This is a genomic window from Pseudomonas sp. VE 267-6A, assembly GCF_024126555.1.
GTDB lineage: Bacteria > Pseudomonadota > Gammaproteobacteria > Pseudomonadales > Pseudomonadaceae > Aquipseudomonas > Aquipseudomonas palmensis.
The window spans coordinates 229,164-276,900 of sequence record NZ_JAMYBY010000008.1 but is presented as its reverse complement, the minus strand read 5'-3'; the positions used below and the strand labels follow the sequence as shown (position 1 = coordinate 276,900).

Here is a 47,737-nt window from a genome sequence, read left to right as displayed (position 1 = left end):
ACAAAACGCCCGATGCGGTGCATCGGGCGTTTTGAGGCCTATCGGCCTACCTGAACAGGTGTAAACCTATTTCAGGACTAGACATGCGATTTGGGGTTTTGCGTTCAGCGGGGGAGTTTTCTCGCGAACACCTCCGGTCTCTGCCGAGAATTAGTGCCCTATACGACAGTGAATCAGGGACTGCCCAGGTTCTTTTAAGCTGCCTATACGGCAGCTCAGAAACCGCGCGCCCTCACAACGTCATCGGCCTTCGCAAACGTACAGAAAAGCATTCGCCAGCAACGCTGGCTCCTACACACAACCCCGCCGCCCCGCAGAAGCCAGCCTTGCTGGCGAAGAGGGACACCTCACGAGCCCCGCCCCCAGCGCCGCCAGAATCAACCCGATCGAAACCGCCTCGTGCGCATCCACCCGGTGCCCCAGCAGCACCATCGACCCTGCCACCCCGAATACCGGGATCAGCAACGACAACGGCGCCACCTTCGACACCGGATACTCACGCAGCAGCAGGTTCCACCCCCAGTAACAGAAGTGCGTCGCCGCATACACCTGGAACACCAGCGAAAACACCGCCACCCACCCCACCTGCGCAGCCACACCGGTGAACGGCGCGGTGCCATGCATCAGCCAGGTGAGCAGCACCAGCGGCAGCGGTGCGAACAGGCTCGCCCACACCACAAAGGCAAACATCTCGCGCACCTTCGAGCGCTTGATGATGACGTTGCCCACACTCCAGCTGAACGCACTCACCAGCAACAAGCCATAACCCACCACCGAGCCATCGCCGGGCCTGCCATCGATGATGGACACCAGCCCCAGCACTGCCAGCCCCACCCCGACGCCCTGCCCCACGCCAAGGCGTTCGCGAAACAGCAACACGCCCCAACCCAGGGTGAAAAACACACTGAACTGCACCAGCAACGCCGCCGTACCCGGCGGCACGCCCAGCTCGATTCCCAGGTTGATCAACGCCCACATCGCCACGCCAAAGATCAACCCGTACGCGGCCACCCAGCCCAGGCCGACCGCCGGGCGCCGGATGAAGAACACCCACGGCAACGCCGCCAGGGTGAATCGCAACGCCGTCAACAGCAGCGGGTCAATCGCGGCCAGGCCGAGCTTGGTGATGGGAAAGTTGAACCCCCACACCGCCGTCACCAGCACGGCCAGGGCCAGATGTTTCTTTTGCATGGCGTACCTATCCCGAAAGTCAGGGCGCCACTATGCGCAATGAGCACACTGGCTCGCTTGCACTATCAGGTCATAGATCATTAAATTCGGGCCATGCGCGAAATCGACATCGACCCCTATGAACACACCCCCCGCGACGCCGTGGTCACGGCCAACGACTATGGCGACGGGCAGCACTTTGCCTTGCATACCCATCAGCGTGGGCAGTTCGCCTATGCGGCCTGCGGGGTGATCACGGTGTTCACCCGCCAGGGCAACTGGGTGGTGCCGCCGCAGCGGGCCATCTGGGTGCCCGCAGGCGTGCCCCACGAGATGAGCATGAACGGCCCGGTGACGATGCTGAACACCTATGTGCGCCAGCCTGCCGCCACCCGCCTCGGCCTGCCCGAACACTGCCAGGTGTTCGGTGTGTCGACGCTGCTGCGCCAACTGCTGCTGGGCGCCCGGGATGTGCCGGCGCTGTATGCCGAAGGCAGCCGCGAGGGCTACCTGATGAACCTGCTGCTGCACGAGATTGCCGACATGCCGGCGCTGTCGCTGAATGCACCGCTGCCCAGCGAACCCAGGCTCGCCCTGGCCTGCCAGCACTTGCTGGCACAGCCCTCGCTAGATACAGGGATCGATGACATGGCCCGCCAGGTGGGCATGAGCCGGCGCACCTTCACCCGGCTGTTTCGCCAGCACACCGGCATCAGCTTCGTGGCATGGCGACAGCAGGCATGCCTGATGGCGGCGGTGGTGCGCCTGGGCAATGGCGAGGCGATCACGCGGGTGGCGACGGACCTTGGCTACAGCAGCCCCAGTGCGTTCACCAGTGTGTTCCGGCGCGTGCTGGGCGCGGCGCCCAGCCAGTACTTCGCCAACGCGGTAAGTTGATGCAACACGATTCGCTGCAACCCAAGCAGTAGCGCGCCAGGCCTACACAGACAGCCAACTGTCTGCCCAGCAACTGTTGCCCCAGCAACAGCCAGCCAACAAAAACCTCCCGCACCAACACCATTGCCACCTCACTACCGCGCCAGGCCCAGCAAAAACGGGGCCTGCGACTGTGGTACGGCTCTTGCTCAAGCCTGGGTAACGCTCTGAGCGCAGGGCCACACCACAGGACGCACACATGACCGCAGCACTCAAGGTCGTCGCCGTTTCCGGCGGCGCCTATCGCCCCTCACGCACCCTGGCACTGACCGAGGCGATCGTCGCCGAGCTGGGCAAGCACCTGCACATCGACGCCCAGCTCATCGAGCTGAGCGAGATCGCCCGCCCGGTAGGCGGCGCCCTGTCGCGCGCCGAACTGCCGGCCACGGTCGAACAGCAGCTGCAGGCTATCGAGCATGCCGACCTGCTGATCGTTGCCTCGCCGGTTTACCGCGGCTCCTACCCCGGCCTGCTCAAGCACCTGTTCGACCTGGTGGGCCAGGACAGCCTGATCGACACCCCGGTGCTGCTGGCCGCCACCGGTGGCAGCCCGCTGCATGCGCTGGTGATCGACCACCAGCTGCGCCCGCTGTTCAGCTTCTTCCAGGCGCTGACCCTGCCCATCGGCGTGTATGGCAGCGAAGGCGACCTGCAGAACTACCAGGTCAGCAGCCCGGTGCTGCAAGCCCGTGTCAGCCTGGCCGCCGAGCGTGCCGCACCGTTCTTCGCCGCCCACGCCCACAGCCAGCGCAAGCTCGCCAGCGGGGCCGAACGATGAACGTGTTCTGGTTCCTGCCCACCCACGGCGACGGTCATTTCCTCGGCACCAGCGACGGCGCGCGCCCGGTCACCCTCAACTACCTCAAGCAGATCGCCCAGGCCGCCGATGGCCTGGGCTACCACGGCGTGCTGATCCCCACCGGCCGCTCGTGCGAGGACTCCTGGGTGGTCGCCTCGGCCCTGGCGCCGCTGACCGAACGCCTGCGCTACCTGGTGGCAATACGCCCCGGCATCATCTCGCCCACCGTGTCGGCGCGCATGACCGCCACCCTGGACCGCCTGTCCGGCGGGCGCCTGCTGATCAACGTGGTCACCGGCGGCGACCCCGACGAGAACCGCGGCGACGGCATCCACCTCAGCCACAGCGAACGCTACGAGGTCACCGACGAGTTCCTGCGTATCTGGCGCCGCGTGCTGCAAGGCGAGTCGGTGGATTTCGAGGGCAAGCACTTCAAGGTCGAGAACGCCAAGGCGCTCTACCCACCGGTACAAAAGCCCTACCCGCCGCTGTACTTCGGTGGCTCGTCCGACGCCGCCCATGACCTGGCCGCCGAACAGCTGGACGTGTACCTCACCTGGGGCGAACCGCCCGCCGCCGTCGCCGAGAAGATCGCCGATGTGCGCGCCCGCGCCGCCAGGCACGGGCGCACGGTGAAGTTCGGCATCCGCCTGCACGTGATCGTGCGCGAAACCGCCGAAGAGGCCTGGCAGGCCGCCGACCGCCTGATCGCGCACATCAGCGACGACACCATCGCCGCGGCGCAACAGTCCTTCGCGCGCTTCGACTCCGAGGGCCAACGGCGCATGGCTGCCCTGCACGGCGGTCGCCGCGACCAGCTGGAGATCGCCCCCAACCTGTGGGCCGGTGTGGGCCTGGTACGGGGCGGCGCCGGCACCGCGCTGGTGGGCGACCCGCAACAGGTGGCCGCGCGCATCAAGGAATACGCCGACCTGGGCATCGAAAGCTTCATCTTCTCCGGCTACCCCCACCTGGAGGAAGCCTACCGCTTCGCCGAGCTGGTGTTCCCGCTGCTGCCAGAACCCTACGCCAGCCTAGCCGGGCGCGGCGTCACCAACCTGACCGGGCCGTTCGGCGAAATGATCGCCAACGATGTGCTGCCCAAGGCGCAGACCGCATGAGTGCCAAGCAACCGGAACCCACCCTGCTCAGCCCGCTGCAGACCGCGCGCGCGCTGGCCGCCGAGTTCGCACTGACCGCCGCCGAACGCGACGAGCGCGGCGGCACACCCAAGGCCGAGCGTGACGCCATTCGCCACAGCGGCCTCTTGGCCCTGAGCATTCCCACGCAGTTCGGCGGCATGGGCGCCAGCTGGGGCGAAACCCTGAACATCGTGCGCGAGTTCGCCCGGGTCGACAGCTCCATCGCCCACGTGTTCGGCTTCCAGCACCTGATGCTGGCCACCGTGCGCCTGTTCTCCAGCCCCGACCAGTGGCAGCCCTGGTTCGAGCAGACCGCCCGCAAGAACTGGTTCTGGGGCAACGCCCTGAACCCGCTCGACACCCGCACCGTGGTCAAGAAGTACGACGGCTGGCGCGAATTCTCGGGCAAGAAGAGCTTCTGCTCCGGCGCCAGCGACTCGGAAATGCTGATCGCCTCGGCGGTGGATGAAAGCGCCGGCGGCAAGTTGCTGATCGCCGCCATCCCCACGGCACGTACCGGCATCACCCTGCATGGCGACTGGAACAACATGGGCCAGCGCCAGACCGACAGCGGCAGCGCCACCTTCGAGCGCGTGCGCGTCGAGGAATCCGAACTGCTGCTCGACCCCGGCCCGCTGAGCACTCCGTTCGCCTGCCTGCGCCCGCTGATCGCGCAACTGCACTTTGCGCACATCTTCCTCGGCATCGCCGAAGGTGCGCTGGAAGAGGCACGCCAGTACACGCTCAAGGAAGGGCGACCGTGGTTCAAGTCCAATGCCCGGCACGTCAGCGAAGACCCGTACATCCTGCGCCACTACGGCGACTTCTGGGTGGGCCTGGAAGGCGTTCGGCTGCTGGCCGAACGCGCCTGCAACCAGCTCGACGAAGCCTGGCACAAGGGCCCCACGCTGAGCAGCGACGAGCGCGGGCAACTGGCGCTGTCCATCGCCGCGGCCAAGGTGGCGGCCACCCGCACCGGCCTGGACCTGTGCAACCGCCTGTTCGAAGTGACCGGCGCGCGCGCCACGCATGCCTCGCTGCGCTTCGATCGCTACTGGCGCAACCTGCGCACCCAGACCCTGCACGACCCGGTGGACTACAAGGTCCACGAGCTGGGTGACTGGGCCCTGAACCGGACGGTACCCGCCCCGTCCTTCTACTCCTGAGGGCTGCCCATGCACCTGTTGACGCTCCCGCCATCGCCAACCCTGGCCACCTCGATCAGGGCCACCGCACAGGTGTTCGAAGACCCGAGGTCGCAGGCGCTGCTCGCCCACCTGCAGCAGGTCGCGCCGAGTGAGGCCAGCGTGCTGATCATTGGCGAAACCGGTACGGGCAAGGAGCTGGTGGCGCGACATATCCACAACCTCAGCCGGCGCCACCACGGGCCGTTCGTGGCGGTCAACTGCGGGGCGTTCTCCGAGTCGCTGGTCGAGGCCGAACTGTTCGGCCACGAAAAGGGCGCCTTCACCGGCGCCCTGGCGTCCAAGGCCGGCTGGTTCGAGGAAGCCGACGGCGGCACGCTGTTTCTCGACGAGATCGGCGACCTGCCGATGGCCATCCAGGTCAAGCTGCTGCGCGTGCTGCAGGAGCGCGAAGTGGTGCGCCTGGGGTCGCGCAAGAGCATCCCGATCAACGTGCGCGTGCTGGCCGCCACCAACGTGCAGCTGGAAAAGGCGATCAACGCCGGGCACTTTCGCGAAGACCTGTTCTACCGCCTCAACGTGGTCAGCCTGCAGCTGTACCCGCTGCGCGAGCGCCCCGGCGATATCCTGCCGCTGACCCGCCACTTCATGGCCAGCTACAGCGCCCGCCTGGGCTATGGCGATGTGCAGTTGAGCAGCGAGGCCGAGCACAAGCTGGCCAGCTACGACTGGCCGGGCAACATCCGCGAGCTGGAAAACGTCATCCACCACACCCTGCTGATCTGCCATGACGGCGTGATCCAGCAGGACGACCTGCGCCTGTCCAACCTGCGCATCGAGCGGCCCGAGGGCACACCCGCCCCGGACACATCCGCCAACGCCCTGTTGCAGCGCGCGTTTCAGAAGCTGTTCGAAGAAGAGCACGGCGCGCTGCATGAAAAGGTCGAGGAGGCGCTGCTGCGCAGTGCCTACCGCTTCTGCCACTACAACCAGGTGCACACCGCGCGCCTGCTGGGCCTGAGCCGCAACGTCACCCGTGCCCTGCTGATCCGCATCGGCGAACTGGTGGTGAACAAGCGCCAGCCGCCACCGGAGCCGAACGCCACACGCGTCATCAACCTGTCGATCTGACCCAGACTTGCCCAAGCAAGCAGCGACTTCACCCACCTTGCGTTGCACGCCGTCCCGGCCGGGGCGGTGGCCCATTCTTCCTGCAACGAGCACCCCACCATGAGCCTCGATATCTTCTGGTTTCTGCCCACCTCCGGCGACACCCGCTACCTCGGCCACTCCGCCAGCGGGCGCCCGGCCACCAACGCCTACATGCGCCAGATTGCCGTGGCCGCCGAGAACCTCGGCTATGACGGCATCCTCATCCCCACCGGCAGCAGCTGCCTCGACCCCTGGGTCACCGCCGCCAGCCTGGTGCCGGTGACCCACCGCCTCAAGCTGCTGGTGGCCCTGCGCACCTCGCTGGGCAACCCCACCGCGTCGGCGCGCCAGGCCGCCACCCTCGACCAGGCCAGCGGCGGACGCCTGCTGCTCAACGTGGTGCCCGGCGGCGATGCCACCGAGCTGGCCGCCGATGGCGTGTTTCTCGCGCACGACCAGCGCTACGACGCCGCCGACGAATTCCTCACCGTGTGGCGCCAACTGCTCAGTGGCGAACGGGTCGACTTTCACGGCGAGCACCTGCGGGTGGAGGGCGCGCAAAACTTCTTCGCGCCGGTGCAGACGCCCTACCCGCCGCTGTACTTCGGTGGCTCGTCAGCCGCCGCGCACGAGCTGGCGGCCAGGCATGTGGACGCCTACCTGACCTGGGGCGAGCCACCCGCCGCGGTGGCCGAAAAGATCGCCGACGTGCGCGCCCGTGCCGCCCGCCACGGGCGCACGGTGCAGTTTGGCGTGCGCCTGCATGTGATCGTGCGTGAAACCAGTGAACAGGCCTGGGCGGCGGCCGAGGAACTGATCAGCCACCTGGACGAGGCCACCATCGCCGCCGCACAGGCCAACTACGCCAGCATGGATTCCGAAGGCCAGCGGCGCATGGCCGCGCTGCACGGCGGGCGCCGCGACCGACTGGAAGTCTCGCCCAACCTGTGGGCCGGGGTCGGCCTGGTGCGTGGCGGCGCCGGCACCGCACTGGTCGGCGACCCGGCCACGGTGGCGGCACGGCTGCAGGAGTACGTCGCCCTGGGCGTGGACCGCTTCGTGCTGTCGGGCTACCCGCACCTGGAGGAAGCCTACCGCTTCGCCGAACTGGTGTTCCCGCTGCTGCCCGGCAAAAGCAAGGTGACGGTGGATGGCGCCTTCACCGGGGGCGCCTTCGACGTGCGTGCCGGCCAGGCCAGGCCCGCCGCCAGCCAGTAACGGGCAGGGCCCGGGCTACCCGGTGCAGGCGGGTCGGCTCAGGCCCGTGCGGCCACCCGCTCGACGCTGTCGGCCACTGTGCGGGCCTGCTGCAGCACCTGCGCACACACCTGTTCAGGGGCCTCCACGCGCACGCGCAGACGGCCAAGGATACGCCCCTGGATACGCTCGATATTGGCCTGCACCAGGTGGGTCGGGTAACCCAGTGCCGCGCTGATCGCGCTCAGCTCCGGCGCCTGGCCACGGGCCCCGGTGTAATGCAGGTCGAGCAGCCAGTCGCCGGCGCTGGCTGGGGCCAGGTCATGGGCGCCGCCAGGGTGCAGGGTGCGCAGCAGGGTGCGGGTCACCTCGTGGCACGGGCAGCCGAACACCCGCCACACCTCGCCCTGCTCCACCACCTCGCCCGCCTCCAGCACCACCACGCGGTCGCACAGCTCGCGGATCACTTCCATCTCGTGGGTAATCAGCACGATGGTCAGGTTCAGGCGCCGGTTGATATCGCGTAGCAACGCCAGAATCGACTGGGTGCTTTGCGGGTCCAGCGCCGAGGTCGCCTCGTCGCACAGCAGCAGGTCGGGCTGCAGCACCAGCGCCCGGGCGATGCCGACGCGCTGTTTCTGGCCACCGGACAGCTGTGCGGGGAAGGCATCGCGCTTGTCCTCCAGGCCCACCAGTTGCAGCATCTCGCTCACCCGCCGCTCGCGCTCGGCGCGGCCAATGCCGGCCAGCTTGAGCGGCAGGCCGATGTTCTCGCCGACGGTTTTCACCGACATCAGGTTGAAGTGCTGGAAGATCATGCCGGTGCGCTGGCGCTGGCGGGCCAGTTGCGCGGTGTCGTAGCCGGCGATGTCCTCGCCGTCGATCAGCACCTGGCCGTTGCTGGGTTGCTCCAGGCGGTTGAGCGAACGCAGCAGCGACGACTTGCCCGCGCCGCTGCGCCCGATGATGCCGAACACCTCGCCCCGGCGTATCTCCAGGTTGATGTCGCGCAGCGCATGCACAGTGCGCTCGCGCCCCGGGTACTGCTTGCCGAGCCCCACCAGGCGGATATGCACGGCGCCTGCCAGCGGCTGTTGATTGAAACTGACCATGGATCAAGGCCTGCCCTGCGAAGGATGCGATTCGACCAAGGCCCGCGCTGTCGCCAGCGCGGGCCACCGGGGCTCAGAAGCCGGGCACTATCTGGCCCTTGTAGCGGGTCAGGATGAAGTCGCGCACCTGTGGCGAGTTCAGCGCCTTGGCCAGCTTCTGGATGCGCGGGTCATCGATGTTGTCGGGGCGCGCGACCAGGTACTCCACGTAAAGGTCCTTGCCCTTCTCCACGATCAGCGCGCTGCTGGTATCGATGCCCGCCTCCAGCGCGTAGTTGGCGAAGACGAACGCCAGGTCCACCTGGTTCACCGCACGGGCCAGCAGCGCGCCTTCGAGTTCGCGAATCTTCAGGTGCCTTGGGTTGGCCGCGATGTCGCGCTGGGTCGCCAGGGTGTTGCTCGGGTCCTTGAGGGTGAGCAGCCCGGCTTCGTGCAGCAGCACCAGGGCACGCCCGGCGTTGACCGGGTCGTTGGGGATGGCGACGCTGGCGCCGTCCTTGAGCTCGGCGATGCTCCTGATGCGGGTGGAGTACGCACCGAAAGGCTCGATGTGCACGCCCACCACCGGCACCAGGTCGGTCTTGCGGGTGGCGTTGAATTCGTCGAGGAACGGCCGGTACTGGTAGTAGTTGGCGTCCAAGTTCTTCTCGGCCAGTTGCAGGTTGGGCTGGATGAAATCGCTGAACACCTTGATGTCCAGGTCCACGCCTTCGGCCGCCAGCGCCGGTTTGACGAACTCGAGGATCTCGGCATGCGGCACCGGGGTGGCGCCCACCACCAGTTTCTCGTTGGCGTGCGCCGACAGCGACAGCACGGCGGCCAGTACGGCCAGGGTCTTCTTCATGGGCTTGCTCCTGAACAGGTAGAACATTGGCCGCCGTGGGATACGTGGGCCGGCGGCAGCGAAACCCGGCTGCCGCTGACGGGAAACACAATTCAACGCCGGGTGAAGCGCCGCACCAGGCGGTCGCCACTCACCTGCAGCACCTGTACCAGTACGATCAGCAGCAGCACGGTCACCACCATCACGTCGGTCTGGAAGCGCTGGTAGCCGAAGCGGATCGCCAGGTCGCCCAGGCCGCCGCCGCCGACCACCCCGGCCATCGCCGTGTAGTCCACCAGCACGATGGCGGTCACCGTCACCGCCGCGATCAGGCCGGTGCGCGCCTCGGGCAGCACGGTGTGCCACACGATCTGCCAGGTGCTGCCACCCATCGACTGGGTGGCCTCCACCAGGCCGCGGTCGACCTCGCGCAGGGCGATTTCCACCAGCCGCGCAAAGAACGGCGTACAGCCGATCACCAGCGGCGGTATGGCGCCGGGCACGCCCAGCGAAGTACCGGCCACCACCTGGGTGAGCGGGATCAGCACAATCAGCAGGATGATGAACGGCATCGAACGCAGCACGTTCACCACCACCGACAGCACGCGGTACACCAGCGGCGAGGCCAGCAACTGGCGCTGGCCGGTGAGGTACAGCAGCACCCCCAGCGGCAGCCCCATCAGCACCGTGAAACCCAGCGCTACGCCGAGCATGCTCAAGGTGTCGAGGCAGGCCTGGCCCACCTCGGGCCAGTTGACATGGGCCAGCAGCTCGCTCATTGCCCAGCGCCCCTGCGCAGCGCGGCGGCCGGGTGCGGCGCGCCCAGCCGGTCACCTGCGTCGAACAGCTTGTTGCGCAGCGTGCCCGGGGCGTAATCGCGCTTGAACAGGCCACGGGCCTGCAGCTCGGGCACCAGCAGGTCGACCACCGCCTCGAAGGTTTCCGGGGCCACCACGCTGGCCAGGTTGAAGCCGTCCACGTCGGTCTCTTGCACCCATTCCTGCAACTGGTCGGCCACCGTCTGCGCCGAGCCCACCAGTACCGGGCCGTCACCACCGATGGCGCAATAGTCGGCAATTTCGGCGGTGGTCCAGGTGCGGCTGGGGTCGGCACGGGTGAAGGCTTCCACCGCCGACTGGATCGCATCGCTCTGCACTTCGCGCAGCACCTGGTCGCTCTGGTACTGGGCGAAGTCGATGCCGGTCCAGCCCGACATCAGCGTCAGCGCACCGCTGGCGCTGGCGTACTCGCGGTACTCGCGCAGGCGCGCCAGGGCCTGTTCATCGGTGGGGGCGACAATCACCGTAAGCTGCTCCAGCACCAGGATATCGCCCGGTGCGCGGCCGGCCGCCACCGCCGCAGCGCGCACCTGCGCCACCTGGTTCTTGAGCACCGTCTTGCTCGGCGCAGCAACGAACACGCACTCGGCGTTGGCCGCCGCAAACGCCCTGCCGCGCGTCGAAGCACCGGCCTGGTACAGCACCGGGGTGCGCTGGGGCGAAGGCTCGCACAGGTGAAAGCCCGGTACCTGGAAGAACTCGCCCTGGTGGCCGATGCCGTGCACCTTGGCCGGGTCGGCATACACCCCGCTGGCGCGGTCGGCGCGCACGGCGTCGTCTTCCCAGCTGGCCTCCCACAGTTTGTAGCAGACCTGCAGGTACTCCTCGGCCAGGGCGTAGCGCTGGTCATGCGACAGCTGCTCGCGCTGGCCAAGGTTGCGCGCCCCGCTGGAAAGGTACGAGGTGACGATATTCCAGCCGGCGCGGCCACGGGTCAGGTGGTCGAGCGTGGACATGCGCCGGGCAAACGGGTACGGGTGCTCGAACGACACCGAGGCGGTCACGCCAAACCCCAGGTGCTCGGTGACGGCGGCCATGGCCGGCACCAGCTGCAGCGGGTCGTTGACCGGCACCTGCGCAGCCGTACGCAGCGCCTCGTCGGCGTTGCCGCCGTACACGTCGTAGGCGCCCAGCACATCGGCGATGAACAGCCCGTCGATCTTGCCGCGCTCCAGGGTCCTGGCCAGCTCGGTCCAGTAGTGGATGTCGGTGTAGCGCGTGGCCTGGTCACGCGGATGGCGCCACAAGCCCGGCGACAGGTGGCCGACGGTGTTCATGGCAAAGGCATTGAGGCGTATCTGCTTGGGCATGGTGGCGGCCTAGTTCCAGTCGTGACGCTGTGGCTTGGCCCCGTTCAAGGCCCAGTTGCCCACCAGGTGGTACTTCCAGCGCACCGGGTCGTGCAGGGTGTGCACGCGGGCGTTGCGCCAGTGCCGGTCGAGGTTGTGGCGCACCTGGGTGGAGCGCGTGCCGCCCAGCTCGAACAGGCGGTTGCTGGCCTCGATCGCCGCTTCGGTGGTCAGCACCTTGGCCTTGGCCACGGCCACCGAGGCCTGGGCCACCGAGTCCTCGTCGGGGGCCAGGCTGGCCCGGTCGAGCACCTTGCCGGCGCGCTCCAGCAGGGCCTCGGCGGCTTCCTGGCGAATCTCCAGCGCGCCGATCTGCACGATGGTCAGCGGGTCCTGGCTGGCCTGCTCCACGCCCGCATCGATCCACGGGCGGGCCTGCTCGCGGATGAAGGTGATGGCGTCGTCCAGCGCCGCACGGCCGATGCCGGCGTCGATGGCGGCGGTGGTCAGCTGCGCGAAGGGGCCGGCCAGGGTCGGGGTTTCGTACGAGCGGTAGGTGGGAAACAGGTTGAAGGCCGGCACGATCAGTTGCTGCGCCAGCACCGTGCCGCTGGAGGTGGTGCGCTGGCCGATGTTGTCCCAGTCATCGACGATCACCAGGCCCGGGGTATCGCGGCGCACGAAGGCCAGTTGCGAGCGGTCCTGCGAGTCCAGCGCCAGCACCCCCAGCCAGTGCGCGTACAACGAGCCGGTGCAGTAGCCCTTGCGCCCGTCGATGCGGTAGCCATCGGCATGGGGCACGATGCGGGTCTGGATCTCCTTGACGTTCTTGCCGCCGGTTTCCGACAGCGCATTGGCAAAGCGGTGCCCGGCCAGCACCAGGTCGAAGAAGAAGCGCTTCTGCTCTTCGCTACCCTGCAGGCGGATGTCTTCGAGCAGGCAGTAGTGGTTCTGCGGTATCTGCCCCAGCGAAGGGTCGGCGGCGGAGATGATCGCGATCACCTCGGCCAGGGTGGCGAAGGACACCTGCGCCCCGCCGTACTGTTTCGGTACGGTGATGCCCCACAGGCCGCTGTTGGAGAACGCATCCACCACGTCGGCCGGGACCTGGCGGCTGCGGTCGCGCTCGGACGCGCCTTCGCGCAGCAGCGCGGCAACCCGATGGGCAATGGCAATGGCTTCGGCATCGTCACGGATGACGTGGGCATCCGGCTGGCGGATGTCGTAGTGGGCAGAAACAGGGGTGGCAGTCATGGTCTATCTCGATGAGTACACAGAGTCACCCGTGAGATAGCACAACCCATGCCACTTGAATTTCACCTATAAATCAATGAGTTACGCACAACAGAAAGTGACATGGCTGGATGCACGGCAACAAAGTGTTGGCCAACTGTTCGCAGTGCAACAGTACGACAGCGGTCAGTTGCTCCCCGTACACCGCGCGCCTATTCGCAGTAACGGGCAGGCATGAAAAAACCGGCTGCTGCGAGCCGGTTCCCATGCAGTACCGCCAGCCTCAGCCGCCGCTGGCTGCCACGCTCTTGCGTTCAGCCACGAAGAACAGCGGGCGAATCCGCACCCCCACCACGTTGCCGGCATACGCCGCCACCAGCCACAGCCAGCCATGCACGCTGCCCGAGGCGATACCGCTGAAGTACGCGCCGATGTTGCAGCCATACGCCAGCCGCGAGCCGTAGCCCAGCAGCAGGCCGCCGATCACCGCGGCCAGCAGCGAGCGCAGCGGAATCTTCAGGCTCGGCGCGAAGCGCCCGGCCAGGCCTGCTGCCAGCAACGCACCCAGCACGATGCCGATGTCCATCACCGTGGTCACGTCCTCCCACAGCGGTGCAGCCAGCGCCTTGGCGTTGCCCGGCATCTGCCAGAACGCCCAGCTGCCCACGTCCACGCCCAGCCCGCTCAGGGTCTTGGCGCCCCACAGGGCGAACGCCGAGGTGATGCCCCAGGGCCGGCCCGCCAGTGCCAGGGTCGCGTAGTTCAGCAGCGCCAGGCCGATCGCGCCCCACACCAGCGGCCACGGGCCACGCAGGAAGCGACGCAGGCCCTCATGCTGGCTGCCTGCCGGGGCCTCGAGGGCGCCGTGGCGACGCTTCTCCAGCACCACCGTGCCCCAGGCGATCAGGCCGAACACCACCAGGTTAAGCACCAGCGCGGGGGCCACGCCAAAGGTCTGCACCACGGAGGTGGCCGGGAACGACGGCAGCGCGAACCACCAGTCGGCGTGGTGGGTTGCAGTTACCGAACCGATGATGAAGAACAGCAGCGTCACCAGCATGCGCGCGTTGCCACCGCCCACGGTGAACAGGGTGCCCGAGGCACAGCCGCCGCCCATCTGCATGCCGATGCCGAAGATGAACGCACCGAACACCACCGACACCCCGGCCGGCGCCACCAGCCCGGTCACCGGCTGGCCGAACAGCGTGCCGGCGCCCAGGGCCGGAAAGAACAGCAGCACGGCGATAGCCAGCATCACCATCTGCGCGCGCAGGCCGGCGCCACGGCGCTCATTGATGAACACCCGCCAGGCGGACGTGAAGCCGAACGCGGCGTGGTACAGCGTGAGGCCCAGGGCGGCGCCGACGATCAGCAGCAGCACCTGTTTGATGCCCACGCTGGCATTCAGAAAGACGGCGCCGACCACCAGCAATGACAGCGCAACCAGTGGCGCGCCGAGACGGCGCTCAGGCGCCGCGGAGAGAGAAAGACCCATGACGATACTCGGATATAGACGGAACAGGCCGCGAGTATACCGTCACCAGCCACCGTGCGGGCTCACGGATAGAACAGCGGGTACATCGCAAGCGCCAGGGTCGAGGCGCAGGCATGCATCGCCATGGGCACCAGCAGGCCGCCGGTTCGGATCCGCGCATAGGCCAGCATCAGGGCGAGGATGAACAACAGCACCACGGTCGACCTGAAGGTGTACTGCAGGTGGATGGCGGCAAACGCCAGGGCGCTGACCACGATCGCCACCACCGCCCACAGCGGCTTGCGGAACGGGAACAGGTTGAGCAGAAAATGCCGGAATGCCAGCTCTTCGCCCAGGGGGGCGAGCACGATGACCATGCTGGTCAGCAGCACGCGATCGGCCAGCGAACCGGCACCGAGCAGGGTCATGAACTGCAGCATGAACGGCTCGGCGGGCTGGTCGACCAGGGCGGCGTAGTTGTAGGCCAGCAGGTAGACCACCACCACGCTGGTCAGGCCAAGCCAGAGGGCCTTGTAGCTGAAGTTGGCCCCCCTGAAGGCATGCCCGGCCAGCGGGTTGCGCCGCAGCAACAGGTACAGCCCGCCGATGGCTGCACACGCCACCAGGTGGGCGCCGAACAAAGCCAGGGTGAAGTCCAGGCCACTGCCGAACAGAAAGGCGCCGGCGAACTGCGCGGTGAAGTACAGCAGCAGGCCCAGCAGCGCGAGGCCGATGCGCTTGCCGGTGGTGCTGGCGATGTAAGGGGTGGTCACGGGACTTCCTTGTACGGGGTTGTTCACAGCGTTCTCCTTGGCGGGGGGCGCATTATGGCGAGTTTCGCGGCTGCTGCGCAGCCCATCGCCGGCAGCCGGCTGCTACAGGCTAAGCGCTCAAGTAGATTCACATCTGGATACATCCGGCCATTTGCCATTCCCCTCGCCCTCTGTTTGCATCCGCGCTCTCTCCCCGTGCAGACAAGGAAATCACCCCATGAAAACCCTGGTAGTCGGTGCCAGCAAAGGGCTGGGCAAGGCCCTGATCGAAGGCCTCGGCGAGGCGGGCGACACGCTGGTCGGCGTGTCGCGCACGCGCCCCGACGGCATCGCCGCCAAGGCCGGCGTGCAGTTGAACTGGGTCGAAGCCAACCTGGCCGAGCCGGCCAGCGCCGCGCACGCCATCGCCCAGGCTGTGGCAGAGCACGGCCTCGACACGCTGATCTACAACCTCGGCATCTGGGAAGAGCTGGCCTTCGACCCGGCCTACGACTTTCTCGGCGACAGCGACGCGCAGGTACAAGCCATCGTCAGTTGCAACATCACCGCCACCCTGCTGCTGATCAAGCGCCTGCTGCCCACCCTGCTGCGCAGCGCCACCCCGCGCATCATCCTCACCGGTTCCACCTCCGGCCTGCCCCAGAGCGGGCGCCCCGAGGTGGCCTTCGGCGCCTCCAAGTTCGCCCTGCGTGGCATCGCCGATGCGCTGCGCGAAGGCTACCGCGAGCAACGCCTGGCCGTGACCTGCCTGAACCTGGGTTACCTCAACACCGAAGACCCGCTCAGCACGCCCCGCGACGTGGCCGAGCAACGCGGCGAAGGCCAGCTGATCCCCGTGCACGACGTGGTGCAGGTGGTGCGCATGGCACTGAGCCTGTCGTCGGCCAGCTACGTCAAGGAGCTGACCTTGCCGGCCCTGCTCGACGAGCGCTTCTGAGCGCTGATCAGCACGCTGGATAAAAAGCGGCGAAAGCGCCATCCTTCCCGCCTTTGACGCGCAGCCTGGCTGCGCCCACCGTTATGTGAAGGACCTTTTTCATGCAGACGCTCAACGACACCGACTTCGAGTTCATCGAAGACATCCTGCTGCAGTATGGCGATGACCATTCGGTGCTCAACGCCTCGGAACTGGACGGCTACCTCACCGCGCTGGTGTCCGGCCCTGCGCCTGTGGCTATCGACGACTGGTTCCCGGGGATCTTCGGTGGTCGCCAGCCGGAATGGGAAAGCGCTGCAGACTGCCAGCGCTTCGTCGAACTGGTGACCCTGCACGCGAACAACCTGGCCGAGCGGTTCTCGCCGCGCTTCGAGGAGACCGAGCACAACGGCCAGCCGCTGACGCTGGCCGAAGAGTGGTGCTTTGGCTACCTGCGCGGTGCAGGCCTGGCCAACTGGCCGGCCTTGCCGGCGGCGCAGCAGGTGGCACTGGATGTGATCGAGACCTGTGCCGCACAGGACAACTTCGAACTGCCCGCCGACCTGGATGTGGCGCTGCATCGCCAGCGCGTGGCCGCCATCGAGCCCGCGGCGCGGGCGTTGCAGGGGTACTGGGCGACGCAGCGCTGAAGCGGGCGGCGGCGCCGCCCATCGCGGGTCGAGCCCGCTCCCACAGGTTCGGCGCAGTTCCTTGTGGGAGCGGGCTTGACCCGCGATGACGCCAGCACATACCCCAACAATCCGGAGCAGTGCATGCCCACCACCCTCACCGCCGCCTTCCCCCACCACCTGGCCCGCGAAGTCCAGGACCTGGCCCGGCAACTCGACCTGCCCAACGGTGACCAGGGCATCGCCGTCACCCTCGACGGCGAACCCCTGACCCTGCCCTACCGCCTTCACCTGCCGGCTGCCGATACAGCCCGGTCACTGATCCACGCCTGCCTGCTCACCCGCCACCCCGACGGCCACGTGCGCGAGCGTTACCTGCAGCAGATCATTCGGGCACCAGAGACGTGGGTCATCCCGTTCGTGTTCCAGCTCACCGGCGAATACGTGATCGAGCTGCTGGCGCTGTGCGAGGCCAACCTGCCGACCCTGGACGCCAGCGCCTACGGCCGCTTCTTCAACGACAACACCGCCTACTTCAGCCTGACCCGCGCACGCATGGTCAGCTACTGGGACTGCTACCACCGCAGCCGCCACCCGCACCTGCGCAGCTACGTGGGCACCCGCCTGTTCCGCGCCTTCAGCGACTTCACAACGACCACTTCACGGTGAACATCACATTGCGCGGCTCGCCGAAGATGTTGGCCCCGGCCGGGTTGCTGATGCTCTGGTAGTAACGCTTGTCCGCCACGTTGTTGAGGTTGGTCTGCAACGTCACCGCCGGCGTCACGCGGTACTGGGCCATCAGGTCGACCACGCTGTACCCGCCCTGCTTCACGCTGTAGCTGGTATAGGTGCGGCTCTGGGTGCGAAAGGCCCCGCCCACGCTCCATTGATCGAGGTCGCCCGGCAACTGGTAGCTGGTCGCCAGCTTGAACAGGTTGTACGGCGAATCACTGTCGAAGCGGTCACCCTTCTGCGCCGAGCCGGTCGCCTTCACATACTCGGCCGCCGCATAGGTATAGCCGGCCGACGCCTGCCAGCCCGGCGCCAGTTCGCCGCCCAGCTCCAGTTCCAGGCCGCGGGTACGAATTTCGCCGGCCGCCTCGTAGCAGGCATCCATGGTCGGGCAATCACCTGCCGGCAACGACTTGGCCAGGTTCTCCTGGTCGAGCTGGAACAGCGCGAAACTGGCGTTCAACGCGCCACCGAAGTACTCGGCCTTGAGCCCGGCCTCGTAGTTGGTGCCGGTTACCGGCGCCAGCAGGCCACCGCTGCTGTTCTGGTATTCCTGCGGCTTGAAGATGCGCGTCCAGCTGGTGTAGACCGAGTAGGTGTCGTTCAGGTCATAGATCAGCCCCGCATACGGGGTGACCTCGCGGGTGGCCTTGTAGTCGGCGCCGAAGGCGTAGGCCCCGACCTCGGTGTGCTGCTGGTACTCATACCAGTCCAGGCGCGAGCCGAGGATCAGCTTCAGGTCATCGCGCAGGTTGAAACGCACGGCGGTGTAGGCACTGGACTGATCCACCTTGCCCTTGCGTGACCAGTTGTAGTCGATGGCCGGCCGGGGCACGTCCTTGTAGTGGAAGTTGTTGGGGTCCACGACATAGTTGAAGCTCGCATCCGGGCCGCCGCCAGGGCCGTCGTCGGTATCGTCGCGGCGGTAGCTCGCCCCCACCACCAGTTCATGGGTACGCCCGAACAGGCTGAACGGCCCGCTGGCATAACCATCGATACTCTTCTGCGTATGTTCGTAGGAGTAGCGCCCCACATTCAGTTGCAGCTCGTCGGCGGTCGGGTCGAGCCGGTAGTAGCTGCTGCCCAGCATCTCCAGGTTGGCCTTCAGCCAGCTGGCGCTCAGGCGCAGGCGCCAGTCGTTGTCCAGGCGATGTTCCACCTCGGCGAACACGCTCTTGTTGGTCTTGTCCCAGTAGGTCCAGTCGGGGCTGAAGCGCGACGAGCGGGAAATGTCGAGGAAGCTGCCATCGGCATGGGTCGGGCTGCCGTTCCAGTCCGCGCCGGGGTTGTCCTCGCGGTTGTAGTAGCCGCCCAGGGTCAGCGTGGTGGCGTCCGACAGGTCGAATTCGGTGATCCCGTACAGCAACTGGCGCTGGTTGCTGTAGGCATCGGTAAAGCTGTTCTTGTCCTGGTAGCTGCCCACCACTCGCCCGCGTACGGTACCGGCATCATTGAGGCTGCTGCTGGCGTCGATTTCGGTACGGTAGTTGTCCCAGCTGCCGGCTGCCGCCGTGAGGGTGATCTGCGGCGCCAGCGTGGGGCGCTTGCGCACCAGGTTGAGGGTACCCGACGGGTTGCCCGAGCCCACCATCAGGCCGGAAGCCCCGCGTACCACCTCCACCCGGTCGAACATCGCCAGGGTCGCGGTGCCCAGGGTGTCGCTGTCGTAGGCGATGGGCAGGCCGTCGACCATGATGTTGTCGATGGCCGCACCGCGCGAGTAGAACTGCGGGCGCTCGCCGCCGGTCTTGCGCAGGGTCAGCCCCGGCGTGTAGCTGGCGATGTCGTCCAGGGTCTGCATGTTCTGGTCGTCCATGCGCTGGCGGGTGACCACGGTCACCGACTGCGGGGTTTCCCGGGCCGAGGCCTTGAACTTGGTGGCCGTGGCCATGCTGGCGGTGGTGTAGGAGCCAGTGTTTTCCGTGACCTCGCCCAGCGCACTGCCGGTGATGCTGGTGGCACCCAGTTGCAGCGCATCACTGCTGTCGGCCTTCTCCAGGGTCAGGGTGCCGTTGTCGGTCACGCGCAGTTGCAGGCCGCTGCCCGCCACTGCCTGGCGCACCGCTGCCTCGGCGCTCAGTTGCCCGTTCACCGCCGCGCTCTGGCGCCCGCGCAGCAGCGCCGGGTCCACCACCAGGGTGCTGGCGCTTTGCCGGGCGATCTGGCGCAGGGCCTGGTCCAGCGGTTGCGCCGGCAACGCATAGCGCTGCATGGCTGGGTCCGCCCAGGCGCGGTTCAGGTCGAGGGAGCAGGCAGAAACGGCAACCGCGACAGCCAGTGCCAGGCGCGCGGGGCTCAGGAGTTGGGGACGCATGTGAAGGGCTTTCCTCGCAGGAAGTGAATGGGCGTTTCCTGCTATGTCCAGCGAGCCGAAAAAAGCCTTCACCCTGGCGGAATGTTTTTTTCAGCGCAGGTCGATCAGCGTGATCGGCCCGAACGCCTCGACACTGATCGGCAGCACCTGCGCCAGCGATTGCAGGGCGCGGTCGCTGTCGTCCAGCGGGAACACCCCGAACACGCGCAGTTGCGCCGCCGCCGGGGAAACCCGCAGCACGCCGTAGCGGTAAGGGCGCAAGGCATCGATCACGCTGCCCAGCGACGCGTCGTCCACCTCCAGGCGACCTTCCATCCAGGCATCCAGGCGGCCTTGCTCATTGCCCAAGGGCGAGAGTGCATCGTCGGCAAAGCGCAGGGTCTGCCCGCTGTCCACCACGATGCTCTGCCCGGCGCGGTTACGCACCTGCACGCTGTGCTGCTGCACGCTGACGGCACTGCGCTGATCCAGCGTGGCGACACTGAAGCGCGTGCCCAGGGCCCGCACCCGGCCTTGCGCAGTGACCACCTCGAGGGGGCGGTGCGGGTCGCGGGCCACCTGGATGTTCAGCTCGCCGTGGCGCAGATGGATCACCCGGGCTTCGGCACTGAACGCCACCTCCACGGTGGTGCGCGCATTGAGCAGCAGCACGCTGCCGTCAGCCAGTTGAATGCGCCTGCGCTCGCCGGTGCCGCTGTAGTGGTCGCTGAACACGGCGTCCAGCGGCATGCGCCGTTGCACAGTCAACAACGCCGGCAGGCCCAGCATCAGCAGCAAGGCGCTGCCGCCGCGCAGCAACCGGCGCCGCTGCAGCGACAACCCGCTGCTGCGCAGGGCGCGGGTGGCCGCACTGGCGCTGCCGGGCACTTCCAGCAAGGGGTTCAAGGGTGTGTGGGTGGCCTGGGTAACCGCCTGCCAGGCCTGGCGATGGCTTGCGTCCAGCGCCTGCCACTGCTCGAAGGCGTCGCGGTCGGCTGCCGTCGCCGCCCCCGAGCCCAGGCGCACGCTCCATTCGATGGCTTCGCGCACCGCCGGGGTCAGCGCTGCCAGGCTGCGGCCGCTCACGTGCCCGCGCCCAGTTTCGCCAGGTAGCAATGGGTCACGGCGCGCCGCACCCAGCGCTCGACGCTGCTCAGCGACACCTGCATCTGGTCGGCGATCTGCTGGTGGGTCAGGCCCTCCAGGCGGTTGAGCAGAAAGGCATGGCGCACCTTGGCCGGCAACCCGGCCAGCAAGGCATCCACCGCCTCCAGCGCCTCGCGCAGCACCGCCAGGGTTTCCTCGCACGGCGCCACCGGCTCGGGCAGGTTGGCCAGCGCTTCAAGGTAGGCGCGCTCCAGCTCGCCGCGACGCCAGAAGGTGTACAGCACCCGCTTGGCGACCATGCACAGGAACGCCCGCGGCTCGTCCAGCTGGCCCAGGTGCGGCGAAGTCAGGGTACGCAGGAAGGTGTCGTGGGTGAGGTCCGCGGCATCGGCGTGGGAATTGAGCCGACGGGCCAGCCAGCCGCGCAACCAGTGATGGTGTTCGGCGTACAGCAGGTGCAACGGGTGCTGGGCGGACGGGCGCGGGTTGGACATGCGAGAGGCACACTAATGGTAATTGTTCGCATTCTTATCCCTCGCCCTGGGATTTGCAAGCCGTGCCCTACTCGCGGCAACTGGGCGAGCCGCCCCAGCGCATGCTGCGAATGCAGAAGTAGCGGTCCTTTTTCAGGGTCACGGGGGCGATCGTGCAAGGCAGCACCGCCGGGTCGATCTCGATCGACATCTCATCGGCCGCGTAGCGATCGTCATCGAATTCGATCACGCAGGTGCCGTCCTCCTGCGCCCGCTCGGGAAAGCGCAGGCCCTGTACCACCTGATCGCCCATCTTCACCCGCAGCGGGCTCGGTGCCGATGAGCTGCACGCCTTGAGGGCCGGATGGTTGACGGTTATCCACAGTGGGTACTCGCCGCCTGTGCGGTCAGGGAACAACGGAATGAACAACAGCGACTGGTAGGTCGACTGACCGTGATTCACCACCTTGAGCCACAACGGGCTGGCGTTGCAGGTGGCGCCCAGCGACGCGCCGTAGCGCAGCTTGGGGTCGGTGTGGTCCTGCCAGCCGCCCAGGCGGTCGGGCTTCCAGTCATGGCCCCATTTGTATTCGGTACAGCCGCCCAGGGTGAGCAGCAAGCACAACAGCGTGGCGATACGGTGCACGGTGAAGTCCTTCCTTGGTGGAGCATCCATCGGGAACACATTGTCGGGGCCAGGCGCCTCGCCGGCAAGGCCGGCTCCTGCACGCCGGCTCCTGCACGAGTCAGCCGCGCTGGAAGCAGCCCGGGGTGATGCCGACCACTTTCTTGAAGGCCCGGGTCATGTGGCTCTGGTCGAAGAACCCGCAACGCAGCGACGCCTCGGCGATGCCCACGCCACTGCGCAGCAACTGCTGCACCCGCGCCACCCGCGTCTGGATCTGATAGCTGTGCGGCGATACGCCCACGCTCTTCTTGAACACCCGTATCAGGTACAGCGGATCGAGCCCCACCCACTGCGCCAGGTCGTTCAGCGCGATGTTCTGCGCGTACTGCTCGTCGAGCATCTGCCGCACCCGTCGCACCACTTCGCGTTCGTCGGCCACCGCCCGGGGCTGCGGCCCGCCGCACCGCTCGAACAGCTGGCTGACCAGGTGCAGCAGCACGCTCTCGCGCTCAAGGCTCGAACACGACTGCTCGATCACCTGATGCTGGTGCAGGAAGGCCTGGGCAAAGCCCATGTCGTGGGTCAGCGCCTGCTGGAACAGGTGGATATGCCCGTCGCCGAAACGCCCCTCGAATACCGCACGGTTGAGCCACTGCGGGTCAAGGTAGAGCATGCGGTAGCTCCAACCCTCGGCGCTGCCCGGCACGCCGTCGTGCATCTCGCCCGGGGTCAGGGTGACGATGCTGCCGGCGGTGCCCAGGTGCTGGGTGCCACGGTAGAAGAGCTTCTCCACGCCCGCACCGATCACCCCCACCGCGTAGCGCTCATGGGAATGGCGGCCGAAGGCCCGTGCGCTGTAGCGCGCCGCCAGCAATTCACAGCCCCCTTCGGGGACGCGCCAGAAGCGCGAGAAGTCCTGTTGCTCCATGGCCTGTCCAGTTTTGTGCAATACGCGCGCAAGGCGGGTGGATAAATTTGCCCGACTTCTTCGCAACAGACCAGAGAAAACCATGCAGTCATCCAACGGGGTCACCCTCTCCAGCAACCGGGCCATCGTCGAGCTGACACTGGGCGGGCTGATGCTCAGCCTGTCGGCGCTGGCGGTGGCCTTCGCCCATATCGGCGCCGGGGGCGCGGGTTTCTACCGGATGCTGATCGCCTCGGTGCTGTTCTACCTGCTGCTGCGGGTGAGAAGGCAACCTGCTCGCCTGGCCCACCCCAGGGCTCGACGCTACACCGCCCTGGCCGGCGTGTTCCTGGCCATCGACCTGATCCTGTGGCACCACAGCATCTACATCGTCGGGCCGGGCATCGGCTCGATCCTGACCAACTGCCAGGTGTTCTTCATGACCTTGCTCGGGCTGTGCCTGCTCAAAGAGAAACCATCGCTGTATTTCGTCGCCTCGATCAGCCTGGCCTTCGTCGGCCTGTACCTGTTGCTGCTGCCGGAGATGGGCAGCGCGCTGGGTATCCAGGGCGTGGTCTATGGCGTGCTGTCGGGGCTGGCCTATGCCGTGTGCGTGTACTACCTGAAAGTCACCACCCAACTGCCCCAGGGCGGCGGCGACAAGATCGCGCAGATGCTGCACCTGAGCCTGTGGGCGGCCGGGGTGATGCTGGGGTACGCGCTGTTGCGGGGCGAGAGCCTGGCCATCGCCGACCAGCAGACCTTCTACATGCTGGTGATCTATGGCGTGCTGGTGCAGTTCGTCGGCTGGTTGCTGGTCAACCGCTCGATTGGTGCCATCAGCCTCGGGCTGGCAGGGCTGATCCTGCTGCTGGAGCCGGTGATCACCTACTTCATCGACGTGGCGTTTCTGGATAAGGCCAGTTCGGCCATGCAGATCACCGGGGCGCTGGTGACGGTGCTGGCGGTGTACATTGGCTCGATAAAGCCGCCGAGCAAGGCCCCGGCGCTGAGCGAGCCGGCCTGACACGGCGCTCGCGCAGCTGCTGCCTGAGCACATGCAGGGGCGGTGCGTAGAGGAAGCCGAACGACACGCTGTGCCTGCGCCCCTTCACCGCGTGGTGCATCAGGTGTGCGTGGTACAGCCGACGCAGATAGGGGTGGCGCGGCCTGGGGCGCGCGGGCCAGTGGCGGTGCACGATGCCGTCGTGCACCAACACGTAGATCAGCCCGAACCCCGCCACCCCGGCGCCCACCCACTGCAACGGGTCGTGGCCGGCATTGCCCAGCACGATCAGGGTGATCGCGGCCAGGGCCAGGATCAGCAGGTAGATATCGTTGGTTTCCAGCGTGCCCAGGTGCGGTTCGTGGTGCGAGCGATGCAGAAACCAGCCCCAGCCGTGCATCACGTACCTGTGCGCCAGATAACCGACACCTTCCATGGCGACCAGGGTGCAGAGAAAAATCGCGAAGTGGGCAATCATGGTCGGTACGGGGTTGGGAAATGACGGTGTCAGGGTATTTGATCGGCGGCCGATGGTCCATGCCCACCGGTAGCCAGGGCCAGCATCTGCATGGCCGGCGCCACTGCCTTGAGCAGGCGCTCACGCGCGATCCCGTCGCGGGCCTGCACCGACAACCCATGCAGCAGCGTGGCAAAAAAATCGCCCAGCGATTGCACATCGACCTCGGGTTTCAACTCGCCCGCCTCGGCCGCCTGCTGCAAGCGCTGAATGATCGACAAGGTTTTTTCGCGGCGATGGTCGGCCAGCCATTCACGCACGGCGTCATTGTCGGCCGAGCAGTTGGTGGCTGCCGACACCACCATGCAGCCCAGTGGGCCCGCTGGGCGGGTGTACAGATCGACGGCATCGAGCAACAGCCGCTCGATGGCCTGGTAGGCCGTGGGTTGCTCGCTCAGCGCCTGGGTTGAAAATGCGCCCTCTTCGCGCTCATACAGCTCGATGGCCTCCTTGAACAAGCGCTCCTTGGAGCCGAACGCGGCATAGATGCGCGCCGAAGCGATACCCAGCGCAGCCACCAGGTCGCTCATGGACGTGGCTTCGAACCCTCGTGCCCAGAACACATCCCGGGCGGTGCGCAACGCGGCTTCACGGTCGAACTGGCGTGGTCGGCCTGCCATCTCGATAGTCTCCAACCAGGAATGAAGGCGGCATTATCCGTAATTGTTTGTCGAAAGACAAAGAATACTTGACGACGCGCAAGCTGCATCCTTATTGTTTGTCGATCAACAAACAATAGGAGTTCCACATGATCACGTTGAAAGGCCCCAGCCTGCATCTGGCGCAATTCAGTGCCGACCAGCCACCGTTCGACTCACTGCCCAACATCGCCCGGTGGGCTGCGCACATGGGCTTCAAGGCGTTGCAGATACCGGCCTGGGACAAGCGTCTGTTCGATGTCGAGCTAGCCGCAAGCAGCCAGGCCTACTGCGACGACATCACTGCCATGCTGGCCGAACACGGGCTGGTGATCAGTGAGCTGACCACGCATCTCTTTGGCCAGCTGGTGGCGGTACACCCGGCATACGACGCCTTGTGCGACAGTTTTGCACCGGCCCACCTGCAGGGCGACGCGGCTGCCCGCAGTGCCTGGGCGGTGCACCAGCTCACCTGCGCGGCCATCGCGTCGCGGCGCCTGGGCCTGAGCGACATGGGGACTTTTTCCGGTGCACTGGCATGGCCGTACGTCTTTCCCTTCCCGCAACGACCCGACGGCCTTGTTGAAACAGCCTTCGCCGAGTTGGCCAGGCGCTGGCTGCCGGTGCTCGATACCTGCGCCGAACAGGGCATCAACCTGTGCTTCGAAATTCACCCCGCCGAAGACCTGCACGACGGCGCAAGCTTCGAGCTGTTTCTCGAACACGTCGGCCACCACCCGCGCTGCAAGATGCTGTTCGATCCCAGCCACCTGATCCTGCAGCAACTCGACTACCTGGCGTTCATCGACCACTACCGGGACTACATCCGCATGTTCCACGTCAAGGACGCCGAGTTCCTGCCCACCGGCAAGCAGGGCCTGTTCGGCGGTTATCAACCCTGGCTCAAGCGCGCCGCACGCTTCCGTTCGCTGGGGGACGGGCAGGTCGACTTCAAGGGCATCTTCAGCAAGCTGGCCGAATACGACTACAGCGGCTGGGCCACGCTGGAGTGGGAGTGCTGCCTGAAAAACCAGCACGATGGGGCACGTGAAGGCGTGGCGTTCATCAACCGGCACATCATCCAGGTCACCGACACGGTGTTCGACGACTTCGCCGGTACCCCGGTGGCGCCGGCGGTCATCGCCAGGATGCTCGGCCTTGAAGGCAACCCTGTCGGGGAGCTGCAACGATGAGCACGCACACTCACCATTACGCCCATGTGCACGGCCTGCGCCTGCACTACGTCACCCAGGGCGAAGGGGCACCGGTACTGCTGATCCCCGGCTGGCCACAGACCTGGTACACCTGGCGGCACGTCATGGCGGCCCTGGCCGACAACGGTTACCAGGCGATTGCCGTGGACCTTCCCGGCATGGGGCTTTCCGACAAGCCGCTGGACGGCTACGACACCGGCACCTGCGCCGCCCGCCTGCACGCGCTGATGGGGCAACTGGGGCACGAACGCTATGCCGTGGTGGGCCACGATGTGGGCATGTGGGTGGGGTATGCCCTGGCCAGCGATTTTCCGGGGGTGGTGAACCGGCTGTGCCTGAGCGAAGCGGTGATTCCGGGCCTGGCGCCGGCGCCGTCGATCTTCGCGCCGCCGGAGCAGAACATCTTCCTGTGGCACTTCATGTTCAACCAGTTGCAGGACCTGCCCGAGGCGTTGATTACCGGGCGCGAAGCGCAGTACCTGAGGTTCATGTTCGAGAAATGGGCTGTGCGCCTGGATCGGGTGGCGGTGGATACCTATGTGCAGGCGTACTCGGCGCCGGGGGGCTTGCGTGGCGGGTTTGCCTACTACCGCGCGATACCCGAAACGATTCGCCAGAACCAGCAGCGCGGGCAGGTGCCACTGGGCATGCCGGTGCTGGCGATCGGGGCGCAACTGGCAACCAATGATGCGCCGCGGGTAACCCTGGAGGGGCGCGCCACCACGTTGCAGGGCGCGATCATCGAGGGCTGCGGGCACTTTGTGACCGAAGAGGCGCCCGAGGCGTTTGTCGGGCACCTGCTGCCGTTTCTGCGCTGAGGGTTGCGGCGCGGCCTTCGCCAGCAAGGCGCGCGCCTGTCATCGAGCGCGTGCCATTGCCCGCGAAGGGCGTTCAAGGCGCCTGCAATGCCTCCAGCTCATCCGCGCGTTCGGAGGTCATGCGCAGGCGGCAGCCACCGCCATTGAGGATGTCCATGGTGCCGCCGGTCTGCGTGAAGTAGAAATCGCAGTTGCTGTCGATGTACTTGATCCACGCCCGCTGCGCATCCCGGAGCTTGCCCTGCTGCACCGGCCCAAACGCGGCCATGGCCTTCTTGTAGACCTGGTTCAGGCGTTTGTCCTGGCGGGCGATCTCGGCGTTGTTGCATTCGTTCATACTCACCGTGGTGTTCGCGGTGTCCATGCAGGCCTTGTACGCCGCCGAAGTCTTGTCCTGCGCCAGCGCCAGCGGCGCAACTGCCGCCAGCGACAGCACCGCAACCCCCATCATCCGCTTGATACTCATGGCTTGCCTCTCCTGTTCTGACTGCCTAGGGCGCACAGGCTCGCATGACCTGCTCGCGCAACCAATGGTGCGCCGCTTCCTTTTTGCGTCGCTCGTGCCACACCTGCTGAAAGGCGAACGCGCGAATCGCCAGCGGCGGCTCGAAACAGCGCAACCCACGCTGCGCCTTGAGGTTCTGCACGCTGCGCCGCGCCACGGTCAGCACCAGGTCGGTGCCCACCAGCACGTCGCTGGCCGCCGCCCAGTGCGGCAACGCCAGCACCACCCGGCGCTGCTGCCCCAGCGCCGCCAGGGCCTGGTCGATCTCGTTGTCGGCCCCGGGCCGCATCGCCACCAGCACATGGGGGCGCGCCAGCCAGGCGGGCAATGTCAGCCCGCCACGGGCCGGCAGCGTGGCGCGGTCGGCCACACACACGAACCCCTCCTCGAACAGCGTGGCGGCCTGCAACGGCTCGGCCAGGGTGGGGAATACGCCCAGCGCCAGGTCCACCTCGCCATCGAGCAACTGGCCGAGCATCGCCTCGCGGCTGCCCTGGCTGACCACCAGGTCGATGCCCGGTGCGGTCTCGCGCAGGCAGCGCATCAGGCCCGGCAGCACCACCCGCGCGCCATAGTCCGACATCGCCAGGCGAAAGCTGCGCCGCGCCCGCGCCGGCTCGAAACCGGGGCTGCCCAGCAGCGCATCCAGTTGCTGCAGGGCATCCTGCAACGGCGCCGCCAGTTCCAGCGCACGCAACGTGGGCTGCAGGCGGCCCGCACGGCGCACCAGCAGCGGGTCCTGGAAGATCTCGCGCAACTGCGCCAGCGCATGGCTCACCGCCGGCTGGCTGCGGTGCAGGCGCAAGGCCGCGCGCGAGACGTGCTGCTCGGCCAGCAGCGCATGCAGGGTCAGCAGCAGGTTGAGGTCGATACGGCGCAGATCATCCATGTGGCGAATAGCCCCTGTGCACAATTCGAATTTCCATCAGTGAAACAGATAACCAAGACTGTACCAAGCCCTCCATAGCCAGAAGGAAACCACCATGAACCTCAACCTCGCTGTCGCCATACCGCTGCTTGTCGCCCTGCTGGCCGGTGCCGCCGTGCCGTTCCAGGCCGGCGCCAACGCCGCGCTCGGGCGCCTGCTCGGGCACCCGCTGTGGGCCACGCTGATCTCGCTGGCGGTGAGCGTGCTGATGGTGCTGCCGGCCCTGCTGCTGATGCGCGCACCGCTGCCGCAACTGGCCAACCTCGGCCAGGCGCCGTGGTGGGCGTGGCTGGGTGGCGTGGCCGGGGTGGCCTACATCACCGCGGCGCTGATCCTCACCCCGCGCCTGGGCGCGGCCGGTTTCATCGTGTGCGTGATCGCCGGCCAGGTACTCTCGTCGCTGATCATCGACCAGTGGGGGCTGATGGGCCTGCCATCGCGCCCGGTCAACGGCCTGCGCATCGCCGGGGTGGCGCTGATCATCGTCGGCATGCTGGTGGTGCAATGGGGCACCCGCGCCAACCGTTGAGGGCTCACCAGGGGTGGGTGCGCTCGAACACGTAGCCGTGCTGGGGGAACGCATTGAACAGGATCACCCCCAGCACCACCAGCAACAGCAGCCAGTCGACAACGCGCAGACGCGGCACCTGGCGCACCTCGCGCCGGTCACGACAGTGCAGCGCCTGCCCCAGGGTCATCAGTACGAAGGCGCCGATCCACAGGTAGTACCCCACGCCCAGCGCGGTGAGTCGCACGAAATCGTAGGACTGCGGCGTGTTGTCCGGCACCGTGCTCACCACCAGGAACGACAGCCCCAGCAGCAGCGCCAGCACCGACAGGCCCAACCCCACCCGCGGCCACCAGCGATGGGCCAGCAGCGCCAGGCCGAAGACCGGGTTGGCAAACCAGCCATAGATCTGAAACGGGATGCCCCACAGCCCGTACACCAGCAACCATACCGAACTCATGTGGGCACCGTTGTCGGTGTAGTAGGCATTGAAATACAGGCAGGCCACGTACAGCACCAGGCTGAGCGTGAGGTAATGACGTTTCACAGGAGTGTCCGCAGGTCAGATGGAATTGGAGGGTATTGCCGGGGCCGGAGGCGTGACATTGGCGCCGCTGCCCACGCTGAACGAGAACGCCGCCGTGGCATAGATCGCCGCCACCAGCACCCAGGCCAGCCAGCCCTGGCCAGGCCCGCCCGGCGCCTGCTGGCGGTTGAGAAACTGGCCGGCCACGTATGCCGCCAACGCCAGCAACCACAGGTAGTAGGCGCCGAGCAGGTTGGCCTGGCCATTGGCCTTGCGCGGCACCAGCGCGCTGTCGCCCCAGCCGATCACTGGCAGCCACTGCGCCGCCAGCACCAGTGCCGCGACCGCCGCCAACAGCGACAGCAGCGGCCGGTTGCGCCGCAGCATCAGTGCCAGGCACAGCAGCGGGTTGGCCCACCAGGCGCTGCCACCCAGCCAGCCGAGGGTCAGCACATGCATGCCGCGCATGGTCACCTCGCTGACCGGCACGGCATCCAGAAACAGGCTGCCCAGGTACAGCGCCAGGCTCAGTACCACGTAATGCCGCTTGAACAGTGCCAGCATCTAGTTGACCCCGAGTTCGCAGTCGTCGCAGGCCGCTGGCGGCTCGCCGAGGTTCATGTAGACCGGTCGCGCCGGCGCGACGGTGGCCTTGACGAACGACAGTGGAATGGTCAGCACGATACCCGCCACCAGCACCCAGTGCAGCCAGCCCAGCGCTGGCTGGGTGAGCCTGGGCTGGCGCCGGTAGCGGTGCTGGCCGATCACGAACGCCAGCATCGAAGCCAGCCACAGGTAGTAGCCGGTGCGCACGTCAGGCCCGCCGTGGGGCGCCGGCGGGATCGGCGACCAGTCGGTCCAGCCCAGCGCCAGGGCCGAGCCCGCCAGCAGCAGTGCGCACCAGCCCAGGCGGTAAGCGGTTTTGGGGTCTTTGCGGTGGGTTGCGAAGGCGCCCAGCAGCAGCGGGTTGGCGAACCACAGGCCGCCGGCCAGCCAGCCCATCGACAGCGCGTGCATGCCGCGCAGCACCGAATCGTGCCCCCAGGCGCAGGCCTCCGGGTACAGGCAGGCGAGGTACAGCAGCAGGCTCAGCAAGCGGAAATCGAAGCGCACCAGTAAGTCCATTCAGCCGGGTGGGAAGCGGGGCGCGACGATAGCCCATCGCCTGCCCCGCTGTCCAAGTCATTCAGGCCGATTCGAGCAGCAGCCCGTACAACGCCGAATCCGACACCTCGCCGGCGATGCACCAGCGCTCGCGCAGCAGCCCTTCACGCTCGAAGCCCATGCGTTCGAGGGTGCGCGCCGAGGCACCGTTGCGCGGGTCGATCTCGGCCTCGAGGCGGCGCATGTTCAGGCCGATGGCAAGGTACTCGACGAACAGCTCCAGCGCCTCGCCCATGTAGCCCTGGCCCTGGGCGCTGCTGGCCAGGCAGTAGCCGATTTCGCCGCGGCGCGACTCGGCGTCGATGTTGAAGAATTGGCACATGCCCAGCAGCAGGTCGCTGCCCTGCGGGTAGATACCCAGCTTGAGGCTGCGCCCGGCCAGGTAGGCGGCGCGGTCGGCCAGCAAGGCCACTTCGGCTTCGTCCAGGGTCTGCCACGGCCCGTGGTGCCAGTAACGCATCACCTCGGGGTCGGCCATGATCCCCAGCCACTGCTCGGCATCGCGGGCCTGCATGGGCCGCAGTTGCAGGCGCGGCCCGTTCAGGCACAGCGCGGTGTCGAAAGCTTCAGGCAAACTCATGAAATTACTCCTGGTGGGTGAACCTGCCACCACGCCACCACGCCCACCGTTACCAGCAGGACCGCGGCCTGGGCCAGGTTGAATTCGTAGAGCCGGTGCAGCGTCACCCACGGCTGGCGCCACGCCGGGCCGCCTTCCTGTGGTGGCTGATACGGCAACAGGCCAAGCAGCCCGACAGCGAAGTAGCCCGTCAGCGCGACGATACCGGTCCACGGGTGGGTACCGGCCAGCATCGGGTAGATCGGCAGTGCCAGCAGCAGGCGCGGCACGCCATGGCGCAGCAGCAGACGCTCGCCATCGGGGTTGAACCGACGCGGGATCAGCCATTCGCTCAGGCGCAGGTCCAGCGCCAGCAGGTTCGGCGCGGTCCACAGCCAGAAACGCATGAACACCGCCGACAGTTGCACCGTCAGCAGCGAGCCCACCACGGCGGCAATCAGTACATTGGAGGGGTGCGCGAAGAAATCCGGCCCCGCCAGCCACAGCACGATCACCAGCACCATGCAGCTCATCACCCGCAGGTAGCTGCGCGGGTGCAGCGGGCGCGGCGCCAGCCTGCGCCAGAAGTACAGGTCGCGGTGCGGCACCTGGTCGAGCAGTTCGGGGTAGTGGTAGAGCAGGGTTTGCGTCAGATGCTCACAGGCTTCCCAGTCGGCCTCGCTGAAGCCCTGGGCCAGCGCCACCTGCTGCTTGAACTCGAGGTTGCGCAGCAGCAGGTAGGCCGCATTGCCCTCGGGGTTGGTGTGCCAGTGCCACTGCTCGGCCAGGGCCTGCTGGCGGGCGAACCAGGTATCGCGACGGCAGCGCTCGTTCAGGCCCTGCCACAGGTGCGCGGGCCGGGGTCCACCGTCATCGTCGCTCCAGTTGAAGTAGCCGCACACGCGTTCGAACAGCGCGGTGCTGCTGCCGGGGTGATCGTGCAGCAGCTCCAGCAGCATGGCCTGGAACTGCTCGCGGCGGTCGAAGGGCTCCAGCCAGGCCTGCCCGCCCCAGTGCTGCAGGCTGGCGAAAAACGCCTGTTCGTCGCCCGCCTGCAAATAGTGCTGCAACTGCGCGTGGCAGGCTTGCCAGAGGCTGCCCAGCAGTTCGTCGCCCTGGTACGCGCCGATCGGCACCGCCTGCCAGGGGGTGAACCAGCCACGCCTCGGCACCGCCCAGTGCAGGATGGGCAGGCGCAGGGTTTCGTCATCCAGGCTGCGCTGCAGCAACTGCTGCTCGAAGGCCGCCTCGCACCCCAGTTCACCGGCCTGGCGCCACAGGTTGTCGAGCTGCGCAGGGTCCAGCCCTTCGAGCAGCGCGCGGGCCTGTTGCTCCCTGGCGGGTGTGGGTTCGACGTCGACGTGCACCGCCGCGGCCTGCGGGGCTGGCACATCGGCCGATTCCAGCGCTGGCGCTGCATCGTCCTCGTGTGCCCAGCGGCTGCGCGCCAGCGCCTGTTCATAGGCCTCGCGCAGGCGCTGGAAGGCCTCGGGGTCCTCGTCGGGGCGGTGCACCTTGAGCAGGCGCGCATACTGGCGCCTGATACTGCGTTCATCAGCGCCCGGGGCCAGGGCCAGCACGCTCCAGCAGTCTTCGATCACGTCACTCATTGCCGCTCCTTCAGCGCCAGCTGTCCTGGCCCAGTTCATTCACGCGCTGTTCGAGCTCGTGGCGCACCTCGCGGATCTGGCGCTCGTCCTGGGTTTCCAGCACGCGCTGGAACTGCGCGGCCCAGGCCCCGATCAGCTCACGTACCTCGCCCAGGCTTTCCTGATACAGGCGCTCCAGGCGCGCCAGCAACAGGGTGTTGGGTTGCTGGTCACGCGGGTGGGTCTTGAGCTCGGCCAGCGCCGCCAGGCGTTCGCGTACCTCTTCGGGGCTGAGTACGCCGGGGTTGTTCTCGATCACCAGGGCATGCTGCTCGCCGGTCAGCGGGATGCTCACCTGGGCTTCGAGAATGCCGTTGATGTCGTAGGTGAAGCGCACGTCCAGGGCCACCTCGCCGGCCTTGCGCCGTGGCACCGGAATCTCCAGCACGCCCAGCAGCACGTTGTCGCGCACCAGGCGGCTCTCGCCCTGGAACACCTTGACCAGCACCTGCTCCTGCTGGTCGCCGACGGTGTACACCGTCTGCACCCGGCTCACCGGCACCACGCTGTTGCGCTCGATGATCGGCAGGTAGTGCCCGCTCTCGTGGCGGTCACCGACCTGGCGCACGGTTTCCATGCCCAGGGTGTAGGAGCACACGTCGGTCAGCACCACCTCTTCGAGCGCGGCATCCCGGGCCTTGAGCGCGGCCTGCACGGCGGCGCCGTGGGCCACCACTTCATCAGGGTTGAGGCTGATCGAAGGGAAGCGCCCGAACAGCCCAGCCGCCAGCTTGCGCACCAGCGGCATGCGCGTGGTACCGCCCACCAGCAGCACTTCGTCCAGGTCCGAGGCGCGGATGCGCGCATCGCGCAGGGCGCGTTCGATGGGGGTGCGCAGGCGTGCCAGCAGCGGTGCGAACAGGTCGGCCAGGGCGTCCTGGGTGTATACGTGGCGCCATTCGCGGCCCTCCACGCGCACCACGAAGTCGGCCTGCTGGGCCTGACCCAGCTGCCGGCGTACACGCTCGGCCTCGCGGCGCAGCGGCTGCAGCAGCGTGGTCGCGCCGGGGAAGTCGTTGCCCTGCTGGGCCTGCACGAAATGCTCCAGCAGCAACTGGTCGAAGTCTTCACCGCCCAGGTAGTTGTCGCCGGCGCTGGCGCGCACCTCCATCACCCCTTCGAACAGCTCCAGAATCGACACGTCGAAGGTGCCGCCGCCCAGGTCGAAGACCAGAAACGAGGTTTCCTTGTCGCGCTGGTGCAGGCCGTAGGCGAGTGCGGCGGCGGTGGGTTCGTTGATCAGTTTGTCGACGCGCAGCCCGGCCAGTTCGCCGGCCACGCGGGTGGCCTTGCGCTGGGCATCGCTGAAGTAGGCCGGCACGCTGATGACCGCCTCGGTGACCGGCTCGCCATAGGCACGCTCGACGTCTTCCTTGAGGCTCTTGAGCACCAGTGCCGAGAGTTCTTCGGGGCGGTAGGCACGCCCACCCAGGGTGACCTGCTGATTGCTGCCCATGTAGCGCTTGAACAATGCGGTGGTCAGGTGCGGATGGGTGTGCAGGCGCTCGCGCGCCGCCTGCCCGACCAGCACCCGGCCCTGGTCGTCGAGCCCCACCACGCTGGGGGTGAGCGTGTGGCCGAGTGCGTTGGCCACCAGTTCAGTGGCGCCATCGCGCCACACCGCCACCAGGCTGTGGGTCGTGCCCAGGTCGATACCGACGATCATCAGCGACTTCCCTCTCATCAAATCAGAGGGCGATGGTACTTGAGGTACCGGCGCTCAAGCCACCGCCTTCACGCGCCGTGATCGTCGTTCGCCGCCTAGAACCCCATGCTGAAACTCACCGTTACCGCATGGTCGCGGGTGTCGCTGGACAGCTGCCCCGAATAGCCCAGGCCCAGTTTGCCGGCCTGCCCGATCGACAGGTCCAGCCCCGCCTCGACCACCGCCGCATCGCGGGCGATCGGCACGCCCTGGGTGGTGAAGCCGGCGCCGCCCTCGATGAAGCGCAGGTCGGCATCGGGCTTGGTGTCGCCGTAGGCATGCCGCCAGCCCAGGCTGCCACGCGGGGTCAGGGTACTGCCGTTGGCCAGCTTGAACGCCTTGCCCGCCCGCAGGCCCACGGTGGAGAAGGTGATGTCCTGGTCGGCACTGGCCTTGAGCCGCGCCGCGCCGCCCTTCTCGCGTGCAGTGTCGCTGTCGTAGTTGACGTAGGCCAGGCCCGCGAACGGTTCCAGCGCCACACCGCCTGCCTCGATGGCGTAGCTCACCTCGCCGAACACCTGCGCGGTGCGCGCCTTGTACTTGGCCTTGAGGCGGTCGTCGTAGCTGCCGATGGCGACGTCACGCTTGCTCTCGATGTCGTGCCAGCTGTACGCCGCACCCACGCGGGCCGAGAAGGCATCGAGCTGGTAGCCCAGGTAGGTGGCCAGGTGGTAGCTGTCGATGCTCGCATCGGAACGGCGGCCGCTGGCATCCAGGTCGCTGCGGGTATAGCCGGCGGCCACGCCCACGCGCCAGTCGCTGTTCAGGCTGCGGTCCACCCCGAGCAGGAAGCCCTGCACGTTGCGGTCGATGCTGGCGCTGTTGCTGTTGCCGTCCATCTTGCCCCAGGTGCCCAGTGCCTGCGCCCAGCCCACGGCCTCGTCGTGGCAACCGTCGCTGGTGAGCTGGTTGGCGTTCGGTGCCAGGGCCCGACGCGGATCCTCCTCGCGCATGCAGCCTGGCTGGCGCAGGCGGTCGTTGACCGCTTCGCGCACGTAGCGCGAGTCTTCGATCAGCGCACTGGCGGTACTGGCATGGATCTCGCCCGACAGGCTGTCCAGCGCCGCCTGAACGCCACCACGGTTCTGCGCCATGACCGCGCCCAGTACCGCCGCCGGTGCCCCGCTGCTGCCCAGTGCGCCGGCCACGGCCTGCTGGTTGGGGGTCGAAGCCACATCGCCGAGGCTGGTGCCGTTGCGGCTGATGGTGACGCCGACCTGGTTGCTGCCGTAGTTGAGCGTGGTGTCGTAGAACGGCGTATCCGGCAACTGCACGGTGGTGAAGGTGCCGTTCACCCCGCCGCCGGCAGTCACCACGGTGTACTGCGCGTTGCCCGAGGCCGGTGCCGAGTTCAGCACCACCAGGCTGCCGCCCAGGTTGGCCGTGCCGCCCACGGTCAGGCCGCTGCTGGCGGGGTTGCCGACCACCACCTGCAGGGTGCCGCCCGGGGCGTTGGTGAAGTTGCCGCCGACCTTGAGCCCACTGGCCGGGTCAGGCTGCACCACACCGTTGTTGACCAGCGAGCCCACGCTGCCGTTGCCGCTCAGTGCGGCACCGGCCCCCACCGTGACCTTGGCCCCGAGCACCGTGCCCGGGTTGGCCGCATTGCCCACCAGCAGCAGGCCCTGGTTGACCGCCAGGTTGCCGCTGAACGGCTGGTTGCCGGTCAGCAGCAGGCTGCCGCTACCCTGCTTGACGGTGTTGCCGGTGCCGCTGAGCACACCGTTGAAGCGGCCGTCGGTGTCCTGCTGGAACACCAGGCTGGCGTTGTCGACGATGTTGCCCTGCAGGCTGGTGGTGTTGCCCACCAGCGTACCGCCGCTGACCCTGGTGCCGCCGGTGTAGGTGTTGGCGCCGCTCAGGATCAGCGTGCCTGCGTCGAGTTTTTCGATACCGCCCGCGCCCACCAGCGGCGCCGAGATCTGCGTGCTGTCGCCGGTGTTCACGCGCACGGCGGCCAGGTCGCCATTGGCTGCATTGACCGGTGTCAGGCTGCCGCCGCTGCCGGCCACCAGCTGGTAGCCGCCGGTGAGGAACTGCAGGCCGGTGAAGGACTGGTTGCCGGCCACGGTGACGGTCCCCGCCTGACCACCGAACACGCCGAACTGCGCATCCCAGGTTTCGCTCAGGTTGCCGTTGACGTCGGTCCAGTTGGTGCCATTGCCCCAGGTACCGCTGCCGCCACCGATGGTGCCGTCGGCATTGGTCTTGCCGCCGTTCCAGAACTGCAGTGCGCCACCTGCGCCCTGTACCACCAGGTTGATCTGCTGGGCGATGGCCGTCTGCAGGGTCAGTTGGCCTGGCAAGGTGCCGCCTGGCAGCAGGCCGAACAGCAGGCCGTTGTCGGTCAGGTTGCCACCGTAGCTGAACAGCTGGTAAACGCCGCTGCCGAAGCCACCGGCATTGCTGATGTTGAGCGTGCCATCAAGGGTGAGGTCGCCCGCCACCTTGACCACGGTGGTCGAGGCCGATGCCTGCCCGAGCGCCAGATCGACATTGCTGCCGGCATCCAGGTTGAGCGCACCGACCTTGAGTGGCGTGGCGCCGCTGCCCGCCGCCAGGGTCGCACCGCTGGCCAGGTTGACCGTGCCGGCGTAGTTGCCACTGCCGCCCAGGGTCGCCCCGTTGTTGACCTGCACCGTGGCACTGGCCAGGCTGCCGTTGACCAGCAGGCTGCCGGCGTTGACCGTGGTGGCGCCGGTGAAGCCGCTGTTGCCGGTCATCAGCAGTTGCCCGCTGCCGTTCTTGATCAACGTGCCGCTGCCGGTGAGGTTGCCGGTGTAGGTACCGTTGCTGGCCTGTTCGAAGGTCAGCGCGGCGTTGTTGAGGATCGCGCCCTGCAGGCTGCTGGTATTGCCCTGCACGCTGCCGGCGTTGAAGGTGCTGCCGCCGCTGTAGGTGTTGGCACCGCTCAGCAGCAGTGCGCCATTGCCGTTTTTCACCAGGCTGCCGTTGCCGCTGATCACCCCGTTCAGGGTCAGGTCGTGGCTGCCGCCCAGGGTCAGTTGCGAGGCCAGGCTGACGGCGTTGCCCAGTTGCAGGTCAAGCGTGCCGTCGAGCTGCGCAGTGCCACCCACCGTGAGCGCGCCGCTGCCCAGTGCAGCGTTGTCGCCCAGGGTCAGGCTGCCGGCATTGAGGCGCGTACCGCCCTGGTAGGTGTTGGCGCCGGCCAGGGTCAGGTCGGCCGTACCGTTCTTCACCAGGCTGCCGCTGCCGCTGACGAGGTTGGTGAGATCAAGGTCATTGCTGCCCGCGATGGTCAGCGCACCGCCGAGCGTCACGGCGTTGCCCAGGGTCACGGCCTGGTTGGCATCCAGCGTGGTGCCGTCGGCAGCCGTCAGCGCACCGCTGCCCAGGGCGGTGTTGCTGCCCACCACCAACGTGCCGCCGTTGAGCTGGGTGCCGCCGGTATAGCCGTTGTTGCCGTTGAGCACCAGGGTGCCGCCTTCGAGCTTGGCCAGGGTGCCGCTGCCGTTGATGTCCACGTTCAGTGTGGCGCTCACGCCGTTGCCGATACGCACGTTGCCGGTGCCCTGGGCACCGTTGGTGAGGTTCAGCGCGTCACCGCTCAGCACGTAGCCATTGTCGAGGAACTGCAGGCCGTTGACGGTCTGCACACCATCGACGGTCACCGCGCCGCCCGTGCCCTGGAACACCGCGAAGGTGCCGTTCCAGGCCTGGTTGAGCGCTCCGTTGGCATCGGTCCAGTTGGTGCCGCCGACGCTCCAGACACCGGCGCCGCCGTCGACCGATCCATTGCCGACGGTCTGGCTGCCGTCCCAGAACAGCACGTTGTTGTTGCTGCCGCCCACCACCAGGTTGACCTGGTTGTTGACGGCGGTCTGCACATCCAGATCGCCCGCGATGACCCCATTGGGCACGCTGCCGATGGCCAGGCCGTTGTTGGTCAGCGCGCCGCTGTAGTCGATCAGGCGATACACGCCCGCACCGAACCCGCCCAGGTCGGTGACATTGAGCTTGCCGTCCAGGGTCAGGTTGCCGCCCACGTTGATCAGCGCCGGGGTACCCACCACAGGGGCGCCCAGGGCCGCATCCAGGTTGGCGTCCGCGCCCAGTACCAGCGAGCCGACGCTCAGGGTATCGCCGCTGCGCAGCGACAGGTGCCCGCCGTCGGCGACGGTCAGCGCGCCGCCGAGGCTGCCGGTGCCGCCCAGGGTGCTGCCGCTGTTCACCGTGACGGTGCTGCTGGCCAGGCTGCCATTGACGATGAGGCTGCCGCCGCTGACGGTGGTGGCCCCGCTCAGGGTATTGCCACCGCCCAGGGTCAGCGTGCCGGTGCCGGTCTTGTCCAGCGTACCGGTGCCGCTGAGCACCCCGCCGAACGTGCCCTCGCCCACTTGCAGGCCGGTACCGGCGCCTACGTTCACGGTGCCGCTGCCGCTGAGCTCGCCCAGGTTGGTGGTGCCGCCCAGGTTGAGGCTGGCGCCGTTGCCCAGGTTGAGCTCGGCAGGGTTGCCGAGTGCACCGCTGCCCACCGTGCTGAGGCTGCCGGAAAGAATGTTGAGGATGCCGCTGAAGCTGTTGTTGCCGCTGAGGGTGAGGTTGGCCGCACCGTTCTTGTTCAGGGTGCCCGCACCGCTGAGCACGCCGGCCAGGGTCAGGTTGTTGGTGCCCGCCACGTTGAGCGTGCCGCCCACATCCACCGCGTTGGCCAGGGTCATGGCGCTGGTGGTGGTCAGGGTGGAGGTGCCGCTGACACTCAGGGCACCGCTGCCCAGCGCCGAGCCGTTGCCCAGGGTCAGGTTGCCGGCACCCAGCTGGGTGCCGCCGCTGTAGGTGTTCACCCCGGTGAGGGTCAGGCCGCCGCTGCCGGTGTGGTTCAGGCTGCCCGTGCCACTGATGACACCGCCCAGGGTGAGGTTGTTGCTGCCCGGCAGGGTCAGGCCGGCGTTGAGCACGATGGCATTGGCCAGTGACAGCGCACTGCCATTGACCAGGCTGGAGGCGCCACTGACGGTGAGCGCGCCACTGCCCAGCGCCCCGGCGTTGCCGACATTCAGGGTGCCGCTCTGCAGTACGGTACCGCCCGTGAAACCGTTGGCACCGTTGAGCGTGAGGCTGCCGCTGCCCTGCTTGGTGAGGCTGCCGGCGCCGTTGACCAGGCCATTGAGGGTCAGGTCGTTGCTGCCGAGCAGCGTCAGGTTGCCGCTCAGGTTGAAGGTGTTGGCCAGCGCCAGCGCGCTGCTGCTGTCCAGTTGCGTGCCCGCGGCCGCGTTGAGGGCGCCGACGCCCAGTGCGGTGTCTCTGCCCAGTACCAGCGTGCCGGCATTCAGGGCGGTAGGGCCGGTGTAGCTGTTGTCGCCGTTGAGCGTCAGGCTGGCGCCGCCCGCCTTGAGCAGGCCGCCGGTGCCGCTGATGTCACCGTCCAGCGTCAGTGCGTTGCTGCCGGCAATGCTCAGTTGGCCGAGCAGGCCAATGGTGTTGGCCAGGCTCACCGCCTTGTTGCTGTCCAGGGTGGTGCCATTGGCCGCAGTCAGCGTGCCACTGCCCAGCGCGCCGTCATTGCCGACCACCAGGGTGCCGCCATTGAGCTGCGTGCCGCCGGTGTAGCCGTTGGCGCCGTTGAGCACCAGCGTGCCGCTGTCGAGCTTGGCCAGGGTCGCGCTGCCATTGACCGGCAGGCCCAGGGTGGCGGTCACGTTCGGGTCGACACGTACCGCAAAGCTGCCACTGTTGCCGTTGACGGCGTTGAGCACGCCGCCGCTGCCGGCGACCAGCTGGTAGCCGTCGGTGATGAACTGCAGGGCATTGACGGCCTGGCCACCTTCGACCGTGACCACGCCGCCCGCAGCGCCCTGGAACACCGCGAACTGCCCCTGCCAGACGTCGTTGACGGTGCCGTTGAGGTCGGTCCAGTTGGTGGTGGTGCTGTTCCAGGTGCCGCTGCCGCCCTGCACCACGCCATCGGGGACAGTGCCCGCCCCATCCCAGAACTGCACGATCAGGTTGGGCGAGTTGACCAGCACGTTGACCTGGCCGGTAATCGCGGTTTGCAGTTGCAGCTCGCCGGGCGTGACGCTGCCCGGCAGGCTGCCCAGCACCAACCCGTTGTTGGTCAGCGAGCCGTAATCGAACAGGCGATAGATACCATTGCCGAAGCCGCCGTCATCGGTGATGTTGAGCGTGCCACCCAGGGTCAGGTTGCCGGCAACACTGAACAACGAGGTACCGCCGGTGACGGGCGAGCCGAGTGCGACGTCGATGCTGGCGTTTGGCGCCAGCGCCAGCGAGCCGAAGCTGAGCTGGGTGCCGCTGGTGCCGGCCAGGTGGCCGCCGTTGACGATGGTGGTCAGCCCGCCCACGCTGCCGCTGCCGGTCAGGGTCGCGCCGGAATTGACCGTCAGGTTCCCCCCGTTCAGGGCGCCCGACACGTTCAAGGTACCGCCGCTGACCTGGCTGGCGCCGCCCAGGTTGCTGATGCCGGCAAGTTCCAGCACGCCGGTGCCGACCTTGTTCAAGCCGCCGCTGCCGACCAGGGCACCGGCGAAGACGCTGTCCAGGTTGGTACTGCCCAGGCTCAGCGTGCTGCCCAGGCCGATATTGGTGGTGCCGCTGCCGGTGAGTGCACCGATGCTGGTGTTGCCGTTCAGGTTCAGGTCGGTGCCGCTGCCCAGGTTGACACTGGCGACATTGCCCAGGGCGTTGCTATTCAAGGTGGTCAGCATGCCCTGGGTGATATCGAGTGTGCCGCTGAAGGTGTTGTTGCCGAACACCACCAGTTCCTGGGCGCCGCTCTTGATCAGGTTGCCCGAGCCACTGATAACCCCACCCAGGGTCAGGTTGGCGGCCGTGTCCAGGGTCAGGTCGCCATTGACCGCGATGGCATTCAGCAGCGTGACAGCCTGGGTATTGCCCAGGGTGCTGGTGCCCGTCGCGCTCAGTGCGCCGCTGCCCAGCGCAGCGCCATTGGTGACGGTCAGGGTGCCGCCGCCCAGGCTGGTACCACCGGAATAGGTGTTGGTACCGCTCAGGGTCAGGTTGCCGCTACCGGTCTTGATCAGTTGGCTGTTGCCGCTGATCACGCCGCCCAGGCCGAAGTCGTTGCTGCCGTTGACGGTAAGGTTGGCATTGAGGCCGATGCCGTTGTTCACCACCACGGCGCTGTTGCCGCTGTTCAGGCTCGAGTTGCCGGTGACCGACAGCACCCCGGTGCCCAGCGCATTGTTATTGCCCAGCACCAGGGTGCCGGCGGTGAGGATGGTCTCGCCGCTGTAGGTGTTGCTGCCGTTGAGGGTGAGGGTCGCAGCGCCGTTCTTGGTCAGGTCGCCGGGGCCGTCGATCACGCCGTTCAGGGTCAGGTCGTTGCTGCCGCCGACGTTCAGGTTGCCGACGATGTTCAGCGCATTGCCCAGCGTCACCGCCGTGCTGGCATCGAGGATGGTGTTGTTGCTGGTGCGCAGGGTACCGACGCCCAGTGCGCTGTCGCTGCCCACGATCAAGCGGCCGGCGCCCAGCAGGGTGTCGCCGCTGTAGGTGTTGGCGCCGCTCAGGGTCAGGTCGCTGGCGCCGGTCTTGACCAGGCCGCCCGCGCCGCTGATCGCGCCCGTCAGGGCCAGGTTCTGCGCGCCGAGCAGGGTCAGGTTGCCGGTCAGTACCAGGGCATTGTCCAGAGTCAGCGCGGTGCTGGTGTCCAGCGTGGTGGCGCCGGCGGCGGTCAGGGTGCCACTGCCCAGCGCCGTGGCCGAGGTCAGCAGCAAGCCGCCGGCATTGAGCGCGGTACCGCCCTGGTAGGTATTGTTGCCGCCCAGGGTCAGCACCCCGGTGCCGGTCTTGATCAGGCCGCCCGCACCGCTGATGTCGCCGCCCAGGGTCAGGCCGGCGCTGTTGGCGACGGTCAGGTCGGCATTCAGGCCGATGGCGTTGCCCAGGTTCAGCGCGGTGTTGCTGGCCAGGGTGGAGGCGCCGCTGACCGTCAGCGCGCCGCTGCCCAGTGCGGTGGCGTTGCCTACGGTGAGGGTGCCGGCATTCAGGGTGGTGCCGCCGCTGTAGGTGTTGGCACCGGTGAGGGCGAGGTTGCCGCCACCGGTCTTGATCAGCCCGCCAGTGCCGCTGACCACGCCCGTCAGACCCAGGTCGGTGTTGCCGGCGACCGTCAGGTTGGCGCCCAGGTTGACCGCGTTGGCCAGGTTCACCGCAGCGCTGCTGGCCAGGGTGGACGCCCCGCCCACGCTGAGGCTGCCGTTGCCCAGCGCCAGCGCATTGCCCACGGTAAGGGTGCCGGCGTTCAGGGTGGTGCCGCCCTGCCAGGCGTTGGCACCGGTCAGGGTCAGGTTGCCCGCGCCATTCTTGGTGAGGCTGCCGGCACCGTTGACCTGGCCGCCCAGGGTGATGTCGTGGGTGCCGCCAACGGTCAGGTTGCCGGCCAGCGATACGGCGTTGAGCACGGTGACATCCAGGCTGCTGTCCAGCGTGGTGCCGCCTGCTGCCACCAGGTTACCCAGGCCCAGCGCCTGGTCACTACCCAGGACCAGGCGGCCGCCATTGAGCAAGGTGTTGCCCAGGTGGGTGTTGCTGCCCGACAGGGTAAGCGTCGCGCCACCATTCTTGCTCAACCCGCCGCTGCCGGTGAGGTTGCCGGCAAGGGTCAGGTCGTTGCTGCCGACCACCGTCAGGCCGCCGAGCAGGCCGATGGCATTGCCCAGGGTCACGGCGCTGCTGGCGTCCAGTGACGTGCCGGCCTGTGCAGTGAGCGTGCTGGTGCCCAGTGCGGTGTTGCTGCCGACGATCAGGGTGCCGCCGGCGAGGCTGGTGCTGCCCTGATAGGTGTTGTTGCCATTGAGGGTCAGGCTGGCCGAACCGTTCTTGACCAGCCCGCTGCTGCCGCCGATCACGCCATTGAGCACCAGGTTGCTGGTGCCCGGCAGGGTCAGGTCGGCGCCCAGGTTGATCGCGTTGGCCAGGCTCAGCGGGGTGCTGGTCGCCAGGCTGGACGCGCCGGTGACGTTCAGCGCACCACTGCCCAGTGCCGCACCATTGCCCAGGGTGAGGGTGCCGCCGCCGACGCTGGTGCCGCCCTGGTAGGTGTTGGCACCATTGAGGGTCAGGTTGCCCGTGCCGGTCTTGTTCAGGGCCCCGCTGCCGCTGACGATGCCGTTGAGGGTCATGGCGTTGAGGCCGTCGAGGGTCAGGTTGGCGCCCAGGTCGATGGCGTTGGCCAGGTTGGTCGTGGTAGTGCCTGCCAGGCTGCTGGCAGCGGTCACGTGCAGCGCGCCTGTGCCCAGGGCCAGGTCATTGCCCAGCAGCAGCCGGCCAGCGGCCAGGGTGGTGCCGCCGGTGTAGCTGTTGGCGCCGCCCAGGGTGAGCGTGGCAGCGCCGTTCTTGGTCAGGTTGCCGGCGCCGTTGATGCTGCCGTTCAGGGCCAGATCGTTGCTGCCGGCCACCGTCAGGCCGCCGAGCAGGTTGACGCTGTTGCCCAGGGCAATGCTGGCGTTGCTGTCCAGCGTGGTGCCGTTGGCAGCAGTCAGCGCACCGCTGCCCAGCGCCAGGTTGTTGCCTACCACCAGGGTGCCGCCATTGAGGGCGGTGCCGCCGCTGTAGCTGTTGCTGGCGTTTAGCACCAGCGTGCCGCTGTCGACCTTGCTCAGCAGGCCGCTGCCGCCCAGGGCGACACCAACCGTGGCGGTCACACCCGGATCGACACGCACCGTGGTGGCGCCATTGCTGCCATTGACCAGGTTCAGCTGGCCGGTCACGCCATTGAGCAGGCGGTAGCCATCGGTGACGAACTGCAGGCCGGTGATCGACTGCGCGCCATTGACCAGCACGTCGCCTGCGGCGCCCTGGAATACCGCGAAGTTGCTGCTCCAGTCACGGTTGCCGGTGCCGTTGACCGTGGTCCAGTTGGTACTCAGGGCATCCCAGGTGCCGTTGCCGCCCTGGATCACGCCGTTGCCGACCAGGCCGGTGCCGTCCCAGAACAACACGCTGCCATTGGCGCCACCGACCAGCAGGTTGACCTGGCTGCCGATCGAGGTCTGTACCTGCAGGTCGCCCAACTGCACGCTGCCGGGAATGCTGCCGATCACCAGGCCGTTGTCGGTGAGCTGGCCGGTGTAGTTGATCAGGCTGTAGATACCGGTGCCAAAGCCGCCGATGTCGCTGACATTGAGGGTGCCGTCCAGGGTCAGGTTGCCGTTGACCTTGATCAGCGCATTGCCGCCGGTAGCCGGCGAACCAAGGCCCACGTCCAGGTTGGAGTTGGCGTTGAGCACCAGCGAGCCCAGGGTCAGGCTGCTGCCGCTGTTGGCCGCCAGGTGGCCGCCATCGGCGATGGTCACCGCGCCCAGCACGCTGCCAGTGCCGGTACTGGTGAGGGTGGCGCCGGTATTGACCTGCACCAGGTTGCTGCCCAGCGAACCGGTGACGTTCAGGGTGCCGCCATTGACCTGGGTGGTACCGCTCAGCAGGCCGTTGTTGCCGGCCAGTTCCAGGCTGCCGCCGCCGACCTTGATCAGGCCACCGGCCCCGGCCAGGCCGCCGGTGAACACGCTGCTGGCATCCCCCGCGCCCACGCTCAGGTTGGTACCGGCCCCCAGGTTCACGCTGCCGCTGCCGGTGAGGCTGGCAAGGCTGCTGCTGTTGCCCAGATTGAGGCTGGCGCCCAGCCCCACGTTCACCGCCGAGGCATTGCCCAGCGCGCCGGCACCGACCGTGGTGAGGCTGCCGTTGAGCACGTTGACCGCGCCGCTGAAAGTGTTGTTGCCGCTCAGGGTCAGGTCGGCCAGGCCATTCTTGATCAGGCCACCGGTGCCGCTGATCACCCCGCCCAGGCTCAGGTCGTTGTTGCCCGCCAGGCTCAGGTCGGCATTGAGTATCAGGTTGTTGCCCAGTGCGAAGCTGGCGCTGTTGTCCAGGCTGGCGTTGCCGGCCACGGTCAACGCGCCGGTGCCCAGGGCATTGGCATTGCCCAGGGTCAGGCCGCCGGCATTGAGCACGGTGCCGCCCTGGAAGGTGTTGACGCCATTGAGGGTCAGGTTGCTCGCCCCGTTCTTGACCAGCCCGGCGGCGCCGCTGATCACGCCGCCCAGGGTCAGGTCGTTGCTGCCGGCCAGGGTCAGGTTGGCACCCAGGTTGATCGCGTTGGCCAAGGCGAAGCTGGCGCTGTTGTCGAGGCTGGCCGCACCGGTCACGTTCAGTGCGCCATTGCCCAGCGCCGAGGCATTGCCCAGCACCAGCGCGCCGGCATTGAGCAAGGTCCCGCCGGTGAAGGTGTTGAGGCCATTGAGGGTCAGGGTGGCGGCACCATTCTTGATCAGTTGGCCGGCCCCGGCGATCACACCGCCCAGGGTCAGGTCATTGCTGCCGACAACGCTCAGGTTGGCGTTCAGGTTCACCTGGTTGGCCAGGTTGAGCGCCACGCTGTTGTCGAGCGTGGCAGCGCCGCCCACGTTCAGTGCGCCGCTGCCCAGTGCCTGGTTGTTGCCCAGGCTGAGGCCGCCGCCATTGAGGTTGGTACCGCCTTGATAGGTATTGGCCGCGTTCAGGCCGAGGGTGGCCGTGCCCGTCTTGGTCAGGCTGCCGGTGCCGCCCACCACGCCGTTGAGCGTCAGGTTCGCGGCCCCGCCGATGCCCAGGTTGCCGGCCAGGTTGACCAGGTTGGCCAGGCTGACCGCCGTGCTGGCCTCCAGTTGGGTGTTGCCGGCTGCGTTCAGCACGCCGGTGCCCAGCGCGGTGTTGCTGCCGACGATCAATTTGCCGGCGTTCAGGTTGGTGGCGCCGCTGAAGGTGTTGGCACCGCTCAGGGTCAGGTCGGCACCGCCGGCCTTGGTCAGGCCGCCTGCGCCGCTGATCACGCCGCCGAGGTTGAGGGTGTTGCTGCCCAGCAGGTTGAGGTTGCCGGCCAGGGTCACGGCATTGCCCACCGTCAGGGCGTTGGTGGCGTCCAGCGAGGTGTTGCCGGCAGCAGCCAGCGTACCGGTGCCCAGTGCGGTGTTGTTGCCCAGGATCAGCGTGCCGGCATTGAGCGCCACGCCGCCACCGAAGGTATTGGCAGCGCCCAGCGTCAGGTTGGCCGCGCCGTTCTTGCTCAGGCCCGAGGCGCCGCTGATGACGCCGTTCAGGGTCAGGTTGCTGGTGCCCGGCAGGGTCAGCACGCCATTGAGAACCACGGCATTGGCCAGTACCAGCGGTGAATTGTTGGCAAGGCTCGCCGCGCCGCCGACAGTCAGGGCGCCGGTGCCCAGCGCTGCGGCACTGGCCAGGGTCAGGGTACCGGCGTTCAGGGTGGTACCGCCGATGAAGGTGTTGTTGCCGCTGAGGGTCAGGTTGGTGGTGCCGTTCTTGATCAGGCTGCCATTGCCGCTGATCAGGCCTTGCAAGGCCAGGTCGTTGCTGCCGTCGAGGGTCAGCGCGCCGTTGAGCGTGAGGGCGTTGCCCAGGGTCACGCCCGGGGCAGCGTCAAGGCGGGTACCGTCCGCCGCGATCAGTGCGCCCTGCCCCAGCGCCGTGCTGCTGCCGAGCACCAGCTTGCCGGCGTTGAGCCGGGTGTTGCCCACGTAGGTGTTGTTGCCGGCAAGGGTCAGGTCGGCTGCGCCGTTCTTGATCACGCCGCCCGCGCCACTGATCGGGCCGCCCAGGCCAAGATTGGCCGTGCCGCCGACGGTCAGGTCGGCGCCAAGGTTGACCGCGTTGGCCAGGCTGAGTGCCACGCTCGCATCCAGGCTGGCGGTGCCCGTGGTGTTCAGGGCGCCGCTGCCCAGGGCGTTGGCCGCGCCCACCATCAGGCCGCCGGCATTGAGCGTCACACCGCCCTGGAAGCTGTTGTTGCCGTTGAGCGTGAGCAACGCGGCGCCGTTCTTGACCAGCCCGCCGCTGCCCGACACCACGCCGCCGAGCGTCAGGGCATTGCTGCCGGCCAGGGTCAGGTTGCCGCCCAGGCTGATGGCATTGGCCAGTGCAACCGAGGTGGTGCTGTCCAGCGTGGTGCCATCGGCCACGGCCAGCGTGCCGGTACCCAGCGCCGTGTTGTTGCCGACGATCAGCTTGCCGGCCTGCAACTGCACGCCGCCGCCGAAGGTATTGGCCGCGCCCAGGGTGAGGTCGGCCGCACCGCTCTTGATCAGCCCGCCCGTACCGCTGACCACGCCCCCCAGGGTGGTCGCGCTGGTGCCCAGCAGGCTCAGCGTGTTGGCGCCGAGCACCACGGCGTTGTTGAGGTTGACTGCGCTGCTGGCGTCCAGGCTGGCATTGGCGCCCAGGGTCAGCGCGC

At 67.5% G+C, this 47,737-nt stretch carries 37 protein-coding genes (1 of these 37 running past the window's edge); 13 read left to right on the top strand and 24 right to left on the bottom strand.

Annotated elements, in window-relative coordinates; all coding sequences use genetic code 11:
- Positions 1–291: 291 nt before the first annotated feature.
- Positions 292–1,191 (bottom strand): EamA family transporter, encoded by a 900-nt coding sequence (locus NJH59_RS11930; RefSeq protein WP_253086827.1) that lies wholly within the window; start codon positions 1,189–1,191, stop codon positions 292–294.
- Positions 1,192–1,284: 93 nt separating this feature from the next.
- Between NJH59_RS11930 and NJH59_RS11925 the strand changes: the two genes are divergently transcribed.
- The 6 genes from NJH59_RS11925 to ssuD (NJH59_RS11900) all read left to right on the top strand — a co-directional run bounded on the left by NJH59_RS11925 (position 1,285) and on the right by ssuD (NJH59_RS11900) (position 7,562).
- Entirely contained in the window at positions 1,285–2,067 is a 783-nt protein-coding gene (locus NJH59_RS11925; protein ID WP_100633017.1) for a helix-turn-helix domain-containing protein, read from the top strand.
- Positions 2,068–2,305: 238 nt separating this feature from the next.
- Positions 2,306–2,884, top strand: a complete 579-nt coding sequence (gene msuE / locus NJH59_RS11920; RefSeq protein WP_043864443.1) for an FMN reductase — start codon at positions 2,306–2,308, stop codon at positions 2,882–2,884.
- Positions 2,881–4,026, top strand: coding sequence for an FMNH2-dependent alkanesulfonate monooxygenase (gene ssuD, locus NJH59_RS11915; protein WP_043864442.1), 1,146 nt, complete (start codon positions 2,881–2,883; stop codon positions 4,024–4,026). Before msuE ends, ssuD (NJH59_RS11915) begins: the two co-directional genes overlap by 4 nt.
- Entirely contained in the window at positions 4,023–5,213 is a 1,191-nt protein-coding gene (locus NJH59_RS11910; protein ID WP_043864441.1) for an acyl-CoA dehydrogenase family protein, read from the top strand. Before ssuD (NJH59_RS11915) ends, NJH59_RS11910 begins: the two co-directional genes overlap by 4 nt.
- Before the next feature lie 9 nt (positions 5,214–5,222).
- Positions 5,223–6,323, top strand: coding sequence for a sigma-54-dependent Fis family transcriptional regulator (locus tag NJH59_RS11905; RefSeq protein WP_043864440.1), 1,101 nt, complete (start codon positions 5,223–5,225; stop codon positions 6,321–6,323).
- A gap of 99 nt (positions 6,324–6,422) precedes the next feature.
- Entirely contained in the window at positions 6,423–7,562 is a 1,140-nt protein-coding gene (gene ssuD / locus NJH59_RS11900) for an FMNH2-dependent alkanesulfonate monooxygenase (protein WP_043864439.1), read from the top strand.
- Positions 7,563–7,600: 38 nt separating this feature from the next.
- On the opposite strand, the gene NJH59_RS11895 is transcribed toward ssuD (NJH59_RS11900), so the two are convergent.
- From NJH59_RS11895 to NJH59_RS25590, 7 genes are all read right to left on the bottom strand, one after another.
- Positions 7,601–8,653: a methionine ABC transporter ATP-binding protein gene (locus tag NJH59_RS11895; RefSeq protein ID WP_058541401.1), complete on the bottom strand. Its 1,053-nt coding sequence runs from the start codon at positions 8,651–8,653 to the stop codon at positions 7,601–7,603.
- Positions 8,654–8,726: 73 nt separating this feature from the next.
- Positions 8,727–9,497: a MetQ/NlpA family ABC transporter substrate-binding protein gene (locus tag NJH59_RS11890; RefSeq protein WP_043864437.1), complete on the bottom strand. Its 771-nt coding sequence runs from the start codon at positions 9,495–9,497 to the stop codon at positions 8,727–8,729.
- Positions 9,498–9,589: 92 nt separating this feature from the next.
- Complete coding sequence (locus tag NJH59_RS11885; RefSeq protein ID WP_054916316.1) at positions 9,590–10,255, bottom strand: methionine ABC transporter permease; 666 nt, start codon at positions 10,253–10,255, stop codon at positions 9,590–9,592.
- Positions 10,252–11,625 (bottom strand): LLM class flavin-dependent oxidoreductase, encoded by a 1,374-nt coding sequence (locus NJH59_RS11880; RefSeq protein WP_123752911.1) that lies wholly within the window; start codon positions 11,623–11,625, stop codon positions 10,252–10,254. Before NJH59_RS11880 ends, NJH59_RS11885 begins: the two co-directional genes overlap by 4 nt.
- A gap of 9 nt (positions 11,626–11,634) precedes the next feature.
- On the bottom strand, positions 11,635–12,858 hold the full coding sequence (locus tag NJH59_RS11875; RefSeq protein ID WP_116052885.1) for an SfnB family sulfur acquisition oxidoreductase: 1,224 nt from the start codon (positions 12,856–12,858) through the stop codon (positions 11,635–11,637).
- 262 nt (positions 12,859–13,120) lie between these two features.
- On the bottom strand, positions 13,121–14,332 hold the full coding sequence (locus NJH59_RS11870) for a YeeE/YedE family protein (RefSeq protein ID WP_058541398.1): 1,212 nt from the start codon (positions 14,330–14,332) through the stop codon (positions 13,121–13,123).
- A 62-nt stretch (positions 14,333–14,394) separates the two neighbouring features.
- Positions 14,395–15,084 carry a CPBP family intramembrane glutamic endopeptidase gene (locus tag NJH59_RS25590; RefSeq protein ID WP_088515301.1) on the bottom strand — a complete coding sequence of 230 codons (690 nt, stop codon included), beginning with the start codon at positions 15,082–15,084 and terminating at the stop codon, positions 14,395–14,397.
- A gap of 217 nt (positions 15,085–15,301) precedes the next feature.
- Here NJH59_RS25590 and NJH59_RS11860 point away from each other — a divergent pair, with 217 nt between their 5' ends.
- The 3 genes from NJH59_RS11860 to NJH59_RS11850 all read left to right on the top strand — a co-directional run bounded on the left by NJH59_RS11860 (position 15,302) and on the right by NJH59_RS11850 (position 17,298).
- Entirely contained in the window at positions 15,302–16,021 is a 720-nt protein-coding gene (locus tag NJH59_RS11860) for an SDR family oxidoreductase (protein ID WP_043864432.1), read from the top strand.
- 101 nt (positions 16,022–16,122) lie between these two features.
- Positions 16,123–16,650 carry a UPF0149 family protein gene (locus NJH59_RS11855; RefSeq protein WP_253086826.1) on the top strand — a complete coding sequence of 176 codons (528 nt, stop codon included), beginning with the start codon at positions 16,123–16,125 and terminating at the stop codon, positions 16,648–16,650.
- Positions 16,651–16,773: 123 nt separating this feature from the next.
- Complete coding sequence (locus tag NJH59_RS11850; RefSeq protein WP_253086825.1) at positions 16,774–17,298, top strand: hypothetical protein; 525 nt, start codon at positions 16,774–16,776, stop codon at positions 17,296–17,298.
- Here NJH59_RS11850 and NJH59_RS11845 read toward each other — a convergent pair.
- The 5 genes from NJH59_RS11845 to NJH59_RS11825 all read right to left on the bottom strand — a co-directional run bounded on the left by NJH59_RS11845 (position 17,276) and on the right by NJH59_RS11825 (position 22,793).
- Positions 17,276–19,678, bottom strand: a complete 2,403-nt coding sequence (locus NJH59_RS11845) for a TonB-dependent receptor (protein ID WP_253086824.1) — start codon at positions 19,676–19,678, stop codon at positions 17,276–17,278. The two genes, NJH59_RS11850 and NJH59_RS11845, sit on opposite strands and share 23 nt — an antisense overlap.
- A gap of 90 nt (positions 19,679–19,768) precedes the next feature.
- Positions 19,769–20,743: a FecR domain-containing protein gene (locus tag NJH59_RS11840; RefSeq protein ID WP_058541394.1), complete on the bottom strand. Its 975-nt coding sequence runs from the start codon at positions 20,741–20,743 to the stop codon at positions 19,769–19,771.
- On the bottom strand, positions 20,740–21,258 hold the full coding sequence (locus tag NJH59_RS11835; protein WP_253086823.1) for a sigma-70 family RNA polymerase sigma factor: 519 nt from the start codon (positions 21,256–21,258) through the stop codon (positions 20,740–20,742). The genes NJH59_RS11840 and NJH59_RS11835 overlap by 4 nt, the downstream gene beginning before the upstream one ends.
- A gap of 67 nt (positions 21,259–21,325) precedes the next feature.
- On the bottom strand, positions 21,326–21,913 hold the full coding sequence (locus tag NJH59_RS11830) for a hypothetical protein (protein ID WP_253086822.1): 588 nt from the start codon (positions 21,911–21,913) through the stop codon (positions 21,326–21,328).
- A gap of 70 nt (positions 21,914–21,983) precedes the next feature.
- Positions 21,984–22,793 carry an AraC family transcriptional regulator gene (locus tag NJH59_RS11825; protein WP_058541391.1) on the bottom strand — a complete coding sequence of 270 codons (810 nt, stop codon included), beginning with the start codon at positions 22,791–22,793 and terminating at the stop codon, positions 21,984–21,986.
- Positions 22,794–22,875: 82 nt separating this feature from the next.
- On the opposite strand from NJH59_RS11825, the gene NJH59_RS11820 reads away from it, so the two are divergent.
- Positions 22,876–23,799, top strand: a complete 924-nt coding sequence (locus tag NJH59_RS11820; protein ID WP_054916306.1) for a DMT family transporter — start codon at positions 22,876–22,878, stop codon at positions 23,797–23,799.
- Here the strand turns inward: NJH59_RS11820 and NJH59_RS11815 are convergent.
- Positions 23,711–24,256, bottom strand: coding sequence for a sterol desaturase family protein (locus NJH59_RS11815; RefSeq protein ID WP_054916305.1), 546 nt, complete (start codon positions 24,254–24,256; stop codon positions 23,711–23,713). The genes NJH59_RS11820 and NJH59_RS11815 overlap by 89 nt on opposite strands.
- A gap of 29 nt (positions 24,257–24,285) precedes the next feature.
- Positions 24,286–24,915, bottom strand: a complete 630-nt coding sequence (locus tag NJH59_RS11810) for a TetR/AcrR family transcriptional regulator (protein ID WP_043864423.1) — start codon at positions 24,913–24,915, stop codon at positions 24,286–24,288.
- 128 nt (positions 24,916–25,043) lie between these two features.
- Here NJH59_RS11810 and NJH59_RS11805 point away from each other — a divergent pair, with 128 nt between their 5' ends.
- On the top strand, positions 25,044–26,126 hold the full coding sequence (locus NJH59_RS11805; protein ID WP_078479921.1) for a sugar phosphate isomerase/epimerase: 1,083 nt from the start codon (positions 25,044–25,046) through the stop codon (positions 26,124–26,126).
- Positions 26,123–26,965 (top strand): alpha/beta hydrolase, encoded by an 843-nt coding sequence (locus NJH59_RS11800; protein ID WP_058541389.1) that lies wholly within the window; start codon positions 26,123–26,125, stop codon positions 26,963–26,965. The genes NJH59_RS11805 and NJH59_RS11800 overlap by 4 nt, the downstream gene beginning before the upstream one ends.
- Before the next feature lie 73 nt (positions 26,966–27,038).
- Here the strand turns inward: NJH59_RS11800 and NJH59_RS11795 are convergent, their stop codons facing one another.
- Both NJH59_RS11795 and NJH59_RS11790 read right to left on the bottom strand, forming a co-directional pair.
- Positions 27,039–27,431 (bottom strand): lysozyme inhibitor LprI family protein, encoded by a 393-nt coding sequence (locus NJH59_RS11795; protein WP_043864420.1) that lies wholly within the window; start codon positions 27,429–27,431, stop codon positions 27,039–27,041.
- A gap of 25 nt (positions 27,432–27,456) precedes the next feature.
- Positions 27,457–28,359 carry a LysR family transcriptional regulator gene (locus NJH59_RS11790; protein ID WP_058541388.1) on the bottom strand — a complete coding sequence of 301 codons (903 nt, stop codon included), beginning with the start codon at positions 28,357–28,359 and terminating at the stop codon, positions 27,457–27,459.
- 94 nt (positions 28,360–28,453) lie between these two features.
- Between NJH59_RS11790 and NJH59_RS11785 the strand changes: the two genes are divergently transcribed.
- Positions 28,454–28,927 carry a DMT family transporter gene (locus NJH59_RS11785; RefSeq protein WP_054916300.1) on the top strand — a complete coding sequence of 158 codons (474 nt, stop codon included), beginning with the start codon at positions 28,454–28,456 and terminating at the stop codon, positions 28,925–28,927.
- A gap of 4 nt (positions 28,928–28,931) precedes the next feature.
- Here NJH59_RS11785 and NJH59_RS11780 read toward each other — a convergent pair whose 3' ends face one another.
- The 7 genes from NJH59_RS11780 to NJH59_RS11750 all read right to left on the bottom strand — a co-directional run.
- Positions 28,932–29,453 (bottom strand): hypothetical protein, encoded by a 522-nt coding sequence (locus NJH59_RS11780; protein ID WP_236177013.1) that lies wholly within the window; start codon positions 29,451–29,453, stop codon positions 28,932–28,934.
- 15 nt (positions 29,454–29,468) lie between these two features.
- Positions 29,469–29,996 carry a hypothetical protein gene (locus NJH59_RS11775; RefSeq protein WP_236177014.1) on the bottom strand — a complete coding sequence of 176 codons (528 nt, stop codon included), beginning with the start codon at positions 29,994–29,996 and terminating at the stop codon, positions 29,469–29,471.
- Complete coding sequence (locus NJH59_RS11770; protein WP_054916297.1) at positions 29,997–30,545, bottom strand: hypothetical protein; 549 nt, start codon at positions 30,543–30,545, stop codon at positions 29,997–29,999.
- A 73-nt stretch (positions 30,546–30,618) separates the two neighbouring features.
- Positions 30,619–31,176, bottom strand: coding sequence for a GNAT family protein (locus NJH59_RS11765; RefSeq protein ID WP_043864414.1), 558 nt, complete (start codon positions 31,174–31,176; stop codon positions 30,619–30,621).
- A complete protein-coding gene (locus NJH59_RS11760; RefSeq protein WP_052504323.1) occupies positions 31,173–32,765 on the bottom strand; it encodes a J domain-containing protein in 1,593 nt (530 codons plus the stop codon). Before NJH59_RS11760 ends, NJH59_RS11765 begins: the two co-directional genes overlap by 4 nt.
- Positions 32,766–32,775: 10 nt before the next feature.
- Positions 32,776–34,470, bottom strand: a complete 1,695-nt coding sequence (locus tag NJH59_RS11755) for a molecular chaperone HscC (protein ID WP_043864413.1) — start codon at positions 34,468–34,470, stop codon at positions 32,776–32,778.
- A gap of 95 nt (positions 34,471–34,565) precedes the next feature.
- On the bottom strand, positions 34,566–47,737 hold the 3' portion of the coding sequence (locus tag NJH59_RS11750) for an autotransporter-associated beta strand repeat-containing protein (RefSeq protein WP_253086821.1). Its footprint extends 3,646 nt past the window's final position; only the last 13,172 of its 16,818 coding nucleotides appear in the window; its start codon lies off the right edge, out of view; its stop codon occupies positions 34,566–34,568.

Excerpts from the sequence above, each read along its gene's own strand:
- NJH59_RS11930 (WP_253086827.1), bottom strand. The coding sequence starts at position 1,191 with ATGCAAAAGAAACATCTGGCCCTGGCCGTGCTGGTGACGGCGGTGTGG.
- NJH59_RS11925 (WP_100633017.1), top strand. The coding sequence starts at position 1,285 with ATGCGCGAAATCGACATCGACCCCTATGAACACACCCCCCGCGACGCC.
- msuE (WP_043864443.1), top strand. The coding sequence starts at position 2,306 with ATGACCGCAGCACTCAAGGTCGTCGCCGTTTCCGGCGGCGCCTATCGC.
- ssuD (WP_043864442.1), top strand. The coding sequence starts at position 2,881 with ATGAACGTGTTCTGGTTCCTGCCCACCCACGGCGACGGTCATTTCCTC.
- NJH59_RS11910 (WP_043864441.1), top strand. The coding sequence starts at position 4,023 with ATGAGTGCCAAGCAACCGGAACCCACCCTGCTCAGCCCGCTGCAGACC.
- NJH59_RS11905 (WP_043864440.1), top strand. The coding sequence starts at position 5,223 with ATGCACCTGTTGACGCTCCCGCCATCGCCAACCCTGGCCACCTCGATC.
- ssuD (WP_043864439.1), top strand. The coding sequence starts at position 6,423 with ATGAGCCTCGATATCTTCTGGTTTCTGCCCACCTCCGGCGACACCCGC.
- NJH59_RS11895 (WP_058541401.1), bottom strand. The coding sequence starts at position 8,653 with ATGGTCAGTTTCAATCAACAGCCGCTGGCAGGCGCCGTGCATATCCGC.
- NJH59_RS11890 (WP_043864437.1), bottom strand. The coding sequence starts at position 9,497 with ATGAAGAAGACCCTGGCCGTACTGGCCGCCGTGCTGTCGCTGTCGGCG.
- NJH59_RS11885 (WP_054916316.1), bottom strand. The coding sequence starts at position 10,255 with ATGAGCGAGCTGCTGGCCCATGTCAACTGGCCCGAGGTGGGCCAGGCC.
- NJH59_RS11880 (WP_123752911.1), bottom strand. The coding sequence starts at position 11,625 with ATGCCCAAGCAGATACGCCTCAATGCCTTTGCCATGAACACCGTCGGC.
- NJH59_RS11875 (WP_116052885.1), bottom strand. The coding sequence starts at position 12,858 with ATGACTGCCACCCCTGTTTCTGCCCACTACGACATCCGCCAGCCGGAT.
- NJH59_RS11870 (WP_058541398.1), bottom strand. The coding sequence starts at position 14,332 with ATGGGTCTTTCTCTCTCCGCGGCGCCTGAGCGCCGTCTCGGCGCGCCA.
- NJH59_RS11860 (WP_043864432.1), top strand. The coding sequence starts at position 15,302 with ATGAAAACCCTGGTAGTCGGTGCCAGCAAAGGGCTGGGCAAGGCCCTG.
- NJH59_RS11855 (WP_253086826.1), top strand. The coding sequence starts at position 16,123 with ATGCAGACGCTCAACGACACCGACTTCGAGTTCATCGAAGACATCCTG.
- NJH59_RS11850 (WP_253086825.1), top strand. The coding sequence starts at position 16,774 with ATGCCCACCACCCTCACCGCCGCCTTCCCCCACCACCTGGCCCGCGAA.
- NJH59_RS11845 (WP_253086824.1), bottom strand. The coding sequence starts at position 19,678 with ATGCGTCCCCAACTCCTGAGCCCCGCGCGCCTGGCACTGGCTGTCGCG.
- NJH59_RS11835 (WP_253086823.1), bottom strand. The coding sequence starts at position 21,258 with ATGTCCAACCCGCGCCCGTCCGCCCAGCACCCGTTGCACCTGCTGTAC.
- NJH59_RS11830 (WP_253086822.1), bottom strand. The coding sequence starts at position 21,913 with ATGGATGCTCCACCAAGGAAGGACTTCACCGTGCACCGTATCGCCACG.
- NJH59_RS11825 (WP_058541391.1), bottom strand. The coding sequence starts at position 22,793 with ATGGAGCAACAGGACTTCTCGCGCTTCTGGCGCGTCCCCGAAGGGGGC.
- NJH59_RS11820 (WP_054916306.1), top strand. The coding sequence starts at position 22,876 with ATGCAGTCATCCAACGGGGTCACCCTCTCCAGCAACCGGGCCATCGTC.
- NJH59_RS11815 (WP_054916305.1), bottom strand. The coding sequence starts at position 24,256 with ATGATTGCCCACTTCGCGATTTTTCTCTGCACCCTGGTCGCCATGGAA.
- NJH59_RS11810 (WP_043864423.1), bottom strand. The coding sequence starts at position 24,915 with ATGGCAGGCCGACCACGCCAGTTCGACCGTGAAGCCGCGTTGCGCACC.
- NJH59_RS11805 (WP_078479921.1), top strand. The coding sequence starts at position 25,044 with ATGATCACGTTGAAAGGCCCCAGCCTGCATCTGGCGCAATTCAGTGCC.
- NJH59_RS11800 (WP_058541389.1), top strand. The coding sequence starts at position 26,123 with ATGAGCACGCACACTCACCATTACGCCCATGTGCACGGCCTGCGCCTG.
- NJH59_RS11795 (WP_043864420.1), bottom strand. The coding sequence starts at position 27,431 with ATGAGTATCAAGCGGATGATGGGGGTTGCGGTGCTGTCGCTGGCGGCA.
- NJH59_RS11790 (WP_058541388.1), bottom strand. The coding sequence starts at position 28,359 with ATGGATGATCTGCGCCGTATCGACCTCAACCTGCTGCTGACCCTGCAT.
- NJH59_RS11785 (WP_054916300.1), top strand. The coding sequence starts at position 28,454 with ATGAACCTCAACCTCGCTGTCGCCATACCGCTGCTTGTCGCCCTGCTG.
- NJH59_RS11775 (WP_236177014.1), bottom strand. The coding sequence starts at position 29,996 with ATGCTGGCACTGTTCAAGCGGCATTACGTGGTACTGAGCCTGGCGCTG.
- NJH59_RS11765 (WP_043864414.1), bottom strand. The coding sequence starts at position 31,176 with ATGAGTTTGCCTGAAGCTTTCGACACCGCGCTGTGCCTGAACGGGCCG.
- NJH59_RS11760 (WP_052504323.1), bottom strand. The coding sequence starts at position 32,765 with ATGAGTGACGTGATCGAAGACTGCTGGAGCGTGCTGGCCCTGGCCCCG.
- NJH59_RS11755 (WP_043864413.1), bottom strand. The coding sequence starts at position 34,470 with ATGATCGTCGGTATCGACCTGGGCACGACCCACAGCCTGGTGGCGGTG.